This window comes from Escherichia sp. E4702 (assembly GCF_963883545.1).
GTDB lineage: Bacteria > Pseudomonadota > Gammaproteobacteria > Enterobacterales > Enterobacteriaceae > Escherichia.
The window spans coordinates 1-55920 of record NZ_CAWORF010000011.1 but is presented as its reverse complement, the minus strand read 5'-3'; the positions used below and the strand labels follow the sequence as shown (position 1 = coordinate 55920).

The 55920-nt window shown below is 52.3% G+C and carries 61 protein-coding genes and 4 pseudogenes (1 of these 65 only partly in view); 51 read left to right on the top strand and 14 right to left on the bottom strand.

The features are described 5' to 3' along the window. The 4 genes from AACU94_RS04720 to AACU94_RS04705 form a co-directional block, all read right to left on the bottom strand. Positions 1 to 947: the 5' portion of an aspartate-semialdehyde dehydrogenase gene (locus AACU94_RS04720; protein ID WP_130207262.1), read on the bottom strand. Its footprint begins 67 nt before the window's first position; only the first 947 of its 1014 coding nucleotides appear in the window; the start codon lies at positions 945 to 947; the stop codon falls past the left edge of the window. A gap of 65 nt (positions 948 to 1012) precedes the next feature. Next, positions 1013 to 2170 (bottom strand): 4-phosphoerythronate dehydrogenase PdxB, encoded by a 1158-nt coding sequence (gene pdxB, locus AACU94_RS04715; protein ID WP_135489018.1) that lies wholly within the window; start codon positions 2168 to 2170, stop codon positions 1013 to 1015. A gap of 158 nt (positions 2171 to 2328) precedes the next feature. Continuing rightward, positions 2329 to 3333 (bottom strand): phage integrase, encoded by a 1005-nt coding sequence (locus AACU94_RS04710; RefSeq protein WP_119181204.1) that lies wholly within the window; start codon positions 3331 to 3333, stop codon positions 2329 to 2331. 96 nt (positions 3334 to 3429) lie between these two features. Next, positions 3430 to 3750 carry a helix-turn-helix domain-containing protein gene (locus AACU94_RS04705; RefSeq protein ID WP_135489017.1) on the bottom strand — a complete coding sequence of 107 codons (321 nt, stop codon included), beginning with the start codon at positions 3748 to 3750 and terminating at the stop codon, positions 3430 to 3432. A gap of 116 nt (positions 3751 to 3866) precedes the next feature. On the opposite strand from AACU94_RS04705, the gene AACU94_RS04700 reads away from it, so the two are divergent. Continuing rightward, on the top strand, positions 3867 to 4154 hold the full coding sequence (locus AACU94_RS04700; RefSeq protein WP_135489016.1) for a Cox family DNA-binding protein: 288 nt from the start codon (positions 3867 to 3869) through the stop codon (positions 4152 to 4154). A gap of 1 nt (position 4155) precedes the next feature. Beyond that, a complete protein-coding gene (locus AACU94_RS04695; protein WP_240726437.1) occupies positions 4156 to 4566 on the top strand; it encodes a hypothetical protein in 411 nt (136 codons plus the stop codon). Here AACU94_RS04695 and AACU94_RS04690 read toward each other — a convergent pair whose 3' ends face one another. Beyond that, positions 4567 to 4749 (bottom strand): hypothetical protein, encoded by a 183-nt coding sequence (locus AACU94_RS04690; protein ID WP_135489015.1) that lies wholly within the window; start codon positions 4747 to 4749, stop codon positions 4567 to 4569. It lies immediately after the preceding gene. A 141-nt stretch (positions 4750 to 4890) separates the two neighbouring features. Here AACU94_RS04690 and AACU94_RS04685 point away from each other — a divergent pair, with 141 nt between their 5' ends. From AACU94_RS04685 to AACU94_RS04615, 15 genes and pseudogenes are all read left to right on the top strand, one after another. Further along, the gene (locus tag AACU94_RS04685) at positions 4891 to 5241 is read left to right on the top strand and encodes a DUF4761 family protein (protein WP_135489014.1); all 351 of its coding nucleotides are present in this window, start codon (positions 4891 to 4893) and stop codon (positions 5239 to 5241) included. Between the two features lie 10 nt (positions 5242 to 5251). Further along, positions 5252 to 5530 (top strand): hypothetical protein, encoded by a 279-nt coding sequence (locus tag AACU94_RS04680; protein WP_135489013.1) that lies wholly within the window; start codon positions 5252 to 5254, stop codon positions 5528 to 5530. A gap of 11 nt (positions 5531 to 5541) precedes the next feature. Further along, positions 5542 to 5784: a DUF4754 family protein gene (locus AACU94_RS04675; RefSeq protein WP_000514277.1), complete on the top strand. Its 243-nt coding sequence runs from the start codon at positions 5542 to 5544 to the stop codon at positions 5782 to 5784. Then, positions 5781 to 5894 (top strand): hypothetical protein, encoded by a 114-nt coding sequence (locus AACU94_RS04670; RefSeq protein WP_053897053.1) that lies wholly within the window; start codon positions 5781 to 5783, stop codon positions 5892 to 5894. Before AACU94_RS04675 ends, AACU94_RS04670 begins: the two co-directional genes overlap by 4 nt. Before the next feature lie 93 nt (positions 5895 to 5987). Then, on the top strand, positions 5988 to 6362 hold the full coding sequence (locus AACU94_RS04665; RefSeq protein ID WP_135489012.1) for a hypothetical protein: 375 nt from the start codon (positions 5988 to 5990) through the stop codon (positions 6360 to 6362). Between the two features lie 12 nt (positions 6363 to 6374). Next, the gene (locus AACU94_RS04660; RefSeq protein WP_135489011.1) at positions 6375 to 6701 is read left to right on the top strand and encodes a hypothetical protein; all 327 of its coding nucleotides are present in this window, start codon (positions 6375 to 6377) and stop codon (positions 6699 to 6701) included. Then, a complete protein-coding gene (locus AACU94_RS04655; RefSeq protein ID WP_135489010.1) occupies positions 6701 to 6904 on the top strand; it encodes a hypothetical protein in 204 nt (67 codons plus the stop codon). The genes AACU94_RS04660 and AACU94_RS04655 overlap by 1 nt, the downstream gene beginning before the upstream one ends. Further along, a pseudogene (locus tag AACU94_RS04650) lies at positions 6901 to 7118 on the top strand (MarR family transcriptional regulator). Before AACU94_RS04655 ends, AACU94_RS04650 begins: the two are co-directional and overlap by 4 nt. Next, positions 7115 to 7414, top strand: a complete 300-nt coding sequence (locus tag AACU94_RS04645) for an ead/Ea22-like family protein (RefSeq protein WP_135489009.1) — start codon at positions 7115 to 7117, stop codon at positions 7412 to 7414. The pseudogene AACU94_RS04650 and the gene AACU94_RS04645 overlap by 4 nt, the downstream one beginning before the upstream one ends. 14 nt (positions 7415 to 7428) lie before the next feature. Continuing rightward, complete coding sequence (locus AACU94_RS04640) at positions 7429 to 7980, top strand: HTH domain-containing protein (RefSeq protein WP_135489008.1); 552 nt, start codon at positions 7429 to 7431, stop codon at positions 7978 to 7980. A 320-nt stretch (positions 7981 to 8300) separates the two neighbouring features. After that, positions 8301 to 8531 carry a hypothetical protein gene (locus AACU94_RS04635; RefSeq protein ID WP_000013475.1) on the top strand — a complete coding sequence of 77 codons (231 nt, stop codon included), beginning with the start codon at positions 8301 to 8303 and terminating at the stop codon, positions 8529 to 8531. Positions 8532 to 8603: 72 nt separating this feature from the next. Further along, positions 8604 to 8993, top strand: coding sequence for an inositol monophosphatase (locus AACU94_RS04630; RefSeq protein WP_135489006.1), 390 nt, complete (start codon positions 8604 to 8606; stop codon positions 8991 to 8993). Next, positions 8990 to 11815, top strand: a complete 2826-nt coding sequence (locus AACU94_RS04625) for a replication endonuclease (RefSeq protein WP_135489005.1) — start codon at positions 8990 to 8992, stop codon at positions 11813 to 11815. The genes AACU94_RS04630 and AACU94_RS04625 overlap by 4 nt, the downstream gene beginning before the upstream one ends. 76 nt (positions 11816 to 11891) lie before the next feature. Then, on the top strand, positions 11892 to 12851 hold the full coding sequence (locus AACU94_RS04620) for a plasmid segregation protein ParM (protein WP_000686521.1): 960 nt from the start codon (positions 11892 to 11894) through the stop codon (positions 12849 to 12851). Positions 12852 to 12855: 4 nt separating this feature from the next. Next, complete coding sequence (locus AACU94_RS04615; protein WP_135489004.1) at positions 12856 to 13161, top strand: plasmid partitioning/stability family protein; 306 nt, start codon at positions 12856 to 12858, stop codon at positions 13159 to 13161. A 335-nt stretch (positions 13162 to 13496) separates the two neighbouring features. Here the strand turns inward: AACU94_RS04615 and AACU94_RS04610 are convergent, their stop codons facing one another. The 3 genes from AACU94_RS04610 to AACU94_RS04600 all read right to left on the bottom strand — a co-directional run bounded on the left by AACU94_RS04610 (position 13497) and on the right by AACU94_RS04600 (position 16634). After that, positions 13497 to 13754: an ogr/Delta-like zinc finger family protein gene (locus AACU94_RS04610; protein ID WP_240726436.1), complete on the bottom strand. Its 258-nt coding sequence runs from the start codon at positions 13752 to 13754 to the stop codon at positions 13497 to 13499. 65 nt (positions 13755 to 13819) lie between these two features. After that, positions 13820 to 14854: a phage portal protein gene (locus tag AACU94_RS04605; protein WP_135489002.1), complete on the bottom strand. Its 1035-nt coding sequence runs from the start codon at positions 14852 to 14854 to the stop codon at positions 13820 to 13822. Next, positions 14847 to 16634, bottom strand: a complete 1788-nt coding sequence (locus AACU94_RS04600; protein ID WP_135489001.1) for a terminase large subunit domain-containing protein — start codon at positions 16632 to 16634, stop codon at positions 14847 to 14849. Before AACU94_RS04600 ends, AACU94_RS04605 begins: the two co-directional genes overlap by 8 nt. A 193-nt stretch (positions 16635 to 16827) precedes the next feature. Here AACU94_RS04600 and AACU94_RS04595 point away from each other — a divergent pair, with 193 nt between their 5' ends. The 28 genes and pseudogenes from AACU94_RS04595 (at position 16828) to flk (ending at position 39585) form a co-directional block, all read left to right on the top strand. Then, the gene (locus AACU94_RS04595) at positions 16828 to 17709 is read left to right on the top strand and encodes a GPO family capsid scaffolding protein (RefSeq protein ID WP_135489000.1); all 882 of its coding nucleotides are present in this window, start codon (positions 16828 to 16830) and stop codon (positions 17707 to 17709) included. Between the two features lie 14 nt (positions 17710 to 17723). Continuing rightward, complete coding sequence (locus tag AACU94_RS04590) at positions 17724 to 18737, top strand: phage major capsid protein, P2 family (protein WP_135488999.1); 1014 nt, start codon at positions 17724 to 17726, stop codon at positions 18735 to 18737. A gap of 17 nt (positions 18738 to 18754) precedes the next feature. Next, positions 18755 to 19465 (top strand): phage terminase small subunit, encoded by a 711-nt coding sequence (gene gpM, locus AACU94_RS04585; protein WP_053893967.1) that lies wholly within the window; start codon positions 18755 to 18757, stop codon positions 19463 to 19465. A 98-nt stretch (positions 19466 to 19563) separates the two neighbouring features. Then, positions 19564 to 20058, top strand: a complete 495-nt coding sequence (locus AACU94_RS04580; protein WP_000459490.1) for a head completion/stabilization protein — start codon at positions 19564 to 19566, stop codon at positions 20056 to 20058. Positions 20059 to 20067: 9 nt separating this feature from the next. Further along, entirely contained in the window at positions 20068 to 20541 is a 474-nt protein-coding gene (locus AACU94_RS04575; RefSeq protein WP_000192587.1) for a phage tail protein, read from the top strand. After that, positions 20538 to 21251: a phage virion morphogenesis protein gene (locus tag AACU94_RS04570; RefSeq protein ID WP_135488998.1), complete on the top strand. Its 714-nt coding sequence runs from the start codon at positions 20538 to 20540 to the stop codon at positions 21249 to 21251. The genes AACU94_RS04575 and AACU94_RS04570 overlap by 4 nt, the downstream gene beginning before the upstream one ends. A 19-nt stretch (positions 21252 to 21270) precedes the next feature. Next, positions 21271 to 22419, top strand: coding sequence for a DUF2586 domain-containing protein (locus AACU94_RS04565; RefSeq protein WP_111360836.1), 1149 nt, complete (start codon positions 21271 to 21273; stop codon positions 22417 to 22419). Next, positions 22416 to 22871, top strand: a complete 456-nt coding sequence (locus tag AACU94_RS04560; protein WP_000213187.1) for a phage protein — start codon at positions 22416 to 22418, stop codon at positions 22869 to 22871. Before AACU94_RS04565 ends, AACU94_RS04560 begins: the two co-directional genes overlap by 4 nt. Positions 22872 to 22874: 3 nt before the next feature. After that, positions 22875 to 23171: a phage holin family protein gene (locus tag AACU94_RS04555; RefSeq protein WP_001155241.1), complete on the top strand. Its 297-nt coding sequence runs from the start codon at positions 22875 to 22877 to the stop codon at positions 23169 to 23171. 109 nt (positions 23172 to 23280) lie between these two features. Then, positions 23281 to 23622, top strand: coding sequence for a M15 family metallopeptidase (locus AACU94_RS04550; RefSeq protein WP_095715784.1), 342 nt, complete (start codon positions 23281 to 23283; stop codon positions 23620 to 23622). A 70-nt stretch (positions 23623 to 23692) separates the two neighbouring features. After that, a complete protein-coding gene (locus tag AACU94_RS04545; RefSeq protein ID WP_000998379.1) occupies positions 23693 to 23980 on the top strand; it encodes a putative phage tail assembly chaperone in 288 nt (95 codons plus the stop codon). A 41-nt stretch (positions 23981 to 24021) separates the two neighbouring features. Then, positions 24022 to 24168 (top strand): DUF6890 family protein, encoded by a 147-nt coding sequence (locus AACU94_RS04540; protein ID WP_000906384.1) that lies wholly within the window; start codon positions 24022 to 24024, stop codon positions 24166 to 24168. Further along, the gene (locus AACU94_RS04535; protein ID WP_135488997.1) at positions 24168 to 26264 is read left to right on the top strand and encodes a phage tail tape measure protein; all 2097 of its coding nucleotides are present in this window, start codon (positions 24168 to 24170) and stop codon (positions 26262 to 26264) included. Before AACU94_RS04540 ends, AACU94_RS04535 begins: the two co-directional genes overlap by 1 nt. Next, the gene (locus AACU94_RS04530; protein WP_000556623.1) at positions 26254 to 26604 is read left to right on the top strand and encodes a DUF2590 family protein; all 351 of its coding nucleotides are present in this window, start codon (positions 26254 to 26256) and stop codon (positions 26602 to 26604) included. The genes AACU94_RS04535 and AACU94_RS04530 overlap by 11 nt, the downstream gene beginning before the upstream one ends. Continuing rightward, the gene (locus tag AACU94_RS04525; RefSeq protein WP_135488996.1) at positions 26597 to 27781 is read left to right on the top strand and encodes a baseplate J/gp47 family protein; all 1185 of its coding nucleotides are present in this window, start codon (positions 26597 to 26599) and stop codon (positions 27779 to 27781) included. Before AACU94_RS04530 ends, AACU94_RS04525 begins: the two co-directional genes overlap by 8 nt. Further along, positions 27778 to 28413 carry a phage tail protein gene (locus AACU94_RS04520; protein WP_135486384.1) on the top strand — a complete coding sequence of 212 codons (636 nt, stop codon included), beginning with the start codon at positions 27778 to 27780 and terminating at the stop codon, positions 28411 to 28413. Before AACU94_RS04525 ends, AACU94_RS04520 begins: the two co-directional genes overlap by 4 nt. Further along, a complete protein-coding gene (locus tag AACU94_RS04515) occupies positions 28410 to 30068 on the top strand; it encodes a phage tail-collar fiber domain-containing protein (RefSeq protein WP_135486383.1) in 1659 nt (552 codons plus the stop codon). Before AACU94_RS04520 ends, AACU94_RS04515 begins: the two co-directional genes overlap by 4 nt. A 2-nt stretch (positions 30069 to 30070) precedes the next feature. After that, positions 30071 to 30628 carry a tail fiber assembly protein gene (locus tag AACU94_RS04510; RefSeq protein ID WP_135486382.1) on the top strand — a complete coding sequence of 186 codons (558 nt, stop codon included), beginning with the start codon at positions 30071 to 30073 and terminating at the stop codon, positions 30626 to 30628. Beyond that, positions 30628 to 31026, top strand: a pseudogene (locus AACU94_RS04505) (phage tail-collar fiber domain-containing protein); the annotation flags it as partial. The gene AACU94_RS04510 and the pseudogene AACU94_RS04505, both read left to right, overlap by 1 nt. Positions 31027 to 31554: 528 nt before the next feature. Further along, positions 31555 to 32403, top strand: a pseudogene (locus AACU94_RS24680) (phage tail protein); the annotation flags it as partial. Positions 32404 to 32683: 280 nt separating this feature from the next. Further along, positions 32684 to 33256: a DUF4376 domain-containing protein gene (locus AACU94_RS04495; RefSeq protein WP_135486381.1), complete on the top strand. Its 573-nt coding sequence runs from the start codon at positions 32684 to 32686 to the stop codon at positions 33254 to 33256. Continuing rightward, positions 33253 to 33966: a hypothetical protein gene (locus AACU94_RS04490; RefSeq protein WP_135486380.1), complete on the top strand. Its 714-nt coding sequence runs from the start codon at positions 33253 to 33255 to the stop codon at positions 33964 to 33966. Before AACU94_RS04495 ends, AACU94_RS04490 begins: the two co-directional genes overlap by 4 nt. Beyond that, positions 33938 to 34513: a baseplate complex protein gene (locus AACU94_RS04485; protein WP_135486379.1), complete on the top strand. Its 576-nt coding sequence runs from the start codon at positions 33938 to 33940 to the stop codon at positions 34511 to 34513. The genes AACU94_RS04490 and AACU94_RS04485 overlap by 29 nt, the downstream gene beginning before the upstream one ends. Further along, on the top strand, positions 34510 to 36207 hold the full coding sequence (locus AACU94_RS04480) for a hypothetical protein (RefSeq protein ID WP_135486378.1): 1698 nt from the start codon (positions 34510 to 34512) through the stop codon (positions 36205 to 36207). Before AACU94_RS04485 ends, AACU94_RS04480 begins: the two co-directional genes overlap by 4 nt. Before the next feature lie 830 nt (positions 36208 to 37037). Next, positions 37038 to 37178: a Hok/Gef family protein gene (locus AACU94_RS04475; RefSeq protein ID WP_135488995.1), complete on the top strand. Its 141-nt coding sequence runs from the start codon at positions 37038 to 37040 to the stop codon at positions 37176 to 37178. 250 nt (positions 37179 to 37428) lie between these two features. After that, positions 37429 to 37626: a Com family DNA-binding transcriptional regulator gene (locus tag AACU94_RS04470; protein ID WP_135488994.1), complete on the top strand. Its 198-nt coding sequence runs from the start codon at positions 37429 to 37431 to the stop codon at positions 37624 to 37626. After that, positions 37571 to 38362 (top strand): DNA-methyltransferase, encoded by a 792-nt coding sequence (locus tag AACU94_RS04465; protein WP_135488993.1) that lies wholly within the window; start codon positions 37571 to 37573, stop codon positions 38360 to 38362. Before AACU94_RS04470 ends, AACU94_RS04465 begins: the two co-directional genes overlap by 56 nt. A gap of 230 nt (positions 38363 to 38592) precedes the next feature. After that, positions 38593 to 39585 (top strand): flagella biosynthesis regulator Flk, encoded by a 993-nt coding sequence (flk, locus tag AACU94_RS04460; RefSeq protein ID WP_130216936.1) that lies wholly within the window; start codon positions 38593 to 38595, stop codon positions 39583 to 39585. Here the strand turns inward: flk and AACU94_RS04455 are convergent. Next, entirely contained in the window at positions 39582 to 40760 is a 1179-nt protein-coding gene (locus tag AACU94_RS04455; protein ID WP_135488992.1) for an MFS transporter, read from the bottom strand. The two genes, flk and AACU94_RS04455, sit on opposite strands and share 4 nt — an antisense overlap. Before the next feature lie 448 nt (positions 40761 to 41208). On the opposite strand from AACU94_RS04455, the gene AACU94_RS04450 reads away from it, so the two are divergent. Beyond that, positions 41209 to 42189 carry an IS110-like element IS621 family transposase gene (locus AACU94_RS04450; RefSeq protein ID WP_135488990.1) on the top strand — a complete coding sequence of 327 codons (981 nt, stop codon included), beginning with the start codon at positions 41209 to 41211 and terminating at the stop codon, positions 42187 to 42189. A gap of 452 nt (positions 42190 to 42641) precedes the next feature. Here the strand turns inward: AACU94_RS04450 and cpdB are convergent, their stop codons facing one another. After that, positions 42642 to 44585 carry a 2',3'-cyclic-nucleotide 2'-phosphodiesterase gene (gene cpdB, locus AACU94_RS04445; RefSeq protein ID WP_135488989.1) on the bottom strand — a complete coding sequence of 648 codons (1944 nt, stop codon included), beginning with the start codon at positions 44583 to 44585 and terminating at the stop codon, positions 42642 to 42644. Positions 44586 to 44756: 171 nt separating this feature from the next. Here cpdB and cysQ point away from each other — a divergent pair, with 171 nt between their 5' ends. Then, positions 44757 to 45497: a 3'(2'),5'-bisphosphate nucleotidase CysQ gene (cysQ, locus tag AACU94_RS04440; protein WP_130206045.1), complete on the top strand. Its 741-nt coding sequence runs from the start codon at positions 44757 to 44759 to the stop codon at positions 45495 to 45497. Here cysQ and AACU94_RS04435 read toward each other — a convergent pair. Then, positions 45487 to 46044 carry a YtfJ family protein gene (locus tag AACU94_RS04435; RefSeq protein ID WP_130216681.1) on the bottom strand — a complete coding sequence of 186 codons (558 nt, stop codon included), beginning with the start codon at positions 46042 to 46044 and terminating at the stop codon, positions 45487 to 45489. The two genes, cysQ and AACU94_RS04435, sit on opposite strands and share 11 nt — an antisense overlap. A gap of 324 nt (positions 46045 to 46368) precedes the next feature. On the opposite strand from AACU94_RS04435, the gene AACU94_RS04430 reads away from it, so the two are divergent. Beyond that, entirely contained in the window at positions 46369 to 46575 is a 207-nt protein-coding gene (locus tag AACU94_RS04430; RefSeq protein ID WP_000689228.1) for a DUF1107 domain-containing protein, read from the top strand. A 60-nt stretch (positions 46576 to 46635) separates the two neighbouring features. On the opposite strand, the gene AACU94_RS04425 is transcribed toward AACU94_RS04430, so the two are convergent. Beyond that, positions 46636 to 47991: a hemolysin family protein gene (locus tag AACU94_RS04425; RefSeq protein ID WP_130206047.1), complete on the bottom strand. Its 1356-nt coding sequence runs from the start codon at positions 47989 to 47991 to the stop codon at positions 46636 to 46638. A 187-nt stretch (positions 47992 to 48178) separates the two neighbouring features. Continuing rightward, the gene (gene msrA / locus AACU94_RS04420) at positions 48179 to 48817 is read right to left on the bottom strand and encodes a peptide-methionine (S)-S-oxide reductase MsrA (protein WP_130221755.1); all 639 of its coding nucleotides are present in this window, start codon (positions 48815 to 48817) and stop codon (positions 48179 to 48181) included. Between the two features lie 205 nt (positions 48818 to 49022). Here msrA and tamA point away from each other — a divergent pair. The 3 genes and pseudogenes from tamA to AACU94_RS04405 all read left to right on the top strand — a co-directional run bounded on the left by tamA (position 49023) and on the right by AACU94_RS04405 (position 54880). After that, positions 49023 to 50757: pseudogene (tamA, locus tag AACU94_RS04415) on the top strand (autotransporter assembly complex protein TamA). Next, entirely contained in the window at positions 50754 to 54533 is a 3780-nt protein-coding gene (gene tamB, locus AACU94_RS04410; RefSeq protein ID WP_135488988.1) for an autotransporter assembly complex protein TamB, read from the top strand. Before tamA ends, tamB begins: the two are co-directional and overlap by 4 nt. A 2-nt stretch (positions 54534 to 54535) precedes the next feature. Next, positions 54536 to 54880 (top strand): gamma-glutamylcyclotransferase family protein, encoded by a 345-nt coding sequence (locus tag AACU94_RS04405; protein WP_130206055.1) that lies wholly within the window; start codon positions 54536 to 54538, stop codon positions 54878 to 54880. 36 nt (positions 54881 to 54916) lie between these two features. Here the strand turns inward: AACU94_RS04405 and AACU94_RS04400 are convergent. Further along, positions 54917 to 55920: IS4 family transposase (locus AACU94_RS04400; RefSeq protein WP_135488987.1), on the bottom strand; the 1004-nt coding region annotated here is incomplete at its 5' end.

Genomic DNA, 55920 nt, shown 5'->3' with positions numbered 1-55920 from the left:
ACGTTATCGGCCACCGACCAGAACTGGATTTGCTCTGGAATACCGTAATCATTGCGCACGCAGCCCACAGAAAGATGCGGCGTACCGGAAGCGTCACCCACCTGTGTCGGGAATTCGTTCTCTTCGGAAAGCACAATATCTTCGCCCTGAGTAAAGGCATCACGCGCTTCTTCTGCCGCCAGCGGACGCAGAGCTTCAAAGTTGACCATCTGAGCGTGACCGTAAAATACCGGTGCCTGCACGACGCTTGCCGAAATCATCAGCCCTTCGTCCTGCATGATTTTGCGCACTTCATCGACGATACGACGTTCTTCGCGCACACTACCTTCCCTGTCCGGCAGTAACGGCAGCATGTTGAACGCCAGCTGACGTCCGAAGAAATCTTCTTCGTCAATCGGAATACCGTTGAGCAATTTCGCACTCTGCCCCGCTAACGCATCGACTGCTTTTTTGCCCTGGGCGGAGGCTGAAATCAGGCTGGTAACGCTAATACGCGACAATCCGCCCTGATCGATTAACGGTTTCAGAGAGGCCAGCAGTTGGCTGGTCAGGCTGTCCGGTACGGCGATAACATTACGGTTACGGTAATCAGCAAGTACAAACGGGTTTACTTCCGGCACCACCAGCGGTACGTCGGGTTCGAGAGCAAACAATCCGCTGCTGTCGATAACCAGGCAGCCTGAGTTGGTTGCTTCTTCAACCCAGGTCGCGGTCGCTTCTTTGCCTGCGACAAAAAACGCCAGTTGCGCCTGCGTCCAGTCAAATTCGGCGGCATCCTGCACGGTGATTGTCTTACCACCAAAGCGCAGATGTTCGCCTGCGCTTTCGTTACGTGCCAGTGCATAAATTTCCCCAACCGGGAACTGACGTTCAGCCAGCGTTTCAATCAGGGCTTCGCCCACAGCGCCAGTTGCGCCCAGGACGGCAATGTTCCAGCCTTCAGACATGGTGGTTTACTCCAGAAAATGCAAAGCTCCCTGCCTATGTTACAGCAGAGAGCATGAAGAAGAGATTAACGAGCCGGATGATGAACGGCGTTAAAACCCAGTTTACACAGTAATGCCGCCGCGCTGGCGTCATCACAGATCACATACAGAGACGACCATTCGCGGCGCTCAAGGTAATTTTTGCGCAGTTTATCGAACTCACCCGGTATTCCGGCGACTTTACGCAGCGGTGCGTCGTCGCGGCGCACATCATACACCAAATGCACCAGCCTTTTTAGCGTCGGCTGATCGAGCGGACCATGCAGCGTGATGCGGCCAAACTCCGGCGCGGGCAGTAAAGTATCCAACGCCACGTGCTGTTCATGACCAATAAACTTGCTGTAAGCTTCAAACACTTGCGTTGTGCCGCGAGCTTTGCCTTCGAGGGTATAGCCCGCGATATGCGGCGTGCCGATATCCACTTTTTGCAGCAGCTCGACGTTGAGTTCTGGCTCGCCTTCCCAGACATCCAGCACCACGCTTAACTTCTGACCTTCATTCAGGCAGGTCAGCAGTGCGGTATTATCGACAACGGCACCACGGCAGGCGTTAATCAGAATTGCCCCCGGCTTCAGGCTGCGAATCAGTTTTTCATCCGCCAGATGCCGCGTTTTGTACGGACCATCTTTGAAGAGTGGCGTATGGAAAGTCAGAATGTCTGCTTGCGCGACCAGTTCATCAAGAGGACGGAAATCCCCCTCATCCCCACGATCGGCGCGTGGTGGATCGCAAAGTAATGTTTTGATCCCCCAAGCTTCCAGCCGCGCCTGTAACCGTCGCCCGACGTTGCCGACGCCCACGATCCCCACGGTACGCTCGTGCAGTGAAAATCCATCGCGTTCGGCGAGCATCAGCAGTGACGAGAAAACATATTCCACTACCGCAATCGCATTGCAGCCAGGTGCAGCAGAAAAACCAATTCCCGACTGCTTTAACCACGCTTCATCGACATGGTCCGTCCCCGCGGTCGCGGTGCCAATAAATTTTACCGGTTTTCCTGCCAGCAAAGATTCATTCACTTTCGTGACCGAACGCACCATCAAAGCATCTGCATCATCCAGTTCAGCAACTGGAATTGGACGCCCCGGAACCGCTTTCACCTCCCCCAGACGACTAAATAATTCGCGGGCATAAGGCATATTTTCATCAACAAGGATTTTTAACCCTTTTTCAGTCTCTGACAATCTAAGGCTCCTTTATTAACAAACGCCCATTTGCAAACTGCTGTTTAATCTGAAAAAACATTCATAATCATACAGATAACAACATAACCATTTAGACGGGCAATACTGAAAAATTGTTATTCAGTATCGCCCTTTAAGCCGTTTCAGGCTATATAAAATTAATCCCCCGTGGACACTGCGTGGACACTCACGCCACCTTTCAGCGGATTAAGGGCCACCGCATCCTGCAGGTAATCCGGTGCAAAATGTGCATATGCCATTGTTTGCTGAATGGTTGCGTGGCCAAGAATCTTCTGAAGCGCAATAATGTTTCCTCCGTTCATCACAAAATGGCTGGCGAACGTATGCCGCAGCACATGTGCAGCCTGGCCTTTTGGCAAATCGGGCTTAACTCTTTTCAGCGCCAAGCAGAATTCCCGGTACTTCACCTCAAACAAGCCGCCTGTTTCTCTGGTTTTGATCGCCTCACAAACCGCCTGCGAAATTGGCACTGTTCTCTTTCGGCCATTTTTGGTTTCGAGAAACGTTACACGGTTATGAACTATCTGTTCACCACGGAGCTTACAGGCTTCACTCCAGCGCGCTCCCGTGCTTAAACACAAAAGCGCAACACGCCAGTAATCGCCCTCCAGTGTATCGAGCAATAACGCCACTTCCTTCCGGGACAGGAAAGCCATTTCTCGTGGGGATACATAAAGAATAGAAATCCCCCTTACCGGATGCTCTGCATCCCAGAGGCCTATTTTCTTCAGTACTGTAAACATTCCGGATAACCGATTCATGTATCTGTTAGCAGATGACGGTTTCAATCCATCAGCTATCTTTTGAGAACGCCACGCGATAATTTTCAGCTTATCAAGATCCACAGCCTGCATATCAGCGCCAAGCTCATTGATTATGTTGCGCAGTTGTTTTCGGTCTTCTTCCGCCTTACGCCTGTGCTGGCCGTGATACATCCACCACAACTCAAGCAAATCATTTAGCGTTCGACGATCACGGTAGCCCTGTATATATTCCCGCTTTTCAGCGTTCGCCATGATGTAGCGTTCAGTGGCCACCGCTACCGATTTTTTGTCAAATACCTTACGCACGCGCTTTCCCTTGCGTCCGTTCGGCCTGATGTCCAGCAAATAACGACCATCTTCGAGCTTCTTAATCGACATCGTGAAGCCCTCCAATGAACCGCTCTACAATTTCTCCAGCCTCTTTCCAGCAATAATCAGACCAGACAAAAAGCAGGTCTAACCAGTTTTCTGGCCTCAGTGGGGTGATTTTTGGTTTGTTTCGGTTGAAACCTGATCGCCTTCCGAATCGAAGAAGCCATCAAGAGAGAGAGGCGGAGCAATCTGCCCCGTCGCAGCATTAGTTTGATTAAACATCACCCAATCCGAATACTTCCGAAAACGAGGATGATTCAAAATCAGGAGTAACGTTTCTCCAGGTATCATTCTTCCCAATATTTCATAATTTTTGAGATTGTTTTGAGATACCCCTGTCACCTCTCCCATCTCTCTACGTGACAATCCCTCTGCCTCTCGAATCAGGCGAAGTTTTTCTCCAAGGCTTGATTTATGGATCATATGTGATCTAAACTCCACGCTATTGGGTTACATGTAATACAAAAACATTCAAATAGCCAAAATAAGCCTATATAAGCCATTTTGGGCCATTTGGACGAATTAAGGAGATTACCACAATGAGCGAATCAGAGCTTGAGGGGTTCATTCAGGTAGCACCATATCCACTTGAAGCGGTGCCATATCAACTATTTGCCAAGATGATTGGCCGCAAAGAATCAACCGTCAGAACCATGATTGACGCCGCAAAGCTACCAACGGTTGATTTCACGAAGCCAGGTTCAGTGAAGACGCGAGCATCAGAAAACTGGATATATCTGCCAGCGTTTAATGCGGGTATGCGCAAGGCATTTTTTAATCAGCCGAAAGAACAACGAGAGGCATGGTTGCTGTGGTTGGGGCTTTGAAATGACAAACTACGAAGACAAAGCACTACTGGAACGACTGGAAACCCTGAAAAACGAAAAGCCACACCAGAAGGTTTTACTCGTTTTTCCAGGTAAGCCGCAGGTCGAAATCAGCGTTGACTACCACGAATTACACAGAACGTTCGCTGGCCTGATGGCATTAAAATCAAAGCTTCAGAATGGCGAAGATTTGAAAGATATCACCCTGCATCCTGACGATGAATACGGCCATTTTTGTCGAGATGGCATCAAAGAAACTATTGGAATGATTTTAGAACCAATATACGGCGTTGCGCTCCGTTTTCCCGCCAAAGAAGTCTTTGAGCTTTATCGACAAATTTTAAGCAGTGACAACATGGTTATTGAGGTCGGAAATGTGCCAGAGAAAATCTCCGGCACTGGAGTTAAATAATCACTCAGGAAGAATCCATGTACTTGCCTGAGGATATTTTCTTAACGCAAGAGTACGCAATTCATTCGCGAGCTGACGAATGGTTTTTGATGGCTCTCCTTTATTCGGAGGATTAACCGGCGCTTTCTCTAATACAGAAATTGCCGCATTTAGCGCATCAATAACCTTTTTATCATAGGACATATTTTATTCCTTGTGGTTGGTTGAACACGCGCCCTTTACAGCCCCTTCAAGACTGCGGGCGGTGGAAAAATACCACAAAACCATGCGCCGGGCATGGCTAAAACCCGGCACAAATTCGCAACAGCAGCAGGATATTTTTGTATGAAGCAACGACGTAATTCTTCACGGCAACACTTCCGCAATGGTGCTGAACGCCATGCTAACCGTTTCGCTACCAGTGCATCACGCAGCAGCTCTCGCTACAGCCTGAGCGAAACACACGCAACGCCGGATGGCTACCCAGTAAAACAAATCGGCGAGCATGCCTGGCTGATTGAGAAAGCTGGAATCGTGGTCCATAAATGCCCACGCAATCCGTTTACCGGAAATCGCATTTTTGCACTAAGCAGCGGCGACAATCAGTTCGGGCAGGATTTCACATTATACGAAGCACTACGCACGGTTGATCGTCTGCTTCGCGGACAAAGTTTTATTAAACAGGCTGATTTATAACAGGTGCTTTATGACCAAAGAGCATGCACAAGGTGTATTTATCCGCTTTATTGATTTTCGCGGTGAACTTTTATTGCGCGCATCAGCCATTAATGGTGTGGCCCAGGCAAAAAACGCAACCACTCATATTTATGTGGACGGCGGCGCACAACTGTTCGTGGAGCTTCCGTACCAGACCGTACGAGAAATCATTAGCGAAGCTGAAAAGGCACGTCAGGTTAATGGCGATGAACCCTATATCGAAATTATTTGTATGGATTCAGAAGCCGAAATTCAGAAAGCAGATTAAAGGGCGTTGCGATGGGCAAAGAATATAAAACTCTCATTAACAAAGCACTTGAGCGTTTTTATTTTCGCTTAAGTGCATCAGGCGCTCATGCTGAACGTGCAGCCCGTGACTCATTGACCAGGGCAATCCGGAGTCTGTATGACGTGGCTTTTTACGCTGATGATCTGGATGCACTTAACGAACTTTCCGAGCTGATCTGTGCCGCAGAATGCGGGGAACATATTGAACCGTATAAGCTGGGGAATATCGCATGAATATATTTATTTCGTGGCTTGTTCTGATTTTTTCGGTGGTTTGCGCAATTGGTATTATGCGAATTATTCATTCAGTAAAAAAGATTGAACGTTTTTTCACTGGCGAATAACAGCATAAACAAAACACCAGATTAAATACGAAAACATGAAAACTATCCGCATTCGCGGAGGCGTTCGCACACGTAAATAACGGAGATACAAAAATGTACTCAAAAGAAGAAGGCATTATTCACAACCTGAATGAAATCGCAGATATGCAAGGTGAAGTAGCAAAAGAAGCCATGGCGAATGGCCACATGGACACCGCAACTCTCTCATTAATAATCGCAAAAACTGCTACTGAAGCCGCTGAAATCATCGAAAAACAGGCTGCCGAGCTGGAAGTTATCAGGGCACAGCAAACAAAAGAAAATTCGCCAGCCACCAATATCGGCAAGCGAGTTCGCCTCGCTGTTGCTGACGACAAAATTTACATCATCGTAGCCGAGTCTAAAGACCAGGAGAAACTCTTAATTAAGGAGATCTCCGCCAACCCCGCTCTGGAAGCTAATAAAAAAGAAGTCCGCTTCATTGACTGACGGAATAACGCAATGGAGAGACTGAAATACATCGTGGCCCTGCTGGACCACATCATCAGGACCGCAACCGGCTTTTACTATCGCCCGTTCAGTGCGTCATGGGATGGGGCATTAGAACAACTACTGGGTGAAGGTTCACTCGTAACCGTGAATCGGCATAACGCGATTTTTTATTACGGCGAGAACTTCTTTGAGGTGTGGGTAGCTAACCGCTGGTATGGCTACGGCTGGCTTAACCGCGTTAATGGTTCTGACGCCAACAATCGAACTCGCCCACGCTTTCGCACCATGTACCGCCTGCATCAAATGGTGCAGGCCTTCCAGGCTAAGGAAACGTAATGGCAATTAAGAAATTTACCGTCACTCGTTTCACCTCCAGAGGGCGTGAATACGAAGTTGACGAACGGCTGATTAAAACGCTCGACCGTCACCGTTCGCAACCTGACGCGCATCACATTTATCTCATAGACGACACATACTTCTGCGCCACGAATGTGGTGCAGGTGAACCTTATCCGACAGATACAGGAGTCACGAAGATGACCATTCTGGACTATATCGCCGCCAATCCGGGGTGTAGTGGCGGAGAAATCGCCGCCGCGCTGAGTTACGCCGACTCTGGCGTGACGGCTTGGTCATCCGAGAAGAGCGCAAAACAGGCGGTCGGTTCTCTTGCAAGGTAAACCCGATGCCGTTCGGGTGCGGCAACCCACTCACCCACATGTTTAACCAGCTACTGAAGGAAGCCAGAGCATGAGCACCATCAACCACCAGGAATTACGCGAACTGGCGACTGACCTGCAACGAATGGCAACACATCAAAAATTACTGGCATTTCGCGCAATGCTCTCGCCGTCTGCTGTGCTGGCACTGCTGGATGAGCTGGAGCACGCCAGAACCATGGCTCCAGCCATTCGCCTGACGCTCCACCATGAAATCGCTGATTTCTGCGCAACGCTGGGTGCACCAGGTGAACCTGAAGACCCGGAAGCAATGCAGCAGGAGCTGCTGCAACGCATCGACAACGTTTTCGATTTTTTCCTTAACCAGTAAGGGAGCAAATCACAATGAAACTCAAACCAATGGGTACGCCTGGCGTGGCTCCGGCACATGTAAAGCCATGGACACAGCAGGAGGATGAAATGCTTATCTCGCTTTATCCAGAGTACAACACGCGCCAGATAACTGAACGAATTCAACGAACCCATGATGCCGTTATGCACCGACTTGGTTTTTTGCATAGCCGTGGATTGATTGGTCGCAAGAGAAAGACACTGAGTGCAAAGGAGATCGCCTTTCTCATCGAAAACCGCCGCACCAGAACGGCGAAGGAACTGGCCGCCGAGGTGGGATGCACCCGTCGCACAGTACAAGTGCACCTGAAAAAACGTGGTTACAGCCTGCGAAAATGCGGAGAACTCCACCACCTGACCAGATACAGCGATCACCTGGTGAAACTGGTGACTGAACTACATGATGAGCAGCACATGACGTTCGCCATGATAGCAAAACACATTAATCACACACTGCAAATAAAAGTCACCACTCGCACAGCACGTTCTCTTTACGGTCGCCGCACCGCAGCGGATGCCGTGCTGTACGAGCTATTACCAAACTGAGTAACCACCATGCACACACAAAAAAACCGCTTGCCATGCCGCAATCAGTCAGGTTACATTTCCGCTGCACCTCATAAAACGGGTGCCGGGTTTCGCAGCCCGCTGACAAACGTAGCGCACAACCGCGCCAGCGGTTTTTTTGTGCGTACTGTATCGCCACGTCTTTTTCGCACACGAATTATGGTGGGGCGTACGGGGCCGACTTCGGTCGGGCCGGGTTCTGCGTTTGCCGGTACTGCGAACCTCGTACGTCTCGCCACCCACAGTTTCGCAGCTCTGGATGGTGAGTTTTCAAAACTTACACACGTAGAGGCCACATCATGGCAAACCGCAAACAACAGCGCGCATACGCTGCGCGTCGTCACATCCAGACTGAAATCAACCGCAGACTTTCCCGCGCATCACGCGTCGCGCAAATCATGCACATCAATATGCTGCATGAGCGCAGCCACGCACTATCAAACATTTATTCCGCCTCTGTTTTCAGTTATCTGGCGGATGATCTGCACGAGCTTCAACAGCTCATCCAGCAGCAAAACAAACTCCATTAATTCCTGTTCCGGGCCTTTCCTGCACCTTGCGGCGGGAGGCCTTCGCACATCTGTAGTAAAGAGAATTGCAGCATGATTGACGCTCATGACTTCACAAGATGGGTGCGCACACAGGACACCCGTCTGGCTCCCGTTCTTCAGGGATTATTTGATCTCTACATCCGTGGTCGTGACAACAGAGCACGCACCACAAAACCGGAGAATGCGGACACCCTTTATTTCACAGTAGACGACTGCTACCGCGTGGATTTCACACCACACGGGCTGGCGTTGCACTGCCTGACACCACACGGCGAATCACTGCTGGCGTATTACGACTCCCCGGCCTCCGTATTTGTGGCAATGCTGGCGCATCGCACTGCTGGCGGGTGTGCCTCGCTGAGTGAATACACCGCTGAATTTAACCGCCTTTCCGCCATCTTCTCGCAGGAGTGGCAGCGCGTGACGGGATACCAGCCATGAGTGAGTTTGCATGGAGCTGGAATGAACCACGGCCAGCCATTGATCCGGCCAGATTTACGGAGCGCAGGCAGGAAACTGAAACCGACCTGCAACGCGCCATCCGTTACTACCTTGAGGCGGACAAAAGGGCACAGGAAGAACAGGAAGCGAAGGAAGAAGCCTTTTTCGCACAATCCGATACAGGCAAAAAACTCATGGCATCCCTTGAGGAAGCCGGGCAACGCGAAAAACTGATAAAAAACATCATCAATAAGCGCCAGGAAATAAAGCAAGACCCGGTGGCCAGCGCCTTTGCCGAACTGAAGGCACTTCCCGTTTATCTGCGTGAACCACTGAGCCGCCGCCTCTCTTTTTTGCGTAAGAAGCAGGAATCTGATCGCCAGAAAGGCAAAAAGAGCCGACCAGCAGAGGGCTATGCACGCGGAACCCTGCGCAAAATATTCGAACGTCTGGATCGCACTGACGGACGCTGGCTGACACCGGGTTATCGCTCCCTTGCCGGGCGCGAACGCCTGGACGATTTGCTTTACCTGCCGCAGCTCAACAAGCACCAGATACAGACGCTGGCCGTCATGACAGCGGCGATGCTCAGCAGCACCTTCGAAACACTCTGCGATGGCTTTGGTGCCAGAGATGGCGAGCTGACCATGGATGTAATGTTGAAGGCTTACCGGATGCTGGCCCGTATCGCATTATGCCTGCACATCATGCCGCCACATTACGAAGCCCTGAACAAGAGCGTTCCGGATACGGAATTGTTACCGGGCGCAATCCTCCGCCTGACCTGCGCGGACTGGTGGAAGCGCAAACTATGGCTTCTACGTTGCGAGTGGCGGGAAGAACAACTCCGCGCCGCCTGTCTGGTTTCCAGAAAAACATCGCCCTATCTGAGCCAGGACGCGTTAAGCGAGTTTCGCGCGCAGCGCGAGAAAACACGCGATTTCCTGAAAAGTTTCATGCTGGAAAACGAAGACGGCTTCACGATTGATCTCGAGACAGTGTATTACGCGGGAGTAAGTAACCCGACTCACCGTAAGGCAGAAATGATGGCCACCATGAAGGGGCTGGAACTTCTGGCCGAAGCCCGTGGCGACAAAGCGGTGTTTCTGACTGTCACCTGCCCGTCAAAATACCACGCCACAACAGAGAACGGTCATCCGAATCCCAAATGGAACGGGGCCACAATGCGCGACTCCAGCGATTACCTGGTTAACACGTTTTTTGCGGCGGTCCGCAAAAAACTGAGCCGCGACGGCCTGCGCTGGTATGGCATCCGCACGGTGGAGCCTCACCATGACGGCACCGTGCACTGGCATATGATGGTCTTTGCTCATCCGGAAGAAATCGACACTATTGTGTCCCACGCCCGCGATATTGCCATTCAGGAAGACCGCCACGAGTTGGGCAGCGATATCACCCCGCGCTTTAAGGCGGAGTACGTCGACGGCTCAAAAGGCACACCAACCAGCTACATCGCCACCTACATCGGAAAGAACCTGGACAGCCGCGCCGTGGATGGTATCGACCCGAAAACGGGCAAGCCACGCGTTGACCACGAAACAGGTAAATCAATGGCCGAGAGCGTGGAGCGCGCCATCGGCTGGGCGCGCCTTCACCGGGTCCGCCAGTTCCAGTTCTTTGGCATCCCCTCCCGTCAGGTATGGCGTGAACTCCGCCGCCTTGCCAGCCAGATGGCACGCAACCCGGAAGGCCCGCAACGGCTGAAGGATGATGCAATGGATGCGGTACTCGCTGCCGCCGATGCCGGGTGTTTTGCCACCTACATTGAAAAACAGGGTGGCGTACTTGTTCCACGCAAGGACTACCTGATTCGCACCGCCTACGACCTCGCAGATGAGCTGAACGATTACGGCGAACAGAGCGTACAGATTTACGGGATCTGGTCGCCGCTCATCGGGGAGTCTTCCCGCGTGTGCACACATCCGGATAACTGGACGCTGGTAAGACGTAAACCGGAAGCGGAAGACAGCGCCCACGAAAATGGTTTTGACCTTCAGGGCGGCCCTGCCGCCCCTTGGACTCGTGGCAATAACTGTCCCCTTGTACAGGAAACGGACAACAACGGGACAGAACAGCCGGAAGAACGGTCAACACCGTGGCCGCAGCTTCCTGACGGCGTTGATGTGGATGAATGGATGCACTCACTGAAACGGCACGAACGCCGGGCGCTGATGCGTTCGCTGCGTGACAAACAGGCAAAAAACAGCAGCGATGAAATGCAGAGCTGGACACAGAGCCGCAAACAGCCACAGCCTTTGCCTGATAACCACGAGTTACTCGCCAAAGAATGGCGGGAGTCTGCTGAATCTCTCGGCCTGCATATTGGTGAACAGCAGATGCAGCACCTGTTACGGGGCGGCAGTCTGTACGTTGACGGCAGCATCATTGCACCGCAGGGATTTGAAGTTGTACGCAAACCGGATACCCGCCCGGACAGCCGAATCACGCAGCTCTGGCAGCGCCTGAGCCGTAATCACGGCGTAAGCAGCACGGAGATCCGCCATAACCCGGTCGCCAGCTATCTGGCACAGCTGGGGGCATCAGACCCCGAAGCCGCCGCACGCCTGGCATCCACACTTCAGCAGGACCAGAACATCATGAAAACACCCGTTACCGTGCTTTCTGACATGCTGCGCGCCATCCGTGACGCAGAGCACGCACAGAGAATCAGTGAAACTACTGAACGCGTCCACCGCAAAGCAGACCTGCTGCGGGGTGGCCTGACCCGTGGGAACAAAAAACAGACAGAAACGGGATTCACAAATCCCGTAAATGAGCAAAAAACGCGCCGCGATATATGAAGCACGCATAAAACAGGCAAAAACGGGATTTAAAAATCCTGTAACCGATTAATTAATCAACATAAGGAAAAGCGACATGAAAATTTGTATCGACGACGGCTCCACCAACATCAAGCTGGCATGGACTGAGAACGGCGAACGCCGCAACGCCATCAGCCCGAACAGCTTCAAGTCGGAATGGTCTGCGCCGTTCGGTGGCACGCAGCCCGCGAACTACATGCTTGATGGCGTGCGCTATGGTTTTGATCCGGTCAGCGATCGCTTTGTCCAGACGACCGACACGCAATACCAGTACAGCGATGTGAATGTAATTGCCATTCATCACGCGCTGGTCAAATCAGGCATCACACCACAGGAAGTGGATGTGGTTGTCACCCTGCCACTGAGCGAGTATTTCGATACAAACGCACAGCCGGACATGGCCAACATCAACCGCAAAAAAGCGAATGTCATGCGCCCGGTGGAGTACCAGAACGGCGAAGCATTCACTATCCGTAACGTACGGGTTATGCCTGAATCCATTCCGGCTGGCTTTAAGGCACTGGCTGACATGAGTCCGTTTGAATCCCTGCTGATTGTGGATTTGGGCGGAACCACGCTGGATGTGGCAAAGGTTCAGGGGCAACTGGCAGGTATCAGCCAGGTGTTTTGCGATCCACACGTAGGCGTTTCTCTGATGGCCGATGCCGTACTGTCGGTGATGGCCACTAACGGTATGCGCACCAGTCACCACATCGCCAATACCATTATCGAACATCGCCATGATGAAGCCTGGCTGCGCCAGCACATCCACAATGACGCGCATTACGCCAGCCTGATGGCGGTTATTCGTGAAAAGGAAGAAACACTGAAACAACGCGTGATCCGCGCGCTGGCGGTTTTTTCGGGTTACGGGCGGGTGATGGTTGTCGGTGGCGGGGCGGAGATTGTGGCACCCGCTATCCGCGAAGCCTGCGGAGTTAATGCGACTTTCATCGCGGACGGGGTGCCACAGTTTGCTCTGGTTAATGGGCTGTACGCAATGGACAAGGAGTAAACCAATGACGACACCAACCAGACGGATAAGTTTCTATCTGAAGCCAGCTGCCGTCAAGAGTGAACAGGAGGCGTGCAATTACCTCAATAGCCTGCCAGCCTCCGAACGCAGCCGCGCGCAACGCGCGGCTTTTCTGGCCGGACTGGCTCTTATAAAACGCGCCCCCGCGTTGGCGTATTCGTTAGCTGAATGGTCAGAAGACGAAATCCAGATACCATCATTGCCGGCACAGTCAGAAAGACCGACAGCGAAGAGTGACAGTAACACACAGGTAATGAAAGATAATATCCGCGCACTTTTTCCCGAATAACCCCATCAGAGTGGCCGACGGATAACCGCTAATGGTCCACTGCAGGAGGGTACGAACTAAACGGGGCTGGTGAGCCGGGGCATAAATCCTTTATGCCCCGGCGAAGCAGCAGACAAGCGAAGCGCGTCAGTCACCGTAGCAGGGAAAATAACTTTATCGTTGAGCTTAAATTTATTAAGCATTATCTTTCGCCTGCAAACTGTATTGTAAGGTTTTGGGGATTCAGAGGCGGCTCCCCCAAAAAAGTTGATACCGCCTAGTTGGTCACTTCGTCGTCAGACTGGGACTCCAACCACGCCAGCTGAGAGGTTGGCACAAACCTCATGCTATCCCCATTACCCGGCCTGCAACAGCTCCAGCGCCATCTGTTTTTCTTCCGGGCGCATTCGTTCAATCAACAGCTTTAACACGCCATTCTCCAGCCCGCTGGGCACCAGTGTGTGCGAGTAGGTCAGGTTCATCACCCAGGTGTGCCCGCACTCGAGATGGGTGCAACGGTAATAAACATCTGCAAAGCGATCATCTTTCCAGAAGGTCTTCTCAATCACTGCGCGTTCGCCACAGCAAAAACACCGCGCTTTTTGTCTGCGCATTTTCCACCTCCCGGGGCAGCGTTTTCCTGCTGCTGATTTTACCCGCTCTTTTCGCATGTCGCACATCACTCCCGGGGTTCATCAAAATCAAGAATAAATTTCACCTCCCCCAGTCGCCTGATATCCGGGTCACTGTTGATTCCCTCCATAATCAGGCGGCGCATCGGAATAACCTCATCTCTGTAATATGCCTCGCGGGATTTCAGCGGATCACCAAGCCCGGCCGTATTTGCGGGAATGATGCCGGCAAGTCCGGGTGGAAAACGGTGTGCAACGAGCTGATCCTGGGCACTGATGGTTTTTATATTCAGGAACTCATCTTTTGTACCTGAATCCCCGATAGGGATCACCTTAACGCCTTCTTTGTCTCCGCCAGGTATATTGATAAACATGGATTTAAAATTGCCCGCCCCTTTTGACGCCTCTATCTTTTTACGGAATTCCGCCTCGAGCTCGGGGTCCATGTCCGGGTCAGTGGAATACAGGATATAACCAAGATGTGCGCCGTTCTTGTAATACTTGCGGCGAAAGCGGGTGGCATCCACATTCAGCATGGCGGATTCCATCCCGTGGATATAATCCGGAACACCGTAAACCTGCTGTTGCGGGTCATAAATAGCCACGAACACCACTTCGCCTGGCGGGTAAACGAGATCTTCCAGTGCTGCCTGCACAATCACCGTGCCACCCTCGTTGTTACGCCGCAGGTACAGAGAAGGCAACGTATGCAGGCGCACCACCCGCCCGAAGCCATTGCGCACTTTAAGCAGTCCCATATCCCCGAATATCAGCAGATTGGTCACCGCTGCCGCCATGGCGGCGTGTGTCATACCACCACCCCCACGAAAACCCTGCATGATCATATTGACGCGTGCACGCAGTACCGCGCCGTGATACGGTGCGATATTGGCCAACATAGCGAGATCCATGCGCTCAATGGGCGGCGTGTACCAGCCGTTATAACCATCCCAGAGCGAGCCGTAATAACAGCCCCATGCAGCGACCGGTTCCGGGTCACCAAATTCAATAAACGTCATTTTGCTGGCTGTTTTTTTTGCTACGCCATCGTGTAACACGGGGTATTTTTTCTTTTTACTCATCTGACAGGATCCATGTTGATTTGCGCTTGTGCTTATAGTTCAGGGGTTCATTACTTGCGGCATGAGCTATGGCAAAGAAGATGTCAGCGTGCCCGGTTTCTTCGCTACGTTCGGCGGTGAAAGTGACTTTATTGCCGCTGTTGGTGGATTCCTGACGAATGGCCAGGAACGATGCCGGAATATCCGTGGCTTCCTCATCCCACTCAATACGGTTGGCGTAAATCAGATCCAGCATCTTCATCACCAGGCGGTTTTTGGATTCCACGCTGTAATGAATGGCCACTGTTTCACGGCGGGCAAATCCCTGAACCAGCTCAAAGACACCGTAACCAAGACCGGTGACGTCAATGCCGATAAACGTCATGTTATAGCGCGCCTTAATGCTGCGGATACGCTCTGCCATAAACTGGAATGACATGCTGCGCCAGTGGTGTTTTTCCAGCACGCGGAATCGTTCTGCCGCAACCAGCGGCGGTGCCAGCACAACAAATGTGGCGTTATCGCCGGAGCGCGCCGGGTCAAAGCCGCCCCACACCTCACGGTTACCAAATGGCATGGACTCTTCCGGGTGATAATCCTCCCACGTACTGACATCAACACCACAACGCACAAGATCATCGAATTTAAAGACGCTCTCTTTGTCATCCACAAACACGCACATAAACAGCATATTGAACGCTGTTTCGTTGTATCGCTCGCGCAGCTCGTTGATGTCAGCAAGGTTAAAACCGCCGGCAATAGCATCTTCCAGCGTAACCACATAGCGCCACTGACCATCCGGACATTCACGCCCACCATCGCGCAGCTCATCAAAGGACGGAAACTCAACCCCTTTTCGTTTCGGATCGCCTTTGCGCCATTCATCGCCAGACCAGAACGGGTAACCCTGGTGTGTTTTGGATGACGGCGTGGAGAAATAGGTAATGCGCCAGTGTTTATGGGTGGCCATCCCTGATGCCACTTCATTGAGACGGCGAAAACCGGGGATCCACAGGTATTCATCAATATACAGGTGGCCGCTGTTTGACTGCGCTGTGTTACTGTTGGTCGCCAGAAAATACAGTTCAGCCAGGTTACTTAACTTAACCGGATTGCCTTTAATGGGAATACCAAACTCTGTTTGTGCAATTTTTACAATATAAGTACGGAACACTTCGGCCTGACGTTTTGATGCCGATAAAAATATCTGTGTGTCGCCGGTTAATACTGCATCTTCAAATGCCTCAAACGCGAAGTAATACGTCGCCCCAATCTGGCGGGATTTAAGCAGGTTGCGCACACGGCGGAATTTGTTTTCACGCAGGCGCAACTGATAAGCAAACAATTTTTTCGTAAACGGCTCAAAACTTTCCGCTGTCAGTCCGGAAACGTCATTAGCTTTGCGGGGGCGCTCTTTCTTACCTGCACCTTTTTCTCCGCGTTCTTCTTTTCCATAACGACCAGACTGGGGAATATCCGCTCCCATTCGTTCAATCTCGGCCATTCGTTCCGTGTGCTTGTTCCTGACCGACATCAGTTTGACGTGATGGCCAATCAGGCGATCGAGTTCATCGTGTTCTTCCGGCGTTTTATGATCACGCTCCGCCAGTACAGCGAGACGACGGGCGATAACATCCTCCACGCCTTCAGTATTAAGCTGCGTGTACCACTCAAATTTTGTCGCCCAGTAATAAACAATTCGCGGACTGTTCAGTCCGAGTTTTTTTTGTATTTCTTTTGGTGTGTGTCTTTTCAGATAGAGCGATTTTGCAGCAGCAATCACCTCATCAGAATACGCCATAAATAAACCTCACCTGCTGATGCAATTTTAATTTATGCATTTTCAGCAAAGGTTTTTTTAAAAACGAATATCTCTTTTCGGTATTTTTCGGATATGTGCGCATATCCGAAATTACCGGAAATTAATCAGGTGACGTTTTTTTTATTTCCCTCTTAAATAACACCAGTTAATTTTTATCAGCGGGTTGATTCAGATGACGAAACAAAAAACAGACTGGATAGTGATAGCCACATCAGGCCCGACCGTTGACGGGCGGGAGATTGATCCCAAATGGCTGACAGATGCGGCGGAGGTTTACAACGCTGACGAGCGCACTGCCATGCTCTGGCCATTTCATGCATCCCCCTACACTTATCAGTTTGTTGATAATTACGGTCATGTGGATGCACTCAAAACAGAGAAATTCGGCGACAAAATTCAGCTCAAGGCCCGCATTACGCCAAATCGCTTTTTACTTGAGGCGAATAAAGCGGGGCAAAAGCTGTTTACCTCTATTGATGTTGGTGAAAATTACATGGGAACGGGAAAGTTTTATCTCCGCGCCCTCACAGTAACCGACACCCCTGCCAGCATCCACACCACCCGCCTGCAATTTTCACAGGGCGAAGCTATTCGCACGGGAAACGTGGAGGAACTTTGTTTCACATTACAGTCAGATGACGAGATAGCCAAAAAGGCATGGTTCTCACAGCTCTGGCCATTCAAACAGGAAAACGATATGAACGAAAAACAGTTCGGTCAGTTAATGGACGCCATCAACAAAACCGGCGAACGCCTGGACAAACTGGAAGAAAACGTCGCGCAGTTCAGCGCGAAGGATGCCCCGAAAAATACCGGTGATAACAAGCCGGAAGGCAGCACTGGCGATCAGGGGCAGGACAACGCAGAACAGAACAACAAGGACGACAAAACCTTCACGCTGACCACCGAGCAGGGTGAAAAGCTGTTCTCCACGGTGAACGCCATCGCGGAGAAAGTCACCAGCATGGAAACCGCATTTGCTGAACTCAGCAAGGATGCCACGAAGCTGCCGGGTAACAATCCGGCCGGTGGCGAAACTTTTAACCTGGTGTAACCGGAGAGAACGCAATGAACATGACACCAGAAGCACAAAAGCTGGTTAATCAGTACCTCAGCGAATTGCAAAAAACATTCAGTGACTGCGCTGCCTCAGGTGATCGCGCTTTTTCTCTGACCGAACCGCGCAGCATTGCCCTGCGTAAAGCCCTGCTGGAAAGCACCGAGTTTCTGAGTTTCATCACCTGCATGGACGTTCCGCACCCGCAGGGACAGGTCGTCACCGTGGGTGAATCCACGCTGCGCACCGGTCGCGTGAAAAGCGGTCGTTTCGCCAAAGGTTCAGGCATCAAAGGCAACGAATTTAAACTCGTTGAAACTGATTCCTGCTGCGTGATCACCTGGGAACAACTCGCCATCTGGGCGAATGCTGGCAGCCCGCAGGAATTTTTCAACCTGATGAACTCCGCAGCCGTTACCAACTTTGCGCTGGATATGCTGCGCATTGGCTTTAACGGTAAAACAGCAGCGGAAAACTCCGATCCTGAAAGCCATCCGAACGGCGAGGACGTCAACATCGGCTGGCATGAAATCGCCAAAAAGTGGGGAGAACAGCCCGGCAATACCTCCCGTATTCTGACAGACGCCGTTACCCTGGGCGAAGGCGGCGATTATGTCGGTCTTGATGCCATGGCCTCAGACCTGATCCGCACTTACATCCCGGCACAGTATCACAACGACCCACGACTTACCGTACTGGTCGGCGCAGACCTTGTGGCTGCTGAAGAACTACGCCTCTACAACAAAGAGGATAAGCCTACCGAAAAAGTGGCCGCACAGTTGCTGACGAAGAACATTGCAGGCCGCAAGGCCATCATTCCGCCGTTTATGCCGGGCAAACGTATGGTGGTGACCATGCTGCCAAACCTGCAGATCCTGACGCTGAAAGGCTCCCGCCGCCGCAAGGCAGAAGATGTGGGCGATCGCAAACAGTTCGAAAACTCATACTGGCGTTACGAGGGGTACGCCCTGGGCGATCCGGATTTATATGCTGCCGTGGATGAGTCTGCGGTCACCATCGCCTGATAAACGGAGCGCACGGTATGCCAACGCCAATGCAGCGACAACGTGCCCGACAGATGGATGAGCGCCGTGCGGCGCTCATGACCAGAACGGACGGGAGCGCCATCAGCACAGAGAGTCAGCACATTAAGCTGCTGGCACTGGATAACGACATCAGACAACTGCACAACATGGAGCTGCTGTCTGACAAGCTGGAATTCAAACGGAACACGCTGCTGCCCCGCTGGCTGCCACACGCACAGGCTTATCTGGAGGGGGAACGCGTCTATCAGAATCCCATTCTGGTGTACTGCATCATCTGGCTGTTCGATACCGGGCAGTTTGAGATGGCGCTACGGTGGGCTGACATTGCCATTGAGCAGGGACAGAAGACGCCGGAGAACTTCAAAAGCGAGCTGCCAACGTTTGTGGCCCATTTCATTCTTGAATGGGCAGAAACCGAAGCTGAACGCGGGAACAGTATCGCGCCATATTTTCAGCAGGTGTTTGAAAAAATCCGTGACAAATGGCGCGTGAATGAACGCCTTGCTGCCCGCTACTGGCGCTTTGCAGGCGTCCTGCTGCTGCGCGGCGATGACGGTAAACCGCTGGCCAGTGCAATTAACGATCCGGAGAGACTGCAACAGGCCGACCAGTGTCTGGAACGAGCTGCCTGGCTGCATCCAAAAATTCAGGTGAAAACCCTGCGCCAGCGCATTGCCGCAAGACTGCGCGCGTTGCAGGGCACGTAAACGACTCCCAACAACCGGGCGGGCGCGGTGGAGGTGTGCCGGCAAAAGCCATCAGCACACTGCGGAAACCGGTCAGCCCGCCTTTCCCCGGAGTGAGCATGTTTGACGGGAAAAGCATTCACTATCAGCAGGCCATTATTCAGAACGATGGATTCTGGCCGGATATTGATGCCGGCGATTTTGAAAAGAGCCGCAGCATCCCCGCCGTCACGTCACACGAAACGGTGCTGACGGCGCTGCTTTGCGCGGTAACAGAGATTAACACTGAACTGGCTGCACGCCGTGAATACTGGCAGGAACAGGGCCACATCCGGGCCGCTGATATTCCGGGTTACACCGTGTTGCAACCAGAGCCGCGCAATACGGATGCACAACCTGAACGGATGCAGAACCACATTACAGCACTGTACACCAAGGCTGTGTATGCCCGCGCAAAGGCCGATCTTTTGCCGGAATCTGCCAGCGTGGGGCGGCGCGAGGCGCAGCCATCATCAGAAGCCAGCGAAAGCCGCCGGACATTGCTGGCTGAAGCGGCCATGGCGGTGCGGGCGCTGCTGGGCCGACCGCGTGCATCCATCGCGCTGATTGATTAAGGAAATGGTATGACGCAACTCGCCAGCCTGACGGCATTCATTGAAAACAATCTGCCGGCACGCGCACGCATTCCGTTCACCAGTGACATGGATGACATCACGCTCGTTCCGTTTACGAAGTCGCTGGGGCACGGGCAGTTATGTACGCAGGTCCGAAAATATACGGCTTTTCTGCGATGGGACGCATGGCCCTATCGTCAGCTCAATCCGGATTTGGTGTTTTCTCTGGTTGAAGCCTGGCTGGCAGACAACGGCGGCGACCTGCGCCAGCGCCTGGCACCGGATGCGCCAGCCGTTGACGTCGAAGTGGATGATGAAAATGAAGTGGCATGGCTGGAAATCAGTCTGCCGCTGGTTGATCCCATCACCCTGGTTGAGGACGAAAACGGCCCCATCCCCAGAGGCGGGAAACGTTACCAGCTGGAAAAGCCTGAAATCTGGGTGGCTCAGGCGCATCAGCTTCACTGCCAGGTGATGCCATGACGAGCCCCGTGATTAACGAGTCACAACTCCGGCAGGTTCGTCGCGCCATCAGAGAGGCAGAACTTCCGCCGGCAAAGGCCAGAAAGCTGCTGGTTCGCATTGCGAAATACGGCCTGAGACCGGCTGCACGACGCAATGTGAAAGCACAGCGAACACCGGAGGGGGCAGCCTGGGCACCACGAAAAAGACCGGATAAAGCCAGCGGCAGGTATAAAAACAAAATGCTGCTGGGACTGCCGAAATTGCTGGCCATCAGGGTTGACGGCAGCGGGAAAAGTGTCCGCCTTTTCTTCAAAAAAGGGGATTACAACACCGGCTCTCATGGTGGGGCGGTCGCGTGGGTGCAACAGCACGGCGCAACCATCAAAGGCCGCGCCACAAAACGCCGGGACAGCGAAGCCATGCGCACCCGTCCCGCCACACGACGGCAGGCAGAACGCCTTCTTTCTCTGGGCTTTCGGGCCCCCGTCGGCGCAGTCAGCAAAAAAACCGGACGCAGGGGACGCAGAAAGCCTTCTCTGAAATGGATTATGGAAAACATGAGTATGGCGCAGGCCGGACTGGTGATCAGCATTCTGAAAGGCGAGCAGAAAAAACGTGTATGGGAAATCAAAATCCCCTCCCGCGCATTTCTGGGAGCCAGCGATGCTGAATTTGCCCGCATTCTGGAAGCGCAGCTGCGCAGCCTGCATTACGGCGGCACGAGATAACAAAATCAGGAGACAAACCATGACATGGCCATCTGTCACGATTGAACAGTACAACACATTCAGCAGTTCACCGGACGGCGTGGAAAATACGCTGCTGTTTGTGGGCAATGCACAAAACAACAAAGGTGAGGTTCTGCCGGTTAATGCCAACAGCGATCTGGATGAGCTACTGGGAAAGAACGCCAGCCCGCTGAAAAACTTCCTTCAGTCTGCACTGACCAATGCCGGACAGAATGCCTTTTTCTATGTTGCCGTTCTGCCGGAAGCCGGCAAAGGCAAAGAAGCAACGCCAGCCTGCCAGGTATGGCAGAACGCCATACTGGCGGCTCAGGAAACTGTTTCAGTTGAAGGCGTGGTGATCACCGAGCCGGTCAGCACGCAGGATGACATCAACGCCATACAGGCGTTACGTCAGACCATCATCAATAAATATCAGCGCCGCATCTGGTTCATCCTGACCATCGCCGCCAACGACAACAGTAAAACCTGGGCGGAATACGTTGCCGAACTGACCGCACTACAGAAAGGCATTGCAGCCCCGCAGGTCATGCTGGTTCCGGAGATTTTTGGATTTGAACCGGGCGTTCTTGCCGGTCGCCTGTGTAACAGCGCCGTCACCATTGCTGACAGTCCAGCACGTGTGGCAACCGGGCCCCTGTCCGCACTGAAAACCACAGAACGCCCGAAAGACAGCACAGGGCAGGCAATTGATCTCGACACTCTGCAGGCACTGGCAACCGCCCGCTACAGCGTGCCCATGTGGTATGCCGACTATGACGGCCTTTACTGGGCTGACGGTGTAACACTTGAGGTGGAAGGCGGGGACTACAACGTCATTGAGCATGTCCGCATTGCTGATAAGGTGGCGCGCCGCGTGCGGCTGATGGCCATCCCCAAGATTGCCGACCGCTCGCTGAACAGCACGCCGGGCAGCATTGCCGCACATGAAACGCTGTTTGCCCGCCCACTGCGTGCCATGGCGAAATCCATGCAAATTAACGGCATCACGTTTCCGGGCGAAGTGAAATCGCCCCGGAAAGGCGACGTGGTTATCACCTGGCAGAACGAAAAGACGGTCAGCATCAGCATTGTCGTCCGCCCTTACGCCTGCCCTAAAACCATCAAAGTGGGCATTCAGCTGGATAAATCTCTGGAGGAAAACGCATGACGACCCGCATTAACGGCATGGCGTTTGACACTTTTATCGGTGGAACGGATATCCATGTGAAAAGCATCTCACTGGACATCAGCGATGAAAGCGCCGTTGCCAAAACCCGTGGCATCCCTGACGGCAAACTGCGCGGCCCTGTCAGTGCCGAAGGTGAAATCGAAATGAGTACCCGCAGCTTTAACCAGCTCGGGGAAGTGGCTGCTCAGGCGGGATCGTGGCGTGACCTGCCGCCAATGGATTTTGTGTTTTACGCCAATACGGGAACCGAAGAAATCCGCGTTGAAGCCTTCGGTTGTGAGCTGATGCTTTCCGGCCTGTTAAGCATTGACACCGAGAGCGCAGATCTGACCACGCACAAAATCAAGTACGTGGTGGCAAGCCCTGACTTTGTGCGTATCAACGGCGTGCCCGTTCTCTCAGAGAACGACGTGCGCGGACTGATGGGGTGAACCATGCAGGAGCATGAGCGCACCATTATCACTCTGGGCATTCTGGGCGGAATCGCTGCCGCAAGTCGGGTGCTGGCTGGCGCAGAGCCGATTACGCTGCGGTTGTTTGTGGGCCGAACCCTGCTGGGGAGCGCGCTGGGTGTTTCTGCCGCTGCCCTGCTGGTTCGCTACCCGAACCTTGACCCACTGGCCATTGCCGGCGCAGGCACCGCAATGGGCGTTGCCGGTTACCAGATTGTTGAAATCTTCCTGCGTCATATGCGCCGGAAGCTGGGCGAGAAAGAGAACAAAGAGGAGTAACAGCAATGCTGTCCCGCAGGGAACAAAAAGCTGCCGCCATTGCCTGGAAAATTATCCGGGCACTGTGGTACTGGCTGCGCAAACCTCAGCAACCTCATAAGGAGCAAAAATGAAACTCTCCGATAAGCAACAACAATTTACCGTCATGATCGGAAAACTCATCCAGTTTGCCCATCAGCGTGGTTATGGCCTGACGTTCGGTGAGGCGTACCGCACACCAGAGCAGGCAAAACTCAACGCCCAAAAGGGTTCCGGCATTGCCAACAGCCTGCACTGTCAGCGGCTGGCCGTGGATTTTAACCTGTTTATTAACGGTGAATATCAGACCCGCACAGAGGCCTACCGCGAGCTGGGCGAGTACTGGGAATCACTTGGTGGCGCATGGGGCGGTCGTTTTAAAAACCGCCCGGATGGCAATCATTTCAGCCTTGAGCACAACGGCGTGCGCTGATTTTACGCTTAATAAGCCTTCCTGCAGGCTTATTAAGCCCTCTTATTCTTGACTTTAAAAGGAAATGATGATGAACGATAAAAACACCCAGACTACCGCAGAGAACACCATCACTTTACAGGTCGGCGAGCATGAACTGACGTTTATCCCTACCGTTAAAGCCTACAACGATCTGCAGAACGACTTCATGCCGGATAACAAAATCGCGCCGCTGAAAAACTACCTGCGCCGCATCGTGATTAAAGAGCACCGCGATCTGCTGAACCAGTTGCTGGAAAAACCAGGAATGCCGGCCAGCCTGGCAACAGCCGTGAATAACGAGTTTGTGCCGGAAGTGGAAATCACCGTAAAAAAATAAAAAGCCATCTGGGGGCCATTGATCGCAATGACCTGACCCGGATGCTGATCCTGCGCCGCCACTGGCTGCCCGGCGAGGATGACTCGCCGCAGTCACTGGCTGCCGCTGTCTGGCTGGATAACCACTACTGGGAAAATATGAGCATCGCCGTCAATAACGGCATTATCCGTGCTTTTAAGGGATCGTAATGTCACAACAGCGCCTTGAATTACTTCTTGAACTGACAGACCGCCTGACAAGGCCGTTGCGTGCAGCCGGGCGACAGGTTCAGGGATTTGCTGCAACAAGTCGGGGAGCCTTTCGGGACATTGCTACCGGAGGCGCTGCGCTCTGGGGAGTGGGTGCTGCCATTCAGGGGGCACTGATGCCAGCCATTGAAATGGACAGGGCGCTCGGTGAGGTGAAATCACTGGGCGTCGCAGAGTCCGGATTGCGTAAACTCAGCCGCGCCGCCGTTGATTTCACTATGGAATACGGCGGGGCTGCGCAGGATTTTGTGCGTGCTTCTTACGACATCCAGTCAGCCATTGCCGGGTTAACTGACGATGAGCTGTCCCGCTTCACCACCGCATCAGCAACGGTGGCAGCAGCAACCAAATCCAGCAGCCAGACCATTACCGCCTACATGGGCACCATGTACGGCATCTTTAAAGACCAGGCTGATGCCATGGGAAAAAGTAAATGGGTGGAGCAGGTCGCCGGGCAAACCGCCACCGCCGTGCAAATGTTTAAAACAACCGGCGATAACATGTCAGCGGCGTTCACCACGCTGGGTGCCAGTGCAAAAGCGGCCGGTATTGATGCGGCTGAACAGTTCGCCGTGCTGGGACAACTGCAGGCCACCATGAGTGGCAGCGAGGCCGGGACAAAGTACAAGGCATTTCTTGCCGCAGTAGGCAGCGCCCAGAAAAAGCTGGGGCTTAATTTCGTGAATAAAGACGGCACGATGAAAAGTGTTGTCGAGATCATGAAACTTATCAGGGGCAAATTTGGTGATCTGTCAAAAGTGGCTGATTCCGATTTGCTGAAAAGCGCCTTTGGCTCCGATGAAGCTGTGGCCATGATTAAATTACTCAATGCGGACATTGGCGGACTTGAAAAGAATATCGCCACGCTGGGCAATATCAAAGGTATGGATAAGGCTGTCGAAATGGCGCAGGCCATGGCTGATCCATGGGAACAGGCCGCCGCAATTATTAACGGCATTCGCATCGAAATCGGCACGCAGTTGCTGCCTGTTCTGTACCCGTTTATCCAGAAAAGCAACGAAGGCGGTAAATCCTTTGTTGCCTGGTTACGTCTGTATCCCAATATCACACGGGCTATTGGTTTACTGTCTGCCGCCCTGCTGGGCATTGCCGCAGTGGGTGCCGTTGTCAACATTATGGTGGGTGTGGCGAAGTTTGTCTGGACAGGACTGCGGCTGGTCTGGCTGGCAGCAGTTGCACCTCTGAAGATTCTCATTCTGCTGAAACGCACACTGACGGCTACCATGTGGGCATTCACTGTAGTTGCCCGAACGGTCAGGGCGCTGTATCTGGCCATGTCCATTGCTATGGGAACATACAACGTCAAAGCAAAAATTCAGCTGGCGCTGCTGAAATTACAGCGCGCCGGACTCTGGCTTTATTCTGTTGCGCTGGGTGCCGCCGGCATAGCAATGAAAATCTACACCGCAGTCACCAGCGGAGCCGCAATTGCAACACAGTTACTTTTCAGCCCCATCACATTAATCATCCTGGCACTGGCTGCGCTGAGCGTGGGCATTTATTTCCTGATCACCCGCTGGGATGAGATTAAAGCCGCGCTGATGGATACCGCCGCCTTTCAGTGGGTGGCTGAAATGGTCGGCAGTATGGGGGCATGGTTCGGCAATGCATGGAACACAATCCAGGACGGCTGGAATGCACTGGTTAACTATTTTTCCACGCATTCACCTCTGGACGCCCTGAAGGATATCGCCGGCGGCATCCTGAACATTTTCAGTAACCTCTGGGAACTGGTGAAACAGTCCTTCAGTGATTCATGGGGCTGGATTGTGGACAAACTCAACATGATCCCCGGCGTTAACATCGGCACATCAGAAAGCACAGGAAGTGGCGAAGGCTCCGTATTAACCGGCGGTAAAGCCATCAGTGCGGGGCCGGGTGGCATTGCGGCAGAAATGCAGAACAACAGCGAAAACCAGACCACAATCGACAACTCCCGTCGCGTGGTCAACGTCAATGTGCAGGATCCATCCCCTGCCCGCCTCAACGAGTGGATGGAGCTACATGCATACTGATAAACCGCTTTACATTGATTTGCTCATCACCGGTCGCAATCTCACGCTGAACAGCGCCAGTGAGCCGGTATTGTGCAACAACAGGGAAAGTATTGCCCAGGACTGCCAGCACGCCATCATTGAGAGCGGACTGGCAACGCGCCTGCTGGCTGAAAAAAGCCCGACGCTTCGTGCCGACATCATGATGCAGATGACACTGCTGATTGAAGATGATGAGCGTATTACACCTGGCACGGTCAGTGTGACAGAAGAAACCCCGCTTTCTGGTCGCCTGCTGATTAGCGCCCACACCGAAGATTTTTTTGAACCCCTGACTTTTACGGTATCTCTTGATGATTAACGGCAAACCTACCGCAGATTACGAGCGCATTCTGGCTGATAATGGCATGCCGGTAACCGAAGAACAGGCACGTGCTGAATTTGAAGCCATTGTCAAAGACGAAGGGCTTATCACCAACACATCCCGCATGTCGCCGTTCTGGCGACTGATTACAGCTATCACCACAAAACCCGTGATGTGGCTGAAAGACGCGCTGGTTAATGTGGTGATGAAAAACCTGTTTCTGGCCGATGCCAGTGGTGTATTCGTTGATGTTTTTGCCTGGGCAGTGAACCTGCAGCGCAAGGCCGCCACGCACGCATCCGGCGTTATTCGTTTCACAAAAGACGATATTGATCGCACAGTTACTGTGCCGGCAGGTACACAGATCCAGACAGAGCGTATTAACGGCGTGATTTATACGCTGACCGTTGTCAGGGATACGGTTATTCCGGCAGGAACACTCAGCATGAACATCGATGTTTCTGCGGAACAGGCCGGGGCCGGCTTTAACCTCGCACCGGGGTATTACCGCATCCTTCCGGTGGCAATTGACGGCATTGCCGGCGTTGAGAACGATGAAAACTGGCTGACCTCGCCGGGGGCCAACGAAGAAAGCGACGACGAGCTGCGTGATCGTGTGCGCAATCAGTTTAATCTTGCCGGCGCTTATCACACCGATGCTGTTTACCGTGGATTAATTGCCGGTGTTGCCGGCATCAGTGCCGACCGCATCTATTTTCTGCATGATGCACCACGCGGCCCCGGCACAGCGAATGCTTACATTCTGCTGGATACCGGCATCGCATCCGAACCGTTCGTTGATGCAGTAAACGCATTCATTAACGATGAAGGTCATCACGGACACGGTGACGATCTGCGCTGTTTTTCCATGCCTGAAACACGCCACACCCTGACCGTGACACTCTGGTTGTATGCAACGCTGAACCTCAGCGATGAGGAGATTCAGACACTATTGCACAATGTGGAAAATCTGGTTCGCTGTGCATTTCGCGAAAACAGCGATTATGACGTTCAGAAAACATGGCCGTACAGCCGTTTCAGCATGTCCAGACTGGGCGAAGAGATCCACCAGGTCTTTCCACAGGTGGAGTCGGTTACGTTTTCCCTTCCGGATATTCTCAGCGATCTGGCCGTTCCCCGTCTGGAATCGCTTGCTGTGGAGGTGGGCGCGTGAAACTTCCGGAGATACCCGAATTTCCACTTCCCACCTGGATGAATAAAGGTGAGCCGTTGACGCTTGCACATTCATCGCATCGCTACTGGGAAAAGGTCTGGAGCTGGCTGACGTGGCCACTACAGCAGATTGATGTCGACACCTGCGCAGAGCCTTTACTTAACCTGCTGGCATACCAGCGCAACATCACCCGATTTAAGGGGGAGCCGGTTTCGTTATTTCGCCTGAGGGTAAAACACGCATTTATCAACGCTCAGGACTCAGGCGAACGCGCCGGCTTCGAGCGCATCTTTAAACGTCTTGGCGTGGGAGACGTTAAAACACTGGAGCGACAACTGCAACATGACTGGGACGTTATTTTACTGCGCATTAATGACACCCAGCTGAGTGAAAGCAACGCGCTGATGATGCAGCTCGTGCGCCAGTATGGCCGTACCTGCAGGCGCTATTTCTTTCAGGTGATCAATGCAACCACCGCCCGACTGACAGCCGGCACGTTTGATGGTCACTACCGGTACCACACAGCAGAAGCAACGGTGAGAAAGGACACCATCTGGTTAACCGCTTCACTACAGGCAGGACATTACGGCCTGTCCGTGGAGCATTACACATTACAGGCAAATAACGCATGAGTACGATTATTACTGAACAATACGAACACTGGTGCGCAAATCAGATCATCAGCGGGAAACCTGCGCGCCCGGATACATTTGTTTTTGCATATATTCCGGGACTGGATGAGTCTGCAGAGATCCCCCGCGACGAAACGCTCCCTGATGAAACCCTGATCCAGTATCGCGCACCGGTCACCCAGTACGGTCTCCTGTCACCGAATGCAACCGCATTTTCCATCATTCTGGATACCACAATCGGCGACTTCGAATACAACTGGATTGGCCTGCTGAACGAAGAAAGCGGCGTGCTCTGTATGATTGCGCACACCCCCTGCCAGCAAAAAATTAAAACCGCGAACGGTGTACAGGGAAACAATCTGATCCGCACGTTTTCCATGGAGTTTGACGGTGCGGCAGCAGCGATGCATATCGATGTCAGTGCTGATGTCTGGCAGATTGATTTCACTGCCCGCCTGGCGGGAATGGATGAAGCCCGCAGACTGCTGGCGTTTGATCACTACGGTGAAGCCGCTTTTCTGGAGGACGGTTTTCAGGTGAGCTATCAGAACGGCACCGCCATTGTTGCCGCGGGGATTGGTTATGTGGGAGGTTTGCGCGTCAGTCTGCGCGAACCTTACAGCCTGCGCGCAACGGTCGGGGACACCATCTGGATTGATGCAAGCTGGCAGGGATTTGTTACTGGCGAATGGAATACGGTTTTCACATTCAGCGCCCGCCCGGAACATGCATCCTACACAGACGGGAATGGCTTTCGGCATTTTGTTGCACCGCTTGCAAAACTGACAGCAGACGGCTCACAGGATTTACGTCCGGAGACACCCGACGAAGAACAAAGCAATGCACTGGCAGAACACGAAAAATCCCGCAGGCACCCGGATGCCACACTGAACGAAAAAGGATTCGCTCAGTACAGTAACGCCACTGACAGTGATGCAGAAGACCGTGCCGCCACGTCAAAAGCGGTAAAAATCGCAATGGATAACGCAAATGCCCGCCTTGCGAAAAATCGCAACGGCAGCGACATCCCCGACAAACCACTGTTTATTGAAAACGTCGGACTAAAGCCCACCGTTGATAAGGCAGAAGGCGCCGTTCAGCGAGGTGGCGATACCATGACCGGGGAACTGAAAATTCGTGACGTTAATGCGCTGAGGATTTTCGATGGCGCCTTTGGTCTGATTTTTCGTCGCTCAGAAGACAGCCTTCATCTTATCCCCACCACGGAAGGACAGGGTGAAAATGGCAATATTGGCCCTCTGCGTCCTTTCTCAATTAACCTGCGGACTGGTGATATTGCCATGTCACACAAAGTGACCACCGGTGGCGGTTCACTGGTGCATGGAAATAGTGTCGCAACAGGTGAATTACAGTCAGGCAACGGCTCTGCAAGGCTTGCGGCTGACGGTAACGTGTACGGCAGCACATGGGGAGGATGGCTGTCATCTTACCTGCAAAATAAAATGGGAGTACAGGATATGCGTCTTGGCGGTTATCAACAGATGGGCAGTACAGGCTCAAACCTGGCTCCCCCGGGTTATGTCAGTGTGGGTGGCTACTGCTACGGAGACTGGGATAACTCTGCCGACGGGTGGTTTATCCGCCCCCTTCAGAAACTGATTAATGGAACCTGGTATAACGTAGCGAGTATGTAATTATGTTGCACTTAAAAAATATTACGTCGGGCAATCCGAAAACAGCCGAACAATATGAGTTAACTAAAAGATATGGCGTCGAGTGGTTGTATGCAGAATCTGGTGAAAACTGGTATGAGATTCAGAAAGATTTTTCACCTGACACATTAAAAGTCGAATATCTGGATACAGGAAAAGTTACCTGGGTTGGCAAAGATGTTGCGTCAATTAACCCCAGAAACAGGAGCGTGATTGAAGTGACAGATAACACAGCTAACCGACGAATTGATATATCGGGTTACTGGTTTTACCGGGATGGTAAATTCATATTTGATTACGGTAAAAAGGCAGAAGATGAGCGAGTGAGGAAGCTCAAGGATGTAAGCCGGTTAACTGCTGACTGGGAAAAAGACCTGTTGCTGGGGTTAATCAGCGACGAAGATAAAGAAAAGCTGAGAGCATATCGTATTTACGCAAAGGAATTGCAGGTGATGGATTTTAGCCTGATTACGGATAAAACAGCGTATGCCGCGATCGCGTGGCCGGAGCTGTCGCAAACTATTAATGAGAATAAAGAATAATGAGCGCATTATTAACGAAAGCATTTGAAAAATGGATTGCAAAATGCATTGCCGGCAATTTACCTGCCCGGCCGGATGCCATCGTATTTGCACTAATGAATCGCGACCCCAGCCCGGAAGATAATATTATTCCACCGGAAAAAATTACTTATACCGTAAACAAACTCACCTACGGACAACTGACCCCAAACAGCATTGTATGTAGCGGTGCAGTCACTGAAGACGCCGAATTCAGTTATGACTGGATTTGTCTTGTTCACCAGGCAAGTGGCACGCTATGCGGTGTAATAAAAACTCCTGTTCACCACAAACATGTGGGGGAAACTCTTCTTCGTAATTTTGCAATCACTTACAGTGGTATGGCTCAGGCTGCACAAATCACGGTTCCCCCACAGAGCTGGCAGATGGATATTTATCCGGAACTGAAAACAATGCTGAAAACGGCTAACCACCTGTCAGAAATTGCGGCAGAAGGTGAAGAGGCGCAACAGGAATCCCGTGATAATCTGGGACTGAAAAATGCCGCCACAATGGAGCCGCAGAGTGATATTTACGACCGCACGGAAGGCCGGCTGGCGATACCGGGCGCATTTGGTTTTGGTCACATGTTTCTGCCAGGCGAGCTTATCCGGTTTGATACAGAAAAAGACCTCCTAGCATGGGTCAAGCAGGCAACGCCCGGAGAGTATTCTGTACAGGGGGCCAATGGTGTGTTACCCGGTGGCTACTGTGGTGTAATTAATATCCGGTTTCTGGAGGCGAACCGCAATCCACCAGAACCGCAACATATGGCAAAAGCCATTATTTTATACACCGTTAACGGAGATGTTTATTACAACCGTTACTGGCCTCTCAGCGGTGGTTATCTGACTGGCTGGGATAACCTGAAGACAAATGAGGCGTACTTCTTAACGTTAATCAACGCCAGAGCCACCCTGTACAGTCCGGTCTTTACCGGCGCTCCGAAAACCCCGACACCGCCTGATGATGCCACGGGGACAGAAATCGCAAATGCGGCGTTTGTCCGCAAACTGCTCGCTGCACTGGTGGATTCATCTCCCGAAGCCCTGGACACGCTGAACGAACTGGCGGCGGCGCTGGGCAATGACCCGAACTTTGCAACAACAGTCACCAACGCGCTGGCAGGCAAGCAACCTCTCAGTGACGTGTTAACCGCCATCAGCAATTTGAAAGCGCGGGCAGACAAATTATTGTGCTTTGATACGGAAGGGAATGCTTCGCTTTCCACACTGTCAGAAATGGCGCGCACTCTGCTGATGCAGGAAACACTGGCAGACATGCACACGATCCTTGAGCTTGGAAAAGCTGCCACACTGGAGCCGCAGGGTGACATTCATGACCGCACGGCAGACCGCCTGGCTATACCTGGCGCGTTCGGCTTTGGTCATATCTTTCTCCCTGACGAGGTCATCAGGTTTAACTCAGAAAATGATTTTCTTGCGTGGGTAAGGAAGGCAGAACCGGGAGAATATCTTGTTGACGGCAGCAATAAAATTATACCGGACGTGCTGTTCAAAGGAATGGTTCGTATTCGCTGGGTTGAGTCAGAGTATGGAGTGCCGAACCCGCGTCATACAGTAAAGGTCATTACTTTCTATGGCATTAACGGCAATATTTATCACAACCGCTACTGGACAAGTGGAAATGGCTATCTCATCGGCTGGGAATCACTGAAATTTACCACTCAGAACGTTATCGATCTTCTGTCAGGCATTGCTCCGGGAGCCACAGACGCCTGGTACGGCACAGGCAGTCTGGTGCTGGCCGCATACAGAGGAAGTGACTCTTCAGACCAGAATCGCCGGATAATGCGGGGTTATTATTACCCTGGCTCGCGTCTTAGCGCGGTTGAATTTAAGGGCCATTTCACCAGTAACGTGGCCGGCGTATACGACGGCAACGTATCTGCTTATTTTCGTGATTCAGGAGCAGGTTTGCCGGGAACGTACCGGGCATTGTCTGGCGACATGATGGGATCGGCTGATACGTTCGGTGTCATGATTGGTTTGTTTATACGTACAGCATAGGTGATTTATGAAAATAAAAAAAATCGAAAACGCCCGTTATATCGAAAGTGGTGCAATTGACTGTGACGTACTGCTCGAGGGAATGGGCGAAGCACTGCCGTATACAGCGACGGCAGATGATACGGCGCCAACAGGCCAGAAAATCTGGCAGGAACTGCAAAGCGGTAAATGGGGGGAGATAGCTCCGTTCACTGTGACACCGGAAATACTGGAAGCAGCAAAAACAGCCAAGCGTCGGGAAATTGAAGCATGGCGCACAGAACAGGAAGCGCGGTCGTTCACATTCGAATGGAAAAAGCGAATCTGGGATGCCGGCCCTGTTTCAGTGGACAGATTGTCTCCGGTGGTGATGCTGGCAAAATCTGACACGGCACGAAGCGTTATGACATGGAACGACGCGAACAACCGCCAGGTGAAACTCTCCGTGCAGCAACTGGACGAACTGCTGACGGCAATGGTTCAGGCACAGGTTACCCGCAACAATGAGATTTATCTGCGCCAGCGGGAGATGAAAAACACACTGACTAAACTGAATAATCTCGCAGAAATTCGCGCATTTCAGGTGGGCAAGGCAGAATGAAATGGGAAAAGGCCATTCTGCGCCCGGCAGCCATGAACATCAGCTGTTCAGTGGTCTGCCTTCATCCGTGGTCAGAAAATACGGGAAACATTACACCATCCGGGCGTTATCTCAGTCCGGACAATGCGGTATCCGCACTTTTACCGTACCTGACAGAAAGCACAGAAAAGGACGTTGTGGCGCTGTTACTCTGCGCCCCGTCCGCTGACGAATTTTTATCACTCGCCAGGCAATTTTCAGGTGCATTTCCGTTGCCGGAGGTGGGGCGAATGTCCCGCATGATCTCCAGCCAGCTTTCGCTGGCCATCAGCAGAATGCAACTCCCCGCCAGGCCGGCAACATCACTTCCGGAGCCGATAACGCTGTCAACACAGACAACCCGTGGCATGACACTGGCGGCAACCATTGCGCAGGCAGCCACCCCAGCAGCCACATCACCGGAAACATTGTCATCGTCACTTCATCAGTTCAGGGAAGCGAGAGATAAAATTTTGCAGGAAATTGCCGGGCGAGAGACAGCACTCAGACAACAATTCTGTCCGGTGTGGCGTTTTTGCAACAAGGGAACACTTAATCAGACTGCGGCACTGATACAAAAAAACATTCCACACCCGGAGTGGGTTTTTACCGCCGTGATGCTGTTTGTCGGCGATGAACTCTCATCACTAAGGGAAGCACTACATGACCCAGATAATTGTTCTTGCGCTTGACGGAGAGGCCATTCTGCTGCGCAACATCACCGTCAGTGCCACCATGCAACTACCGGATAAAGACATGTCCGGGCAGTCAACCAGCACCACAAGCGCTCAGCAGGGAAACAAGGCAAAAGAACTGCGCGTGTCAGGTGTCATTGATTTTAACGATGAGGCCATTCTGACCCGTATTTTTCAGCTTGCCGAAGCAACTGAAGGTAACGGGGCCAAAAAAACATACCGCATCGCCAACGCTACCGCTAAGGCGATTAATATGCGACAGGGTGTTTTTTCCGGCGGCATCGATGCCACGGAACAACAGGGCAAGATGCACTGGCAGGTCACCTTTACCCTCAGAGAAAAATTAAGCGTACCAGAGAAAGCATCTGCACGTAGCGGCTCACAGAAAACAATTGCAAAACAGCAAACACAGAACGGCAGCGAACAGGTGCCAGACAAAGGCATGAATACGCAAAGTTCATTCTGGAAAAAAATCAATGATGCCGTTGGCTCTGGTCTGGATGCTGTTGGCATCGGAAGCGCGAAAGAGGAAGGGAAAACATGAAATTGATACAACGCTGCATGATCAATGGCGAACAGGTGGAAATTGCCGATATCAGCCTTGCTCTCACCCTGAATGCTGCCGGTCGCGGCTTCGTTTCTGTTAACAATCTGTCACCAGAAAAAAGCCTTGCCGGCGCAATGGTGCAAATCGATCTCGGCCGTAATGGTGAGGCCTGGCGCTATTTCTCTGGCTACATAGAACGCGATCAACCGGCCGAAAATGGCTCACGTCGCCTTTTTATCCGTGAAGCAGCTGCTGTGCTGGATTTTGATTTCCCCTGCTCCATGCAACACCCGACGTTGCGGGATGTGCTCGATAATCTGGGGCGACAAAGCGGTATCGTTTTTATCACGCCAGATGCGGATTATGTCAGCACACCAACTCCCTACATCACCCACAGCGGCAGCGGGACGCAGTTACTCAGCCAGCTGGGGCGCTCATTCAGTATCAGCGATTACGTCTGGCACCCCATGCCGGACGGTTCTGTATTTGTGGGAAACGCAGCTGATTCACGGTTTGCCAGCATTACCATGCCCGATATTCCGCAACAGTACACACTCGGGCAAAGCGGCGGAAACAGCATCGACATCATGTTCATGGAAACCGTGCGGCCGGGTGTGAATCTTCCGGCCGGGCGTATTACCCGTGTAGCCCTCAACAACGAGAAAATGACACTGACATGGGAGCGCCTCACCGCCACGGGTAGCCCTGTTTCCAAATCACCATTGCGCAGACAGATGGAAACGCAGTTTCCGGAACTGGCCAGCGGTACACTACACACCAGACTGGCGCGGGTCGTCGCACCAACGGAATCCGCCACCCTGGGCGATGTAGCCGACAGTTTCCGCCCACGCTACGCCGTGGACGTGCAGCTGCTTGATGAGAACGGCAACGACAAAAGCGATACGCCTGTTTACCCGGCAGTACCGCTCCCTGTCCCGATGGCTGGTAGCGAGGCGGGATGTTTTGCCTACCCACCGGCAGGCACCATCGTGGAAATATCCAGTATTGAAGGCCGCCCGGATAAACCTGTCATCAGGCAAATCTTACCTGCCGGACATAACCTGCCTGATGTAAAGCCCGGCGAACAGTTGCAGCAACAGCGCGCAGAAGTGTTTCAGCGTGTCACGACTGACGGAAGCTGGCACAGGGAAACCGACCAGCAAATCAGGGAGCATTCTGCCAGGCGAACCATTAACAGCGACCAGGAAGAACGCACAACAACAACCAGAACAACAACAGTCCAGGCAAACGACATAACCAGTGTTCTTGGTACCAGCAAGCTGATGACAGGCCAGACAGAACACCTTACTACCGGCAATTACGCGATCGCAGCCGGCGAACACATCCAGATGGTGGCGCAGGATTTGCTGACTAAACTTAAAGGCGCAACGTCAACGATTGAGCACGACCTGACTGAAAACGTGGGAGGCCGCAGAACATGCAGGGCGGACGGCGGTCTGGAGTTTACCGCCCCGACAGTGTTTATTGGTCGCAGCGGCTCGCGGGAAAAGTCCGGGCTTAACCTGCTGACGTTGCTGACTGATATTCTGGACCTGATTCAATTGCTGGCCACACATACAGCAAACCACACCCACAGCAACACTGGCGCACCGATGAACAGCGGCGAACTTGCCGCAGATGCCCAACAGGCCACGAGTCTGCGTGAAAAATACGGCGACCTTATCGCCTGATAACCCGACATAAAAGCCACATAAACGCCCCACCACACAACGCACGGCTTCGACCGTGCGTTTTCATATCCACCACCTGATTAATGCGTTCTGCATACCATTCTGGCGCTGTATGCACATACCGCGTAAACGGTGTGACGTAAAGCGTGAGGTGACGTAAACCGCGCTACCCCCTCCAACCCGCGGGTTTTGTGTCGAAACACTTTTTCAGTTTTCTGCCGTGCAAAAATGACCGCCAGCCCGCGCAGTAACTGAGGGAAAAGCGAAGATCTGAAATTTCACGCTTTGAAATTTTTTTCAGTTTTCAGAGAGGTTTTTACGATCACGCAAATGACAGGAGCAATAAAACAGCATGATATTAAAAGAGTTTTCATGCTTTACGCGAGACGAAAAACGATCACTAAAGGATCGCATCAAACAACCATCAAACAAAGAAGCCAGACGCGGCGCGGCCTGCGTAAAATCAAGAGCCAGAATTAAACTGAAAAAAGGATCAATACCGCGCCTCGATCGCACATGACGATCTACGCAGCAACAGGACAAAAAACCGGCGCGAACGCCGGCGGAAGCATGTATCAAATGCGTGACTGAATAATGTCTGCGTTCAGGATATGCACAACAGAGTGTTGAAATTAGTCAACGTATTGAAGCAAGAAAAAAAAGCAGGCTAGAATTCACGCGGACACCTTTCGACTGATGGCTGGACAGCAAACACGAAGGCCAGATGTAAAAAGGCCCAACTAAACCTTATGTTCAACTCTGGGCGTTTCACAACGTAATCAATAAGCGGGCAAGAGCTTAGCGCCTTTGCAAAAAAAGGAGCAAGTGCTATGTCGCAAAAATCGCTTATAGCCATCACGTTCTGCGTGACGGCAATCCTCATCATCTGGATGCTACACGGTTCGCTGTGTGAAATACGGATGAGCTTCTGGGGAGCGGAGTTTGCGGCGATCTTACAGTGTAAGCAGTAAGGAAACCGCGACGGGGGAGCAATCCCCCGTCAATCGGTTGCCAGGGTAAGGTCGATAAGGCACCCTATCAGACAGACATGAACAACAAACCCGCACCGTAAAAACTGCGGGTTTTCTTTTTGGTGTCCTCACAAATGAGGGCACCACCCATAAGCAATAGGCATAACAGATCGATGCAATAAATCCGATCGATAAAAACGATCGATTTGCTATCATATCGGCAGCAGTAACCACACAAGAGGTGCCGCAAATGACGCAAAATGTACGATGCAAAAATTGCAACAAACTACTTGCCCGCGCCTCATTTCTCTACATTGAAATAAAATGTCCGCGCTGCAAAACACTTAACCAGATAACGAGAGCCATTGAGCACCCCACACGCATGAGGAGTTATGACCGTGGGGATCGCAATCCAGCACCAGCCAGTACATACACCGGAACACACTAAGATTTACCAGACTGACAATGCCACGCTCTGTCGTGGAAATGCGCTGGAAATATTGCCGCTGATTGAGCCAGAAAGCATTGATGCCTTAATTACTGACCCGCCTTACAGTTCGGGTGCGACACACAAGGCCGGACGCACCAACCAGGGCAGCCATGCAAAATATCTGAACGGCGAGAACCTTCACCGCTTTGATGGGTTCGCGGGTGAAAACATGGACGCCCGTTCGTGGGCTTACTGGACACAATTATGGATGGCACAGGCACACCGCGCAGTCAGGCCGGGCGGTTATGCCCTGGTATTTACTGACTGGCGACAACTACCAGCTTTAACCGATGCGTTTCAGGCCAGTGGCTTTACATGGCGCGGCATCATTGCGTGGAACAAAGGGAGGGGGTCACGAACACCACATACCGGGTATTTCCGGCACCAGTGCGAATACATCGTCTGGGGCAGCAAAGGCCATTTAGATAAATCACCTTCGGGACCGTTCGACGGCTGCATGACGTACCCGGTTATCCCGTCAAAGAAAATGCACCCGACCGGAAAACCAGAAGAACTAATGGCGGAACTGGTCAGGACTGTGAATAGTGGCGGAACAGTCCTTGATCCTTTTATGGGGTCAGGGACAACGGGTGTGGCTGCACTGAAAGCAGGACGCAAATTTATTGGTATAGAAACCAGTGATCATTATTTTGATGTAGCAACACAACGGCTCAAAACGGCGATCGAACCATAAGACAAAGCCCGCAATGTTGCGGGCTTGCTCTACCTCTCGAAAATGTGGTCACTGCGTGGACATACGCTGATACAAATCCTTTTATATCAATAAATTAAATCATCACTTTTTTCATCAACAAGGATTTTCACGTTTGTGGTACCTGTATGAGAACGAGAGTTAACCGGACAAGTGTGCCATAATCTCGCGGCCAGGCATACTTGCGATGATTTCAGGTATAAGGATACGTAATGATACAACCAATTTCCGCCCCTCCTGGGCAACCACCGGGTCAGGGGGATAAACTGTCGTCTGGCGCAGGCAATCAGCCTTTATCCAGCTTGCAACGTACAGTGCTGGAAAGTTTGATAACCAAAGTGACTTCGCTGACGCAACAGCAGAGCGCGGAATTGTGGGCTGGTATAAAGCACGACATCGGTCTGCCCGGCGATTCACCGTTACTTTCACGCAATTTCCCCGCCGCAGAACAAAACCTTGCACAACGTTTACTGGCCGCGCAAGAAAGCCATTCTGTCCGCCAGCTTTTGGCGCAATTGAGCGAGTATTTACGGCTGGGGAATAATCGTCAGGCGGTCACAGATTACATTCGTCATAACTTTGGTCAGACGCCGCTGAATCAACTCTCACCGGAGCAATTAAAAACCGTCCTGACGCTGTTACAGGAAGGGAAGATGGTTATCCCGCAGCCGCAACAGCGCCAGGCGACCGATCGCCCTTTGCTACCGGCAGAACACAATACGCTTAAGCAACTGGTGACTAAACTCGCGGCGGCAACAGGAGAACCCAGCAAACAGATTTGGCAATCTATGCTGGAACTTTCTGGGGTAAAAAATGGTGAGTTGATCCCGGCAAAAATGTTTACCCACCTGGTTACCTGGTTGCAGGCACGCCAGGTGTTAAGTCAGCAAAATACACCGACGCTGGAGTCGCTTCAGATGGCGCTAAAACAGCCACTGGATGCCAGCGAGTTGACAGTATTATCGAGCTATGTTGAGCAAAAATATGGCCTTTCTCAGCAATCAGCCCTGACTTCCGCACAGGCCGAGGATATCCTCAACCAGCTTTATCAACGGCGGGTGAATGGGATTGAACCGCGAGATATTCAACCGTTACTCAATCCCTTTACGCCATTCATTAACACGATGCAAGAAATGGCCATGCGCCCCAGCCTGTGGATATTGCTGACCGCCATCATCGTGATGTTGGTCTGGTTATTGAGTTAACCACGACGAAATGACAGTATCGTCACGATAATCCCCAGCACCGCCGATATCGCCCCGGCAAGGAATACCGACGAGTAGCCAAATGTGGTCGCCAGGACACCTGCCAGTGGCCCGGAAACACCGAGGGCGATATCCTGAAACGCCGCATAACCGCCGAGCGCAGTACCGCGAACCTGAGACGGAACGCGCTTAACCACTTCCACACCAAGCGCCGGGAAGATAAGTGAACACCCTGCCCCGGTTAACGCCGCACCAGCTAATGCCACCCACGCGCCAGGCGCTTGCCAGAGCAGCAACAAACCTACCGTTTCGACAAGCAAAGAGACAATCGCCACTTTCACGCCGCCAAAACGGTCTGGCATCCAGCCGAACATCACGCGCATCACGACAAATGCGCCGCCAAATGCGGTGAGTGTAAAACCTGCCATCGCCCATCCTTTGCTGGCAAAGTAGAGCGATACAAAAGTTCCGATAACCGCAAAGCCAACGCCCTGAAGCGCCAGACCAAGACCCGGTTTCCAGATAAGTCCGACAACGCTCCACAGCGATGGACGTTCTCCCGCCATTGCCGGTACTTTGCGGACTGTGCCGTTACAAGCCCACGCCAGTAAAGGCAATGCCATTGTCGTAAGCGCCAGTGCGGCAAAACCGTAATGGCTATGAATCAACAAGCCAAGCGGTGCGCCCACCGCCAGTGCGCCATAAATCGCCATCCCGTTCCACGACATCACTTTGCCTGAGTGTTTCGGCCCGACAATGCCCAATCCCCAGGTCAAAGCGCCCGTCAGCAACTGGCTTTCGCCAAAACCAAGAATCAAACGCCCGACGACCAGCAGGGCAAATTTAATCGGTGCGGAGACAGGCAAAAGCGCCGCCAGCAGCAGCGCGCCGCCAGCCAGACCACAGGCGAACATACCCTGAAGCGCCGAACGTTTTGCACCATATTGATCGGCCAGCCGTCCGGCGTAGCCACGCGTCAGCACCGTAGCCAGAAACTGAATCCCGACGGCAATTCCGACCATGGTGTTGCCATAGCCCAGTTCATGATGAACAAACAGCGGGATAACCGGCAACGGCAGCCCTACGGTCATGTAGGTGAGAAAAACCGCAAAAGCGATGCGGAAGAGCGAAATATTGGCAGAAGATCGTGTTTCTGTTTGGCTTACAGCAGTCATGCATTACTCCAGAATGCAGCGCAAGGCGAGGAGTCTCCCCGTCTCATCTCTCTGGTTTTCAGGGTTACGGTGCGTTGGCAGGATTTAACGCGTACGTCTTTTCAGAAGGAAATCGACAAAGCGGGAAGTTTGCCTGGAACAGGCGGCGATTGTCAATGATGTGAAAAAGGGAACCATCGGGTTCCCTTATTCTTTAGTGCTGGAGGCAGCATTGCCGCGTATCGTCGGATGCGACGCTGACGCGTCTTATCCGACCTTGTATTATCCCTCCTGTGCAGAGAAAATTGGCCAGTTTTCTCTGCCTGCAGTCCGCATGCCGTATCCGGCCTTGGGTTCTAACCTGCGCGGTAGATTTATGCAGCGGACTGCCTTTCTCCCAAAGTGATAAACCGGACAGTATCATGGACCGGTTTTCCCGGTAATCCGTATTTGCAAGGTTGGTTTCACTATGGAACATGAACTTCATTATATTGGTATCGACACCGCTAAAGAGAAACTGGATGTCGATGTGTTGCGCCCTGATGGCCGTCATCGCACCAAAAAATTCGCTAACACCCCTAAAGGGCACGATGAGCTGGTGAGCTGGCTGAAGGGTCACAAGATTGACCATGCGCATATCTGCATCGAAGCGACCGGCACCTATATGGAAGTTGCCGCAGAGTGCCTTTACGATGCTGGCTACATCGTGTCAGTCATTAACCCTGCGCTCGGCAAAGCTTTCGCTCAGAGTGAAGGACTGCGTAACAAGACCGATACCGTTGATGCGCGCATGCTGGCAGAGTTCTGTCGTCAGAAGCGCCCTGCAGCCTGGGAAGCGCCTCACCCGCTTGAACGCGCGTTGCGTGCCCTGGTGGTACGCCACCAGGCGCTGACAGATATGCACACGCAGGAACTGAATCGCACTGAAACGGCGCGGGAAGTCCAGAGGCCGAGTATTGATGCCCACCTTCTGTGGCTTGAAGCAGAGCTGAAGCGTCTTGAGAAGCAGATAAAAGACCTGACGGACGATGATCCGGATATGAAACACCGCAGGAAACTGCTGGAAAGCATCCCGGGTATCGGAGAAAAAACATCTGCGGTATTGCTGGCTTATATCGGTCTGAAGGACCGCTTCGCCCGTGCCAGACAGTTCGCCGCTTTTGCGGGTCTGACACCACGGCGTTATGAATCAGGCAGCAGTGTGAGAGGGGCAAACCGGTTGAGTAAAGCCGGACATGTGTCGCTTCGCAGGGCGTTGTATATGCCTGCAATGGTAGCCACCAGTAAGACTGAGTGGGGACGGGCGTTCCGCGACCGTCTGGCGGCTAATGGCAAGAAAGGAAAGGTGATTCTCGGCGCGATGATGCGCAAGCTGGCACAGGTGGCGTATGGAGTGCTGAAGTCAGGCGTGCCGTTCGATGCGTCACGGCATAATCCGGTAGCGGCGTAAAATCGCGGAAGGGATGAAAAAAACAGCGCCTGACGGCGCTGTGTCTGGCATGCCTGCAATCCGGGAGACTGGACCAGGAAAAAACTTGCAGGCCGTAACAGTATCTACGGTACATGGTTTGTAGGGCGGATAAGATGCGCCAGCATCGCATCCGCCAATAAATGCCGGATGCGCTGCGCTTATCCGGCCTACGGTTCATGGCTTGTAGGGCGGATAAGATGCGTCAGCATCGCATCCGCCAGGAAGAGCCGGATGCGCTGCGCTTATCCGGCCTACGGTTCATAGCTTGTAGGGCGGATAAGATGCGCCAGCATCGCATCCGCCAATAANTGCCGGATGCGCTTATCCGGCCTACGGTTCATNNCTTGTAGGGCGAATAAGATGCGTCAGCATCGCATCCGCCAGTAAATGCCGGATGCGGTTGATGATTTGTAGGCCGAAAAAGAAGTGTTTTACTTACTCAAATCCACCTGATAAATCGCAAAGCCGATATCATCGGTCGCGACTTTATTCATCGGGTACTGCCCTTTCTCTTTAATAAATGCTGCGGCTTTATCTGACGGGGAAGTTTCGAAACGGATATCCAGTTTCTTATCGCCAGCAATCGGCGCTAGGCGCCAGTTGTTATCTGCCGCCGGGTGGATTTCTCCCGCACGTTTAGACTCTTCAGCAATCCACGCTGCCAGTACCGAGCGGTTCTCATCCGGTGAAGCAAAGGCAATATGGCTATCACCTGTTCCGGCAAATTTGCCGCTGTAAGCGCGATAGTTATTGGTGGCAACGAGGAACATGGCGTTCGGATCAATGGGTTTACCGTTAAAGGTCAGGTTCTTAATCCTTTCAGCATTGGCATTAACCACCTGACATTCACCGTCATAGCGGGCGGGCTGGGTAACATCAATCTGATAATTCACACCATCAATCACATCAAAGTTATAGGTGCGGAAACCATCCCAGTTGATCAACGACTGTGGTTGAGTGCTGTTAGGATCAATCTGGTTAAACTGCCCGGCGGAGCACTCCAGCCACTCTTTCACCTCTTTACCACTGGCTTTCACCACGATAAGCGTATTGGGATAGAGATAGAGATCGGCGGCATTACGGAAGGTCAACTGGCCTTTTTCCACTTCGACATAGCTGGCAGGGTCGTTCTTACGCCCACCGACTTTAAACGGCGCGGCAGCAGAGAGCACGGGCAGTTTTGCCAGATCGGGATCGCCCTGAATGTAATGTTCGACATACGCTTTTTGCGCGTTGTTCACCACCTGCACGGTCGGATCATCCTGCACCAGCGCCAGATAGCTATACATATTGTCGGCAGATTTACCGATCGGTTTGCTGACAAACTGGCGTGTGGCGTCGTGATCGGCCTTTAGCGTTTCTACCAGTTGGCTGTCTTCTGCGGCGAGAGATTTTTTATTGGTGATATCGTAAATAGGCCGTGCTTCGGCTTTGGCCTGCGTCACCTGCCATTTCCCGCTGTCATTATTGAGTTGCAGATCAACCACGCCCAGATGATCGCCCCACATGCCAGGCATTACCGCCGGAACACCGTTCAGCGTACCTTTGGCAATATCCGCGCCTTTAATATCGGCAAAATCTTTACTCGGGAAGACGGCGTGAGCATGGCCAAACATAATGGCGTCAACGCCCAGAATTTCACTGAGATAATAAACCGAGTTTTCCGCCATCACTTTATACGGATCGGCAGACAAACCAGAATGAGCCAGAACGACAACAATATCGGCCCCTTTCTCGCGCATTTCTGGTACGTACTTGCGCACTGTTTCAGTAATATCGTTAACGGTGACTTTGCCGGATAAATTGGCTTTATCCCAGCTCATAATCTGCGGTGGCACGACGCCGATGTAGCCAATCTTCAGTGTCTGTTTTTTCCCGTCTTTATCGACCACTTCGGTGTCTTTAATTAAAAACGGCGTAAACATGGGCTGTTGGGTCTTAGCGTCAATGACGTTGGCGTTTATATAAGGGAATTTCGCCCCTGCCAGCGCATTTTTCAGGTAATCCAGACCGTAGTTAAATTCATGATTGCCGAGTGTGCCGACCGTATAATCCAGCGTATTCAGCGCCTTATAAACCGGATGAACATCACCTGCTTTTAATCCTTTCGCCGACATGTAATCTGCCAGCGGACTCCCCTGAATCAAATCGCCGTTATCGACCAGCACGCTGTTTTTCACTTCATTACGCGCGTCATTAATCAGACTCGCAGTACGAACCAGTCCGAATTTTTCTGTGGCGGAGTCTTTGTAATAATCGAAATCCATCATATTGCTATGCAAATCAGAGGTTTCCATTATGCGGAGATCGACTGTTGCCGCATTCACACTGGCGGCAATCAGCGTAGCAAGGAGCGTTGCACTAAACTTAACCATCTGGGCATCCTTTTATGAATGAGTAGATGAAACGTCTTTCATACAGAGCGTTGAAGGATGCCATAAATAATAAATCAGGAAACGATGACGCCATCACAGTTGGCGGATTCTTTAACGATAGGGTATAAGTAAAACAACGAGTTAACACCACTGAAACAAAAGAGGTGGAGAATGTTAGAACAAGTATGTCAACTCGCACGGATTGCGGGCGATGCCATTATGCAGGTCTACGACGGGACGAAACCGATGGACGTCGTCAGCAAAGCGGATAACTCACCGGTGACAGCGGCGGACATTGCCGCGCATACCGTAATCATGGACGGTTTACGTACGCTGACGCCGGATATTCCGGTTCTGTCTGAAGAAGATCCTCCCGGCTGGGAAGTCCGTCAGCACTGGCAACGTTACTGGCTGGTGGACCCGCTGGATGGCACTAAAGAGTTTATTAAACGTAACGGCGAATTCACCGTTAATATTGCGCTCATCGACCACGGAAAACCGATTTTAGGTGTGGTGTATGCGCCAGTAATGAACGTAATGTACAGTGCGGCAGAAGGCAAAGCCTGGAAAGAAGAGTGCGGCGTGCGCAAGCAGATTCAGGTACGCGATGCGCGGCCGCCGCTGGTGGTCATCAGCCGATCCCATGCGGATGCAGAGCTGAAAGAGTATCTGCAACAGCTTGGCGAACATCAGACGACGTCCATTGGCTCTTCGCTGAAATTCTGTCTGGTGGCGGAAGGGCAGGCGCAGCTCTACCCACGTTTCGGACCAACCAATATTTGGGACACTGCCGCCGGCCACGCTGTTGCAGCCGCAGCCGGAGCGCACGTACACGATTGGCAGGGTAAACCGCTGGATTATACCCCGCGTGAATCGTTCCTGAATCCAGGATTCAGAGTTTCTATTTATTGAGCAACTTATGCAGCAAGTCCATCACTTGCTGCACCTCTTCCTGGGTGAGCGCTCCGTCCTTCGCCCATTGCACACGGCCGTCTTTATCGAGCACGGCAATGGCAGAACTCTCTTCATCCAACTGCCAGGCGCCGCGCGCGACGCCGTTGCTATCGACAATAAACTGCGACCACGGATAAAGCTTTTTATTACTTTCCAGACTGCTGCGCACAAACATGCCGGAACCCGGAATTGCGTCATCTGTGTTGACAATGGTGGTGGTCTGGTAGCGATCGTGCGGCAACTTCGCCGATTTAATCGCTTCTATCAGCGTCGCGTTTTTCTCTTTGGCTGACGTACGACCAGCAATATGTTGTAGCACTCGCACTTTTCCCGCTAACTGCGCGCTGTTCCAGGTTTTGTAGCTAAACTGATCTTTATCAAGCACCAACTCGCCACGATCGGTAATGCCAATCGGCGGTACTCGCTGGCCGGTTTCGAACTGATGTGCGGAGGTCATCATCGGCAGCAGCAGGCAGGTGAGGGCCAGAATCTTGCGTAGAGTCATGGTGTTTCCTTCTTATGATATGCAGGTGATCCGACCACTTGGGTCTGACTTTTAATCATATGTGCTATTTATCGAAAATCCCGCACGTGTGATGCCAGTTTGCGGACAAGCGCACAAATCATATGAAAAATGAATGCTTATACTAAAGATTCTGATTAGGCGAAAAGATAATTCTGAATAATTGTAACGTTACGGTAAAAAAACTCATACAGGCTGGAAACATTACCGCAGTAGTCTATAGTCATTAGGCATTAAAATTTGCGCCTCATAATAGTTGGACCGATTGTGGTACCGCAAAGGCGTAATACTCAGCAGGAGACAACAATGAAAATTTTCCAACGGTACAACCCACTGCAAGTGGCGAAGTACGTGAAGATCCTGTTTCGTGGACGGTTATACATCAAGGATGTTGGCGCTTTTGAATTTGATAAGGGTAAAATTCTTATCCCAAAAGTGAAGGATAAACTGCATTTATCAGTGATGTCCGAGGTAAACCGTCAGGTTATGCGTCTGCAAACAGAGATGGCTTAACCAAAGTGCTATGCAGTAATAAGACGGCTCCTGATTCAGGAGCCGTTGATGTTTCTGAGGTTATGCGACGTTTTCTTCTTTATCTTTGTCTTTATCTTTAGCGTCAGTCAGTTTTGGCGAAAGGACGGTGGCTTTGCTGTCGATCCGCGTTACCAGCAGCTGGTCGATGCGGTAGTTATCGATATCCACCACTTCAAATTTGTAGCCGGCGAATTTCACCGAATCAGTGCGTTTGGGGATCTTACGCAGCATAAACATCATAAAGCCGCCAATGGTTTCGTAATTGCCTGACTGCGGGAACTCGTCAATATCCAGTACACGCATCACGTCATCAATCGGTGTTCCGCCATCGATTAGCCATGAGTTCTCATCACGCGCCACAATCTGCTCTTCCAGACCCTGACCAACCAGATCGCCCATCAGTGTGGTCATCACGTCGTTGAGGGTGATTATCCCCACCACCAGCGCGTATTCATTCATGATTACTGCAAAGTCTTCGCCCGCAGTTTTAAAACTTTCCAGCGCCTCAGAAAGGGTCAGCGTGTCTGGCACGATCAGCGTGTTGCGAATTTGGACGCCACTGTTCAGCGCCAGGCTTTGATTGGCCAGCACGCGGTTAAGCAGATCTTTCGAATCCACATAGCCGATGATGTGGTCGATATCTTCAGTACAGACGAGGAATTTTGAGTGCGGATGTTCCGCCACTTTATTCTTCAGACTTTGCTCGTCTTCGTGGAGATCGAACCAGATGACGTTCTCACGCGGAGTCATAGATGACGGGACAGTACGGGATTCAAGCTCGAACACGTTTTCAATCAGTTCATGCTCTTGTTTACGTAATACCCCCGCCAGCGCCCCCGCTTCTACTACCGCGTAAATATCATCGGAAGTGATGTCATCCTTGCGCACCATCGGCAGTTTAAAGATACGGAAGATCATGTTCGCCAGGCCGTTGAAGAACCACACCAGCGGGGTGCAGACGTACAGGCAGAAGCGCATCGGGTTGATGATACGCAAAGCCACAGCTTCTGGCGCAATCATACCGATGCGTTTCGGGGTTAAATCCGCAAACAGGATAAACATGCCAGTCACTAACGAGAAAGAGAGAATAAAGCTCAGTTGCTCAGAGAGCTCTGCCGACATATAGCGGGAGAACAGGCTGTTAAAAGCCGGGGAAAACGCCGCATCACCGACGATACCGCCGAGAATCGCCACTGCGTTCAGACCGATTTGTACCACGGTAAAGAACATGCCGGGATTTTCCTGCATATTCATAACGCGTTGGGCATTTATATTGCCTTCATCAGCCAGCAGTTTAAGTTTGATTTTGCGTGAGGCGGCAAGCGAGATCTCAGACATCGAGAAGAACGCACTTACAGCGATCAAGCAGAGTATGACTAAAATACTGTTTAACATATCTTATCTAACCGTTCAGGTCAGATCCTCGGAAGGGGAAGTTGATTAATTTGTGTGAAATACACATTGAAAGCCGATTCGAAGAGAGTGAACCGGCATTTTCAGAGGCTAGTATAGCGTAAGGTACTGTAAAGTCGCCAGAGGGTTAAATTTTTGTCTCATTTCACTTTGGGGCCACCTTTTAATACTACACTTCAGGCGGCAGACAAACGCCTATTCCGCCAATTCCGCAATAGCCATAAGGGTTTTTATGTAGATACTGTTGGTGGTCATCTTCGGCATAATAGAACGGTGTGGCGTTAGCAATCTCGGTGGTTATCTGGCGATCGTCATCGGCGGCGAGCATTGCGGCCTGAAAACGTTCCAGACTTGCGCGGGCGGCGGCATCCTGTTCTGGCGTCAGCGGGTAAATCGCGGAACGGTACTGCGTGCCGTGATCATTACCTTGACGCATCCCTTGTGCAGGATCGTGGTTTTCCCAGAAAACCTGCAACAGTTGTTCATAGCTGATTACCGACGGATCGTAAACCACTCGCACCGCTTCGGCGTGGCCGGTCTCACCGGAACACACTTCCCGATAAGTCGGGTTTGGCGTGTAACCGCCAGTGTAGCCTGCGGCAGTACTGTAAACACCGGGAAGTTGCCAGAAAAGGCGTTCAACGCCCCAGAAACAGCCCATCGCAAAAATGGCGATCTCCATTCCGTCAGGCACATTTGTCATTGAGTGACCGTTGACCGCATGCAGCGTAGCTACGGGCATCGGGGTATTCCGTCCAGGAAGGGCATCGGTGGGGGAAACCAGATGCTTTTTATCAAATAAACTCATGGTGTCGTTCTCCCGAAAGTCGGTCATAGGGGTTTAGGTTGTAACAAGGGACGTATTTGCACACAATAACCCCCGTGAATGGGTCTAAAGTAAAACATAAGTAATATTTTGGGTTTAGTCTGCTTTTTAATCCATATTGCTGGATTATTGTTAAGCCGTTTAACGGAGTTCCAGGGGCAGGAATAAAGGATATTCAGGAGAAAATGTGCGCTATATCCGACAGTTATGCTGTGTAAGCTTACTCTGCTTTAGTGGTTCTGCCATCGCCGCGAATGTCCGTCTACAGGTGGAAGGGTTATCGGGACAGCTGGAAAAAAAACGTTCGTGCACAGCTTTCTACGATTCAAAGTGATGAAGTGACGCCAGACCGGCGCTTTCGCGCACGTGTTGATGATGCCATTCGGGAAGGTCTAAAAGCACTGGGCTATTACCAGCCAACAATTGAATTTGATCTCCAGCCACCGCCAAAGAAAGGACGGCAGGTGCTGGTTGCTAAAGTTACACCGGGTGTACCCGTATTGATTGGCGGCACCGATGTTGTCTTGCGCGGCGGTGCGCGAACCGATAAAGACTATTTGAAGTTGCTGGATACTCGCCCGGCTATAGGTACGGTGCTAAACCAGGGCGATTATGAAAATTTCAAAAAGTCCTTAACCAGTATTGCGCTGCGTAAAGGCTATTTCGATAGCGAATTTACCAAAGCTCAGTTAGGCATAGCGCTTGGCCTGCATAAAGCGTACTGGGATATTGATTACAACAGTGGCGAACGTTACCGCTTTGGGCATGTGACCTTTGAAGGTTCGCAAATTCGCGACGAGTACCTGCAAAACCTGGTACCGTTCAAAGAAGGCGATGAATACGAGTCAAAAGATCTGGCGGAACTGAACCGTCGCCTTTCCGCGACTGGCTGGTTTAATTCGGTAGTAGTGGCACCGCAATTTGATAAAGCGCGCGAAACGAAAGTATTACCGTTGACGGGCGTGGTTTCGCCGCGAACAGAAAACACCATCGAAACCGGGGTCGGTTACTCTACGGACGTGGGACCGCGCGTGAAAGCGACGTGGAAAAAGCCGTGGATGAACTCATACGGTCACAGTCTGACTACCAGTACCAGTATTTCCGCGCCGGAACAGACCCTCGACTTCAGCTATAAAATGCCGCTGCTGAAGAATCCGCTGGAACAATATTATTTGGTGCAGGGCGGTTTTAAGCGTACTGACCTGAATGACACCGAATCCGATTCCACTACCCTGGTCGCTTCCCGCTACTGGGATCTTTCCAGCGGCTGGCAGCGCGCCATTAACCTACGCTGGAGTCTCGACCACTTTACTCAGGGTGAAATTACTAACACCACAATGCTGTTTTATCCAGGTGTGATGATTAGCCGGACGCGATCACGCGGCGGCCTGATGCCGACCTGGGGCGACTCGCAACGCTACTCTATCGACTATTCCAACACAGCCTGGGGATCGGATGTCGATTTCTCCGTTTTCCAGGCACAGAACGTCTGGATCCGCACACTGTACGATCGCCATCGCTTTGTTACGCGCGGCACGTTGGGCTGGATTGAAACCGGTGACTTCGACAAAGTACCGCCGGATCTGCGTTTCTTCGCCGGGGGCGACCGCAGTATTCGCGGCTATAAATACAAATCTATTGCGCCGAAATATGACAATGGTGACCTGAAAGGGGCATCAAAGCTAATTACCGGATCACTGGAGTACCAGTACAACGTGACCGGAAAATGGTGGGGCGCGGTGTTTGTCGATAGCGGTGAAGCGGTGAGTGATATCCGCCGCAGCGACTTCAAAACCGGCACCGGGGTCGGCGTGCGCTGGGAATCGCCGGTCGGGCCAATCAAGCTCGATTTCGCCGTACCGGTCGCGGATAAAGACGAGCACGGGTTACAGTTTTACATCGGTCTGGGGCCAGAATTATGAGTTTATGGAAAAAAATCAGCCTCGGCGCGGTTATCGTCATCTTACTACTGCTGGGCTCGGTGGCATTTCTGGTTGGCACCACTAGCGGCCTGCATCTGGTATTTAAAGCGGCGGACCGCTGGGTGCCAGGGCTGGACATCGGCAAGGTCACTGGCGGCTGGCGCGACCTTACCCTGTCTGACGTTCGTTATGAGCAGCCAGGCGTGGCGGTAAAAGCGGGCAATCTGCACCTGGCCGTTGGGCTGGATTGTCTGTGGAACAGCAGCGTTTGTGTTAACGATCTGGCGCTGAAAGATATTCAGGTCAACATCGACAGCAAAAAAATGCCTCCTTCTGAGCAGGTTGAAGAAGAGGAAGATAGTGGACCGCTGGATCTCTCCACGCCGTATCCCATCACACTGACACGCGTGGCGCTGGATAACGTCAACATCAAGATTGATGACACTACGGTGTCGGTGATGGACTTCACCTCCGGCCTGAACTGGCAGGAGAAAACCCTGACCCTGAAACCGACGTCGCTGAAAGGCTTGCTGATTGCCTTGCCGAAAGTGGCGGACGTGGCGCAGGAAGAAGTGGTCGAGCCGAAGATTGAAAATCCGCAGCCGGAGGAAAAGCCGCTCGGCGAAACGCTGAAAGATCTCTTTTCTCGCCCGGTATTGCCGGAAATGACCGACGTGCATTTGCCGCTTAACCTGAACATTGAAGAGTTTAAAGGCGAGCAACTGCGCGTGACAGGCGACACGGATATCACCGTGAGCACCATGCTGCTGAAAGTGAGCAGCATCGACGGCAATACCAAACTGGACGCGCTGGATATTGACTCTAACCAGGGGATTGTCAATGCCAGCGGTACGGCACAATTGTCCAACAACTGGCCAGTAGATATCACCCTCAACAGCACTTTGAATGTGGAGCCGTTGAAAGGTGAAAAGGTGAAGCTAAAAGTGGGCGGCGCGCTGCGCGAACAGCTGGAGATAGGCGTTAACCTTTCCGGCCCGGTGGATATGGATTTGCGCGCTCAGACGCGGCTGGCGGAAGCCGGACTGCCGCTCAACGTGGAAGTGAACAGCAAACAACTTTACTGGCCGTTCACTGGTGAGAAGCAATATCAGGCGGATGACCTGAAACTGAAACTCACCGGCAAAATGACCGATTACACGCTGTCTATGCGTACGGCGGTGAAAGGGCAGGAGATCCCGCCAGCGACCATTACCCTTGATGCGAAAGGGAATGAACAGCAGGTCAATCTCGATAAACTCACCGTTGCGGCGCTGGAAGGAAAAACCGAGCTGAAGGCGCTGCTCGACTGGCAGCAGGCCATTAGTTGGCGCGGCGAATTGACGTTCAACGGCATTAATACGGCGAAAGAGTTCCCGGACTGGCCATCGAAACTCAATGGTTTGATCAAAACGCGCGGTAGCCTGTACGGCGGCACCTGGCAGATGGACGTGCCGGAGTTGAAGCTGACCGGCAACGTCAAACATAACAAAGTGAACGTTGAGGGAACGCTGAAAGGCAACAGTTATATGCAGTGGATGATCCCAGGTCTGCATCTGGAACTGGGGCCAAACAGTGCCGAAGTGAAAGGCGAGCTGGGGGTAAAAGATCTCAATCTTGACGCCACCATCAATGCGCCGGGGCTGGATAACGCGCTGCCAGGACTTGGCGGTACAGCGAAAGGGCTGGTGAAAGTTCGCGGTACGGTGGAAGCGCCGCAGTTGCTGGCGGATATCACCGCGCGCGGCTTGCGCTGGCAGGAACTTTCTGTGTCGCAGGTTCGCGTGGAAGGCGACATCAAATCCACCGATCAGATTGCGGGTAAACTCGACGTGCGCGTTGAGCAAATCTCGCAGCCGGATGTGAATATCAGCCTCGTTACTCTGAATGCGAAAGGCAGCGAAAAGCAGCACGAGTTACAACTGAGGATTCAGGGCGAGCCGGTTTCCGGGCAGCTTAATCTGGCAGGTAGCTTTGATCGCAAAGAAGAACGCTGGAAGGGAACACTTAGCAATACGCGCTTCCAGACGCCGGTCGGCCCGTGGTCGCTGACCCGCGATATTGCGCTGGATTACCGCAATAAGGAGCAAAAAATCAGCATCGGGCCACACTGCTGGCTTAACCCGAATGCGGAACTGTGCGTGCCGCAAACCATTGATGCCGGGGCTGAAGGGCGTGCGGTTGTGAATCTCAACCGCTTCGACCTGGCAATGCTGAAACCGTTTATGCCGGAAACTACTCAGGCAAGCGGTATCTTCACGGGTAAAGCGGACGTTGCCTGGGACACCACCAAAGAGGGGCTGCCACAGGGCAGTATCACTCTTTCGGGGCGTAACGTGCAGGTGACGCAAACCGTCAACGATGCGGCGCTACCGGTGGCGTTTCAGACGCTGAACCTATCGGCAGAGCTGCGGAATAATCGCGCTGAGCTGGGCTGGACCATCCGTCTGACCAATAACGGCCAGTTTGATGGTCAGGTGCAGGTGACCGATCCACAAGGCCACCGGAATCTTGGTGGCAACGTCAACATCCGCAATTTTAACCTCGCAATGGTGAACCCCATCTTTACGCGTGGTGAAAAAGCAGCGGGGATGGTGAGCGCCAACCTACGTCTGGGCGGTGATGTGCAAAGCCCGCAGCTGTTTGGTCAGCTACAGGTCACGGGCGTGGATATCGACGGCAACTTTATGCCATTTGATATGCAGCCGAGTCAGCTTGCGGTCAATTTTAACGGTATGCGCTCGACGCTTGCGGGGACCGTGAGGACTCAGCAGGGTGACATCTACCTGAACGGTGATGCTGACTGGAGCCAGATTGAAAACTGGCGGGCGCGGGTAACGGCGAAAGGCAGTAAGGTCCGGATCACCGTACCACCGATGGTGCGAATGGATGTGTCGCCTGACATCGTATTCGAAGCGACACCAAGCCTGTTTACCCTTGATGGTCGCGTGGATGTACCGTGGGCGCGCATTGTGGTGCACGATCTGCCGGAAAGTGCGGTGGGTGTCTCAAGCGATGTGGTGATGCTCAACGATAACCTGCAACCGGAGGAGACGAAAACCGCGTCAATTCCGATCAACAGCAACCTGATTGTCCACGTCGGCAATAACGTGCGCATTGATGCCTTTGGCCTGAAGGCGCGGCTGACGGGCGATCTCAACGTCGTACAGGACAAACAAGGGCTGGGCCTGAACGGGCAAATTAACATCCCTGAAGGACGCTTCCATGCATATGGCCAGGATCTGATTGTGCGCAAAGGTGAGCTGCTGTTCTCTGGTCCACCGGATCAACCTTATCTCAATATCGAAGCCATTCGTAACCCGGATGCAACAGAAGATGACGTAATCGCTGGTGTTCGTGTCACCGGGCTGGCGGATGAGCCGAAAGCGGAGATCTTCTCTGACCCGGCGATGTCACAACAGGCTGCATTGTCTTACTTGTTGCGTGGACAAGGGCTGGAGAGCGATCAGAGCGACAGCGCGGCGATGACTTCGATGCTGATTGGTCTGGGGGTTGCGCAAAGTGGTCAGATTGTGGGTAAAATCGGCGAGACATTTGGTGTAAGTAATTTAGCGCTCGACACCGAAGGGGTAGGTGATTCTTCCCAGGTGGTGGTCAGCGGCTATGTATTACCAGGCTTACAAGTGAAATACGGCGTGGGGATATTTGACTCTATAGCAACACTCACGTTACGTTATCGCCTGATGCCGAAGCTATATCTGGAAGCCGTGTCTGGTGTAGATCAGGCACTGGATTTGCTCTATCAGTTCGAGTTTTAGCTATGCGAATATTTGTCTACGGCAGTTTACGTCACAAACAAGGCAACAGCCACTGGATGACAAATGCCCAGTTGCTGGGCGATTTCAGTATCGATAACTACCAGTTGTATAGCCTGGGCCACTATCCAGGCGCAGTTCCGGGAAACGGAACGGTACATGGTGAAGTTTATCGTATTGACAACGCCACGCTGGCCGAACTTGATGCCTTGCGCACCAGGGGCGGTGAATACGCGCGCCAGTTGATTCAGACGCCGTACGGGAGTGCATGGATGTACGTTTATCAACGACCCGTCGATGGATTAACGCTGATTGAAAGCGGCGACTGGTTAGACAGGGATCAGTCATAATATAAACACGCCACCTTCGGGTGTAATGCCAGTCAGTTAAGCAACTGACTGGCCTTTTTTCGAGGCTATGGGGTATCTCCAGGGCCTTTCCTTTACCACCCTGGGGAAGGCCCTTTCCCTTCTTGTCGGCAACCTTACCAGTTGTCCCATACTTTCAAGATCCTGCATCAGCTCCGGAATACGACCTGGTGAAGCCCCCTGAAGGGTCATCAGCATTCTCATGACCATGCCGCATGATTCTGAGAAGCTCAGCTGATTCGGCCAGTATCCTTTCAGATGGCCCGCCATTTTAATCATCTGATATCTCACCAGATTATACGCCAGTAACACGCCCCATAACTCCTGCTCCACAAGCTCCGGCTTTTTACTTCTCAGCGTCAGCCTGCTCAGTTGCATCGTCTGTTTCATTTCCCTGTATCCCAGTTCTATCTCCCATCGATGACTGTACAGGTCCGCCATTTCCCCTCCGGGGTAACGCATGGCGTCCGTCATCGACGTCAGCAGATGGCACATTTTTCCCTTGCGTGTCACGGTCAGCAGGCGGGCTGTCATCTCCTGTCCCAGATCCGGCCACTTTTTTCGCGCCTGAGGACTGGTTTTCAGCTTCACCAGATGGTCGCCTTTACCCAGTTTTCTGACCTCTTCATACTGCGCCCCCTTTCTGAGCGGGATCATCCAGTGACGGTGTTCTCCCGCCCGGCTCCATGCATTCAGCAGCCCCAGTGAGTAATAACCTTTATCCATTAAGGTCAGGGTGTTATCGCCGGTCTGCTCTATCAGTTGCTCCGCGAGCTCATTTTCGCTGTTTTTCATCGTGCCGAAGGCCGCTGCTGTCAGCAGATGGCTGGTCAGCTCCATCTGACAGACCATTTTAACCTGTGGGTAGAGTGCCGGGGTTCCGCCATGTGTCTGGCGGGGAAAGGCACTATCGTTTTCCGGCGTATCCGGTGTGCGCCAGAACACACCATCGATGGCCAGCAGGGTCAGGCCGCACCAGTGCGGATGCGACGTGGCGTTATGCCAGAGCTGCGCTGTCTGCG

What these genes read in the sequence shown, in the direction of transcription:
- AACU94_RS04540 (WP_000906384.1), top strand. Translation starts at nt 24,022, where the DNA reads ATGCTGATCCTGCGCCGCCACTGGCTGCCCGGCGAGGATGACTCGCCG.
- AACU94_RS04470 (WP_135488994.1), top strand. Translation starts at nt 37,429, where the DNA reads ATGACGCAAAATGTACGATGCAAAAATTGCAACAAACTACTTGCCCGC.
- cpdB (WP_135488989.1), bottom strand. Translation starts at nt 44,585, where the DNA reads ATGGTTAAGTTTAGTGCAACGCTCCTTGCTACGCTGATTGCCGCCAGT.
- AACU94_RS04510 (WP_135486382.1), top strand. Translation starts at nt 30,071, where the DNA reads ATGTTGCACTTAAAAAATATTACGTCGGGCAATCCGAAAACAGCCGAA.
- AACU94_RS04515 (WP_135486383.1), top strand. Translation starts at nt 28,410, where the DNA reads ATGAGTACGATTATTACTGAACAATACGAACACTGGTGCGCAAATCAG.
- AACU94_RS04620 (WP_000686521.1), top strand. Translation starts at nt 11,892, where the DNA reads ATGAAAATTTGTATCGACGACGGCTCCACCAACATCAAGCTGGCATGG.
- AACU94_RS04465 (WP_135488993.1), top strand. Translation starts at nt 37,571, where the DNA reads ATGACCGTGGGGATCGCAATCCAGCACCAGCCAGTACATACACCGGAA.
- AACU94_RS04645 (WP_135489009.1), top strand. Translation starts at nt 7,115, where the DNA reads ATGAGCACCATCAACCACCAGGAATTACGCGAACTGGCGACTGACCTG.
- AACU94_RS04590 (WP_135488999.1), top strand. Translation starts at nt 17,724, where the DNA reads ATGAACATGACACCAGAAGCACAAAAGCTGGTTAATCAGTACCTCAGC.
- AACU94_RS04530 (WP_000556623.1), top strand. Translation starts at nt 26,254, where the DNA reads ATGCATACTGATAAACCGCTTTACATTGATTTGCTCATCACCGGTCGC.
- AACU94_RS04610 (WP_240726436.1), bottom strand. Translation starts at nt 13,754, where the DNA reads ATGCGCAGACAAAAAGCGCGGTGTTTTTGCTGTGGCGAACGCGCAGTG.
- AACU94_RS04630 (WP_135489006.1), top strand. Translation starts at nt 8,604, where the DNA reads ATGATTGACGCTCATGACTTCACAAGATGGGTGCGCACACAGGACACC.
- AACU94_RS04435 (WP_130216681.1), bottom strand. Translation starts at nt 46,044, where the DNA reads ATGACTCTACGCAAGATTCTGGCCCTCACCTGCCTGCTGCTGCCGATG.
- AACU94_RS04670 (WP_053897053.1), top strand. Translation starts at nt 5,781, where the DNA reads ATGAATATATTTATTTCGTGGCTTGTTCTGATTTTTTCGGTGGTTTGC.
- msrA (WP_130221755.1), bottom strand. Translation starts at nt 48,817, where the DNA reads ATGAGTTTATTTGATAAAAAGCATCTGGTTTCCCCCACCGATGCCCTT.
- AACU94_RS04475 (WP_135488995.1), top strand. Translation starts at nt 37,038, where the DNA reads ATGTCGCAAAAATCGCTTATAGCCATCACGTTCTGCGTGACGGCAATC.
- AACU94_RS04700 (WP_135489016.1), top strand. Translation starts at nt 3,867, where the DNA reads ATGAGCGAATCAGAGCTTGAGGGGTTCATTCAGGTAGCACCATATCCA.
- flk (WP_130216936.1), top strand. Translation starts at nt 38,593, where the DNA reads ATGATACAACCAATTTCCGCCCCTCCTGGGCAACCACCGGGTCAGGGG.
- AACU94_RS04680 (WP_135489013.1), top strand. Translation starts at nt 5,252, where the DNA reads ATGACCAAAGAGCATGCACAAGGTGTATTTATCCGCTTTATTGATTTT.
- AACU94_RS04705 (WP_135489017.1), bottom strand. Translation starts at nt 3,750, where the DNA reads ATGATCCATAAATCAAGCCTTGGAGAAAAACTTCGCCTGATTCGAGAG.
- AACU94_RS04640 (WP_135489008.1), top strand. Translation starts at nt 7,429, where the DNA reads ATGAAACTCAAACCAATGGGTACGCCTGGCGTGGCTCCGGCACATGTA.
- AACU94_RS04450 (WP_135488990.1), top strand. Translation starts at nt 41,209, where the DNA reads ATGGAACATGAACTTCATTATATTGGTATCGACACCGCTAAAGAGAAA.
- AACU94_RS04430 (WP_000689228.1), top strand. Translation starts at nt 46,369, where the DNA reads ATGAAAATTTTCCAACGGTACAACCCACTGCAAGTGGCGAAGTACGTG.
- AACU94_RS04685 (WP_135489014.1), top strand. Translation starts at nt 4,891, where the DNA reads ATGAAGCAACGACGTAATTCTTCACGGCAACACTTCCGCAATGGTGCT.
- AACU94_RS04655 (WP_135489010.1), top strand. Translation starts at nt 6,701, where the DNA reads ATGGCAATTAAGAAATTTACCGTCACTCGTTTCACCTCCAGAGGGCGT.
- AACU94_RS04675 (WP_000514277.1), top strand. Translation starts at nt 5,542, where the DNA reads ATGGGCAAAGAATATAAAACTCTCATTAACAAAGCACTTGAGCGTTTT.
- AACU94_RS04665 (WP_135489012.1), top strand. Translation starts at nt 5,988, where the DNA reads ATGTACTCAAAAGAAGAAGGCATTATTCACAACCTGAATGAAATCGCA.
- AACU94_RS04625 (WP_135489005.1), top strand. Translation starts at nt 8,990, where the DNA reads ATGAGTGAGTTTGCATGGAGCTGGAATGAACCACGGCCAGCCATTGAT.
- AACU94_RS04495 (WP_135486381.1), top strand. Translation starts at nt 32,684, where the DNA reads ATGAAAATAAAAAAAATCGAAAACGCCCGTTATATCGAAAGTGGTGCA.
- AACU94_RS04485 (WP_135486379.1), top strand. Translation starts at nt 33,938, where the DNA reads ATGACCCAGATAATTGTTCTTGCGCTTGACGGAGAGGCCATTCTGCTG.
- AACU94_RS04570 (WP_135488998.1), top strand. Translation starts at nt 20,538, where the DNA reads ATGACGAGCCCCGTGATTAACGAGTCACAACTCCGGCAGGTTCGTCGC.
- AACU94_RS04550 (WP_095715784.1), top strand. Translation starts at nt 23,281, where the DNA reads ATGAAACTCTCCGATAAGCAACAACAATTTACCGTCATGATCGGAAAA.
- AACU94_RS04535 (WP_135488997.1), top strand. Translation starts at nt 24,168, where the DNA reads ATGTCACAACAGCGCCTTGAATTACTTCTTGAACTGACAGACCGCCTG.
- AACU94_RS04660 (WP_135489011.1), top strand. Translation starts at nt 6,375, where the DNA reads ATGGAGAGACTGAAATACATCGTGGCCCTGCTGGACCACATCATCAGG.
- AACU94_RS04455 (WP_135488992.1), bottom strand. Translation starts at nt 40,760, where the DNA reads ATGACTGCTGTAAGCCAAACAGAAACACGATCTTCTGCCAATATTTCG.
- AACU94_RS04545 (WP_000998379.1), top strand. Translation starts at nt 23,693, where the DNA reads ATGAACGATAAAAACACCCAGACTACCGCAGAGAACACCATCACTTTA.
- AACU94_RS04555 (WP_001155241.1), top strand. Translation starts at nt 22,875, where the DNA reads ATGCAGGAGCATGAGCGCACCATTATCACTCTGGGCATTCTGGGCGGA.
- AACU94_RS04600 (WP_135489001.1), bottom strand. Translation starts at nt 16,634, where the DNA reads ATGGCGTATTCTGATGAGGTGATTGCTGCTGCAAAATCGCTCTATCTG.
- AACU94_RS04575 (WP_000192587.1), top strand. Translation starts at nt 20,068, where the DNA reads ATGACGCAACTCGCCAGCCTGACGGCATTCATTGAAAACAATCTGCCG.
- AACU94_RS04595 (WP_135489000.1), top strand. Translation starts at nt 16,828, where the DNA reads ATGACGAAACAAAAAACAGACTGGATAGTGATAGCCACATCAGGCCCG.
- AACU94_RS04405 (WP_130206055.1), top strand. Translation starts at nt 54,536, where the DNA reads ATGCGAATATTTGTCTACGGCAGTTTACGTCACAAACAAGGCAACAGC.
- AACU94_RS04425 (WP_130206047.1), bottom strand. Translation starts at nt 47,991, where the DNA reads ATGTTAAACAGTATTTTAGTCATACTCTGCTTGATCGCTGTAAGTGCG.
- AACU94_RS04525 (WP_135488996.1), top strand. Translation starts at nt 26,597, where the DNA reads ATGATTAACGGCAAACCTACCGCAGATTACGAGCGCATTCTGGCTGAT.
- AACU94_RS04695 (WP_240726437.1), top strand. Translation starts at nt 4,156, where the DNA reads ATGACAAACTACGAAGACAAAGCACTACTGGAACGACTGGAAACCCTG.
- AACU94_RS04710 (WP_119181204.1), bottom strand. Translation starts at nt 3,333, where the DNA reads ATGTCGATTAAGAAGCTCGAAGATGGTCGTTATTTGCTGGACATCAGG.
- AACU94_RS04615 (WP_135489004.1), top strand. Translation starts at nt 12,856, where the DNA reads ATGACGACACCAACCAGACGGATAAGTTTCTATCTGAAGCCAGCTGCC.
- AACU94_RS04635 (WP_000013475.1), top strand. Translation starts at nt 8,301, where the DNA reads ATGGCAAACCGCAAACAACAGCGCGCATACGCTGCGCGTCGTCACATC.
- AACU94_RS04690 (WP_135489015.1), bottom strand. Translation starts at nt 4,749, where the DNA reads ATGTCCTATGATAAAAAGGTTATTGATGCGCTAAATGCGGCAATTTCT.
- AACU94_RS04490 (WP_135486380.1), top strand. Translation starts at nt 33,253, where the DNA reads ATGAAATGGGAAAAGGCCATTCTGCGCCCGGCAGCCATGAACATCAGC.
- AACU94_RS04605 (WP_135489002.1), bottom strand. Translation starts at nt 14,854, where the DNA reads ATGAGTAAAAAGAAAAAATACCCCGTGTTACACGATGGCGTAGCAAAA.
- AACU94_RS04565 (WP_111360836.1), top strand. Translation starts at nt 21,271, where the DNA reads ATGACATGGCCATCTGTCACGATTGAACAGTACAACACATTCAGCAGT.
- AACU94_RS04480 (WP_135486378.1), top strand. Translation starts at nt 34,510, where the DNA reads ATGAAATTGATACAACGCTGCATGATCAATGGCGAACAGGTGGAAATT.
- gpM (WP_053893967.1), top strand. Translation starts at nt 18,755, where the DNA reads ATGCCAACGCCAATGCAGCGACAACGTGCCCGACAGATGGATGAGCGC.
- AACU94_RS04560 (WP_000213187.1), top strand. Translation starts at nt 22,416, where the DNA reads ATGACGACCCGCATTAACGGCATGGCGTTTGACACTTTTATCGGTGGA.
- AACU94_RS04580 (WP_000459490.1), top strand. Translation starts at nt 19,564, where the DNA reads ATGTTTGACGGGAAAAGCATTCACTATCAGCAGGCCATTATTCAGAAC.
- tamB (WP_135488988.1), top strand. Translation starts at nt 50,754, where the DNA reads ATGAGTTTATGGAAAAAAATCAGCCTCGGCGCGGTTATCGTCATCTTA.
- cysQ (WP_130206045.1), top strand. Translation starts at nt 44,757, where the DNA reads ATGTTAGAACAAGTATGTCAACTCGCACGGATTGCGGGCGATGCCATT.